General features: G+C 39.3%; 52 protein-coding genes (2 of these 52 running past the window's edge). 32 read left to right on the top strand and 20 right to left on the bottom strand.

Annotated features, from left to right (window positions below; genetic code table 11):
* Both ACMUMK_RS13235 and ACMUMK_RS13230 read right to left on the bottom strand, forming a co-directional pair.
* Positions 1 to 1,124, bottom strand: partial view of a molybdopterin cofactor-binding domain-containing protein gene (locus ACMUMK_RS13235; RefSeq protein WP_414701618.1) — the beginning only. It extends 1,132 nt beyond the left edge of the window; the window shows 1,124 of its 2,256 coding nt (coding positions 1-1,124); its start codon is at positions 1,122 to 1,124; its stop codon lies off the left edge, out of view.
* A complete protein-coding gene (locus tag ACMUMK_RS13230) occupies positions 1,121 to 1,618 on the bottom strand; it encodes a (2Fe-2S)-binding protein (RefSeq protein ID WP_414701617.1) in 498 nt (165 codons plus the stop codon). Before ACMUMK_RS13230 ends, ACMUMK_RS13235 begins: the two co-directional genes overlap by 4 nt.
* A 356-nt stretch (positions 1,619 to 1,974) precedes the next feature.
* On the opposite strand from ACMUMK_RS13230, the gene ACMUMK_RS13225 reads away from it, so the two are divergent.
* Positions 1,975 to 3,570 (top strand): putative bifunctional diguanylate cyclase/phosphodiesterase, encoded by a 1,596-nt coding sequence (locus ACMUMK_RS13225; RefSeq protein WP_414701616.1) that lies wholly within the window; start codon positions 1,975 to 1,977, stop codon positions 3,568 to 3,570.
* A 17-nt stretch (positions 3,571 to 3,587) separates the two neighbouring features.
* On the opposite strand, the gene ACMUMK_RS13220 is transcribed toward ACMUMK_RS13225, so the two are convergent.
* The 4 genes from ACMUMK_RS13220 to ACMUMK_RS13205 all read right to left on the bottom strand — a co-directional run bounded on the left by ACMUMK_RS13220 (position 3,588) and on the right by ACMUMK_RS13205 (position 10,116).
* Positions 3,588 to 5,102, bottom strand: coding sequence for a mannitol dehydrogenase family protein (locus ACMUMK_RS13220; protein ID WP_414701615.1), 1,515 nt, complete (start codon positions 5,100 to 5,102; stop codon positions 3,588 to 3,590).
* A 20-nt stretch (positions 5,103 to 5,122) separates the two neighbouring features.
* Positions 5,123 to 6,838, bottom strand: a complete 1,716-nt coding sequence (locus tag ACMUMK_RS13215) for a purine-cytosine permease family protein (protein ID WP_414701614.1) — start codon at positions 6,836 to 6,838, stop codon at positions 5,123 to 5,125.
* A 472-nt stretch (positions 6,839 to 7,310) separates the two neighbouring features.
* The gene (locus ACMUMK_RS13210; protein WP_414701613.1) at positions 7,311 to 8,183 is read right to left on the bottom strand and encodes an EamA family transporter; all 873 of its coding nucleotides are present in this window, start codon (positions 8,181 to 8,183) and stop codon (positions 7,311 to 7,313) included.
* Between the two features lie 76 nt (positions 8,184 to 8,259).
* Positions 8,260 to 10,116 carry a TonB-dependent receptor plug domain-containing protein gene (locus ACMUMK_RS13205; RefSeq protein WP_414701612.1) on the bottom strand — a complete coding sequence of 619 codons (1,857 nt, stop codon included), beginning with the start codon at positions 10,114 to 10,116 and terminating at the stop codon, positions 8,260 to 8,262.
* 377 nt (positions 10,117 to 10,493) lie between these two features.
* Here ACMUMK_RS13205 and ACMUMK_RS13200 point away from each other — a divergent pair, with 377 nt between their 5' ends.
* Positions 10,494 to 11,006, top strand: a complete 513-nt coding sequence (locus ACMUMK_RS13200) for a peptide-methionine (S)-S-oxide reductase (protein ID WP_414701770.1) — start codon at positions 10,494 to 10,496, stop codon at positions 11,004 to 11,006.
* 73 nt (positions 11,007 to 11,079) lie between these two features.
* Positions 11,080 to 12,075 carry a D-cysteine desulfhydrase gene (locus ACMUMK_RS13195; RefSeq protein WP_414701611.1) on the top strand — a complete coding sequence of 332 codons (996 nt, stop codon included), beginning with the start codon at positions 11,080 to 11,082 and terminating at the stop codon, positions 12,073 to 12,075.
* Positions 12,076 to 12,079: 4 nt separating this feature from the next.
* On the opposite strand, the gene ACMUMK_RS13190 is transcribed toward ACMUMK_RS13195, so the two are convergent.
* The 3 genes from ACMUMK_RS13190 to ACMUMK_RS13180 form a co-directional block, all read right to left on the bottom strand.
* Positions 12,080 to 12,259: a DUF6435 family protein gene (locus ACMUMK_RS13190; protein WP_414701610.1), complete on the bottom strand. Its 180-nt coding sequence runs from the start codon at positions 12,257 to 12,259 to the stop codon at positions 12,080 to 12,082.
* A gap of 173 nt (positions 12,260 to 12,432) precedes the next feature.
* Entirely contained in the window at positions 12,433 to 14,127 is a 1,695-nt protein-coding gene (locus ACMUMK_RS13185; protein WP_414701609.1) for an NAD-dependent malic enzyme, read from the bottom strand.
* 55 nt (positions 14,128 to 14,182) lie between these two features.
* Positions 14,183 to 16,798, bottom strand: coding sequence for a penicillin-binding protein 1A (locus tag ACMUMK_RS13180; protein WP_414701608.1), 2,616 nt, complete (start codon positions 16,796 to 16,798; stop codon positions 14,183 to 14,185).
* Between the two features lie 138 nt (positions 16,799 to 16,936).
* Here ACMUMK_RS13180 and pilM point away from each other — a divergent pair, with 138 nt between their 5' ends.
* The 9 genes from pilM (at position 16,937) to ACMUMK_RS13135 (ending at position 25,823) form a co-directional block, all read left to right on the top strand.
* Positions 16,937 to 18,001, top strand: a complete 1,065-nt coding sequence (pilM, locus tag ACMUMK_RS13175) for a type IV pilus biogenesis protein PilM (protein ID WP_414701607.1) — start codon at positions 16,937 to 16,939, stop codon at positions 17,999 to 18,001.
* A complete protein-coding gene (locus ACMUMK_RS13170) occupies positions 17,989 to 18,570 on the top strand; it encodes a PilN domain-containing protein (protein WP_414701606.1) in 582 nt (193 codons plus the stop codon). The genes pilM and ACMUMK_RS13170 overlap by 13 nt, the downstream gene beginning before the upstream one ends.
* Positions 18,570 to 19,190 (top strand): type 4a pilus biogenesis protein PilO, encoded by a 621-nt coding sequence (locus ACMUMK_RS13165; RefSeq protein ID WP_414701605.1) that lies wholly within the window; start codon positions 18,570 to 18,572, stop codon positions 19,188 to 19,190. The genes ACMUMK_RS13170 and ACMUMK_RS13165 overlap by 1 nt, the downstream gene beginning before the upstream one ends.
* Complete coding sequence (locus ACMUMK_RS13160; protein WP_414701604.1) at positions 19,187 to 19,720, top strand: pilus assembly protein PilP; 534 nt, start codon at positions 19,187 to 19,189, stop codon at positions 19,718 to 19,720. The genes ACMUMK_RS13165 and ACMUMK_RS13160 overlap by 4 nt, the downstream gene beginning before the upstream one ends.
* On the top strand, positions 19,713 to 21,482 hold the full coding sequence (locus tag ACMUMK_RS13155; RefSeq protein ID WP_414701603.1) for a type IV pilus secretin PilQ: 1,770 nt from the start codon (positions 19,713 to 19,715) through the stop codon (positions 21,480 to 21,482). The genes ACMUMK_RS13160 and ACMUMK_RS13155 overlap by 8 nt, the downstream gene beginning before the upstream one ends.
* A 222-nt stretch (positions 21,483 to 21,704) precedes the next feature.
* Entirely contained in the window at positions 21,705 to 22,220 is a 516-nt protein-coding gene (gene aroK / locus ACMUMK_RS13150) for a shikimate kinase AroK (protein WP_414701602.1), read from the top strand.
* 31 nt (positions 22,221 to 22,251) lie between these two features.
* A complete protein-coding gene (gene aroB / locus ACMUMK_RS13145; RefSeq protein ID WP_414701601.1) occupies positions 22,252 to 23,319 on the top strand; it encodes a 3-dehydroquinate synthase in 1,068 nt (355 codons plus the stop codon).
* A gap of 54 nt (positions 23,320 to 23,373) precedes the next feature.
* Positions 23,374 to 24,909 carry an SPOR domain-containing protein gene (locus ACMUMK_RS13140; RefSeq protein ID WP_414701600.1) on the top strand — a complete coding sequence of 512 codons (1,536 nt, stop codon included), beginning with the start codon at positions 23,374 to 23,376 and terminating at the stop codon, positions 24,907 to 24,909.
* Positions 24,910 to 24,989: 80 nt separating this feature from the next.
* A complete protein-coding gene (locus tag ACMUMK_RS13135; RefSeq protein ID WP_414701769.1) occupies positions 24,990 to 25,823 on the top strand; it encodes a Dam family site-specific DNA-(adenine-N6)-methyltransferase in 834 nt (277 codons plus the stop codon).
* 22 nt (positions 25,824 to 25,845) lie between these two features.
* Here ACMUMK_RS13135 and ACMUMK_RS13130 read toward each other — a convergent pair whose 3' ends face one another.
* Together ACMUMK_RS13130 and ACMUMK_RS13125 are read right to left on the bottom strand one after the other, a co-directional pair.
* Complete coding sequence (locus ACMUMK_RS13130; RefSeq protein ID WP_414701599.1) at positions 25,846 to 26,160, bottom strand: hypothetical protein; 315 nt, start codon at positions 26,158 to 26,160, stop codon at positions 25,846 to 25,848.
* A gap of 416 nt (positions 26,161 to 26,576) precedes the next feature.
* Positions 26,577 to 27,296, bottom strand: a complete 720-nt coding sequence (locus ACMUMK_RS13125; protein WP_414701598.1) for a TorF family putative porin — start codon at positions 27,294 to 27,296, stop codon at positions 26,577 to 26,579.
* A gap of 328 nt (positions 27,297 to 27,624) precedes the next feature.
* On the opposite strand from ACMUMK_RS13125, the gene rpe reads away from it, so the two are divergent.
* The 8 genes from rpe (at position 27,625) to ACMUMK_RS13085 (ending at position 36,207) form a co-directional block, all read left to right on the top strand.
* Positions 27,625 to 28,302 (top strand): ribulose-phosphate 3-epimerase, encoded by a 678-nt coding sequence (gene rpe, locus ACMUMK_RS13120; RefSeq protein ID WP_414701597.1) that lies wholly within the window; start codon positions 27,625 to 27,627, stop codon positions 28,300 to 28,302.
* A gap of 52 nt (positions 28,303 to 28,354) precedes the next feature.
* On the top strand, positions 28,355 to 29,359 hold the full coding sequence (gene trpS, locus ACMUMK_RS13115; protein WP_414701596.1) for a tryptophan--tRNA ligase: 1,005 nt from the start codon (positions 28,355 to 28,357) through the stop codon (positions 29,357 to 29,359).
* A gap of 6 nt (positions 29,360 to 29,365) precedes the next feature.
* Entirely contained in the window at positions 29,366 to 29,980 is a 615-nt protein-coding gene (locus tag ACMUMK_RS13110) for an anthranilate synthase component II (protein WP_414701595.1), read from the top strand.
* A 205-nt stretch (positions 29,981 to 30,185) separates the two neighbouring features.
* Positions 30,186 to 31,349, top strand: coding sequence for an HDOD domain-containing protein (locus tag ACMUMK_RS13105; protein ID WP_414701594.1), 1,164 nt, complete (start codon positions 30,186 to 30,188; stop codon positions 31,347 to 31,349).
* A 280-nt stretch (positions 31,350 to 31,629) separates the two neighbouring features.
* A complete protein-coding gene (locus tag ACMUMK_RS13100; RefSeq protein ID WP_414701593.1) occupies positions 31,630 to 32,835 on the top strand; it encodes an aspartate aminotransferase family protein in 1,206 nt (401 codons plus the stop codon).
* A gap of 23 nt (positions 32,836 to 32,858) precedes the next feature.
* Positions 32,859 to 33,893 (top strand): arginine N-succinyltransferase, encoded by a 1,035-nt coding sequence (astA, locus tag ACMUMK_RS13095; RefSeq protein WP_414701592.1) that lies wholly within the window; start codon positions 32,859 to 32,861, stop codon positions 33,891 to 33,893.
* Positions 33,890 to 35,362, top strand: a complete 1,473-nt coding sequence (gene astD / locus ACMUMK_RS13090; protein ID WP_414701768.1) for a succinylglutamate-semialdehyde dehydrogenase — start codon at positions 33,890 to 33,892, stop codon at positions 35,360 to 35,362. Before astA ends, astD begins: the two co-directional genes overlap by 4 nt.
* Before the next feature lie 23 nt (positions 35,363 to 35,385).
* Entirely contained in the window at positions 35,386 to 36,207 is an 822-nt protein-coding gene (locus ACMUMK_RS13085) for a DUF1338 domain-containing protein (protein ID WP_414701591.1), read from the top strand.
* Between the two features lie 26 nt (positions 36,208 to 36,233).
* Here ACMUMK_RS13085 and erpA read toward each other — a convergent pair whose 3' ends face one another.
* Positions 36,234 to 36,578 carry an iron-sulfur cluster insertion protein ErpA gene (gene erpA / locus ACMUMK_RS13080; RefSeq protein ID WP_414701590.1) on the bottom strand — a complete coding sequence of 115 codons (345 nt, stop codon included), beginning with the start codon at positions 36,576 to 36,578 and terminating at the stop codon, positions 36,234 to 36,236.
* Positions 36,579 to 36,652: 74 nt separating this feature from the next.
* Positions 36,653 to 37,351 (bottom strand): DUF6776 family protein, encoded by a 699-nt coding sequence (locus tag ACMUMK_RS13075; protein WP_414701589.1) that lies wholly within the window; start codon positions 37,349 to 37,351, stop codon positions 36,653 to 36,655.
* 124 nt (positions 37,352 to 37,475) lie between these two features.
* On the opposite strand from ACMUMK_RS13075, the gene ACMUMK_RS13070 reads away from it, so the two are divergent.
* The 5 genes from ACMUMK_RS13070 to ACMUMK_RS13050 all read left to right on the top strand — a co-directional run bounded on the left by ACMUMK_RS13070 (position 37,476) and on the right by ACMUMK_RS13050 (position 41,695).
* Complete coding sequence (locus ACMUMK_RS13070) at positions 37,476 to 39,152, top strand: chloride channel protein (RefSeq protein ID WP_414701588.1); 1,677 nt, start codon at positions 37,476 to 37,478, stop codon at positions 39,150 to 39,152.
* A gap of 22 nt (positions 39,153 to 39,174) precedes the next feature.
* On the top strand, positions 39,175 to 39,603 hold the full coding sequence (locus tag ACMUMK_RS13065; RefSeq protein WP_414701587.1) for a CopD family protein: 429 nt from the start codon (positions 39,175 to 39,177) through the stop codon (positions 39,601 to 39,603).
* 30 nt (positions 39,604 to 39,633) lie between these two features.
* The gene (locus tag ACMUMK_RS13060) at positions 39,634 to 39,816 is read left to right on the top strand and encodes a hypothetical protein (protein ID WP_414701586.1); all 183 of its coding nucleotides are present in this window, start codon (positions 39,634 to 39,636) and stop codon (positions 39,814 to 39,816) included.
* Positions 39,817 to 39,969: 153 nt separating this feature from the next.
* Positions 39,970 to 40,524, top strand: a complete 555-nt coding sequence (folE, locus tag ACMUMK_RS13055) for a GTP cyclohydrolase I FolE (protein WP_414701585.1) — start codon at positions 39,970 to 39,972, stop codon at positions 40,522 to 40,524.
* 166 nt (positions 40,525 to 40,690) lie between these two features.
* Positions 40,691 to 41,695: a purine phosphorylase gene (locus tag ACMUMK_RS13050; protein WP_414701584.1), complete on the top strand. Its 1,005-nt coding sequence runs from the start codon at positions 40,691 to 40,693 to the stop codon at positions 41,693 to 41,695.
* Between the two features lie 198 nt (positions 41,696 to 41,893).
* Here the strand turns inward: ACMUMK_RS13050 and ACMUMK_RS13045 are convergent, their stop codons facing one another.
* The 7 genes from ACMUMK_RS13045 to ACMUMK_RS13015 form a co-directional block, all read right to left on the bottom strand.
* A complete protein-coding gene (locus ACMUMK_RS13045; RefSeq protein WP_414701583.1) occupies positions 41,894 to 43,804 on the bottom strand; it encodes a hypothetical protein in 1,911 nt (636 codons plus the stop codon).
* Positions 43,805 to 43,953: 149 nt separating this feature from the next.
* Positions 43,954 to 44,193: a hypothetical protein gene (locus ACMUMK_RS13040; RefSeq protein ID WP_414701582.1), complete on the bottom strand. Its 240-nt coding sequence runs from the start codon at positions 44,191 to 44,193 to the stop codon at positions 43,954 to 43,956.
* On the bottom strand, positions 44,177 to 45,790 hold the full coding sequence (locus ACMUMK_RS13035) for a TnsD family Tn7-like transposition protein (RefSeq protein WP_414701581.1): 1,614 nt from the start codon (positions 45,788 to 45,790) through the stop codon (positions 44,177 to 44,179). Before ACMUMK_RS13035 ends, ACMUMK_RS13040 begins: the two co-directional genes overlap by 17 nt.
* Before the next feature lie 9 nt (positions 45,791 to 45,799).
* Positions 45,800 to 46,714, bottom strand: a complete 915-nt coding sequence (locus ACMUMK_RS13030) for a hypothetical protein (RefSeq protein WP_414701580.1) — start codon at positions 46,712 to 46,714, stop codon at positions 45,800 to 45,802.
* Complete coding sequence (locus ACMUMK_RS13025; RefSeq protein WP_414701579.1) at positions 46,704 to 47,981, bottom strand: ATP-binding protein; 1,278 nt, start codon at positions 47,979 to 47,981, stop codon at positions 46,704 to 46,706. The genes ACMUMK_RS13030 and ACMUMK_RS13025 overlap by 11 nt, the downstream gene beginning before the upstream one ends.
* Positions 47,982 to 47,994: 13 nt before the next feature.
* On the bottom strand, positions 47,995 to 50,202 hold the full coding sequence (locus ACMUMK_RS13020; protein ID WP_414701578.1) for a hypothetical protein: 2,208 nt from the start codon (positions 50,200 to 50,202) through the stop codon (positions 47,995 to 47,997).
* Positions 50,190 to 51,104 carry a TnsA endonuclease N-terminal domain-containing protein gene (locus ACMUMK_RS13015; RefSeq protein WP_414701577.1) on the bottom strand — a complete coding sequence of 305 codons (915 nt, stop codon included), beginning with the start codon at positions 51,102 to 51,104 and terminating at the stop codon, positions 50,190 to 50,192. The genes ACMUMK_RS13020 and ACMUMK_RS13015 overlap by 13 nt, the downstream gene beginning before the upstream one ends.
* A gap of 292 nt (positions 51,105 to 51,396) precedes the next feature.
* Here ACMUMK_RS13015 and ACMUMK_RS13010 point away from each other — a divergent pair, with 292 nt between their 5' ends.
* From ACMUMK_RS13010 to ACMUMK_RS12980, 7 genes are all read left to right on the top strand, one after another.
* Positions 51,397 to 51,558, top strand: a complete 162-nt coding sequence (locus ACMUMK_RS13010) for a hypothetical protein (protein ID WP_414701576.1) — start codon at positions 51,397 to 51,399, stop codon at positions 51,556 to 51,558.
* Positions 51,559 to 51,643: 85 nt separating this feature from the next.
* Entirely contained in the window at positions 51,644 to 51,814 is a 171-nt protein-coding gene (gene mads1, locus ACMUMK_RS13005; RefSeq protein ID WP_414701575.1) for a methylation-associated defense system helix-turn-helix domain-containing protein MAD1, read from the top strand.
* Between the two features lie 27 nt (positions 51,815 to 51,841).
* Entirely contained in the window at positions 51,842 to 52,672 is an 831-nt protein-coding gene (locus tag ACMUMK_RS13000) for a winged helix-turn-helix domain-containing protein (protein ID WP_414701574.1), read from the top strand.
* Complete coding sequence (locus ACMUMK_RS12995) at positions 52,663 to 52,785, top strand: hypothetical protein (RefSeq protein ID WP_414701573.1); 123 nt, start codon at positions 52,663 to 52,665, stop codon at positions 52,783 to 52,785. Before ACMUMK_RS13000 ends, ACMUMK_RS12995 begins: the two co-directional genes overlap by 10 nt.
* A gap of 104 nt (positions 52,786 to 52,889) precedes the next feature.
* Positions 52,890 to 55,622 carry a DNA methyltransferase gene (locus ACMUMK_RS12990; protein WP_414701572.1) on the top strand — a complete coding sequence of 911 codons (2,733 nt, stop codon included), beginning with the start codon at positions 52,890 to 52,892 and terminating at the stop codon, positions 55,620 to 55,622.
* On the top strand, positions 55,615 to 57,543 hold the full coding sequence (locus ACMUMK_RS12985; protein ID WP_414701571.1) for a DEAD/DEAH box helicase: 1,929 nt from the start codon (positions 55,615 to 55,617) through the stop codon (positions 57,541 to 57,543). The genes ACMUMK_RS12990 and ACMUMK_RS12985 overlap by 8 nt, the downstream gene beginning before the upstream one ends.
* Positions 57,543 to 57,671, top strand: the 5' portion of a protein-coding gene (locus ACMUMK_RS12980) for a GIY-YIG nuclease family protein (RefSeq protein WP_414701570.1). It continues 1,092 nt past the right edge of the window; 129 of the gene's 1,221 nt are visible here — the first part of the coding sequence; the start codon lies at positions 57,543 to 57,545; the stop codon falls past the right edge of the window. Before ACMUMK_RS12985 ends, ACMUMK_RS12980 begins: the two co-directional genes overlap by 1 nt.

Genomic DNA, 57,671 nt, shown 5'->3' with positions numbered 1-57,671 from the left:
TTTTGAGTAGCAGCCCACACATCCACTCTATCTTTATGGTACATAGCGGTTGCACAAGGCGGCTCCATAGGCGCTTGTGCTAAGTGGGGCGCATAGTAATCGGCCACCAACTTATTACTAGCCTTGGCTAAGATATTCTCTGCATCCCCTATTTTACGTACTGAAGATTGAGGTGAAGCGACTGTGGCTAATAGATCTTTTTTAAATGTTTCTGAATTGTAATCACCATTTTTGCCATCGTCCCAAGAAACGGTTAATGCCCTACGACCTTTTATGGCTGCCCAAGTGTTTTTGGCAATTATCGCCACACCGCCTTTAGGTTGAAATTGCGGTGCCCCAGTAGGCGCTGGAATTTCTATAACATCTACCACACCGGCAATCGCTTTGGCTGCGGTGGCATCAAAACTCTTAGCTTTTCCTCCAACCACAGGAGGCCTAACCACCACAGCAATTAAAGCTTTTGGCTCTAATACATCTGCTGCAAAAGTAGCTTTACCGGTAACAATATCTTTTAAATCAATATGTTCCATGGCGGTATTGATATATCGCCACTCACTGCGCTTTTTAAGAGGTACTTTATCAGCATCTGGAGGGGTTAAGTTTAAAGCATCACTTACCAAATCTGCATAACTTAGGCTTTTACCAGAGCTATGGGTTACCTTGTGCTGTTTGGCAGAACATGAATCTATCGATACATTCCAGCGTTTTGCTGCAGCCTCACGCATAAGATAACGAACACTTGCGCCCATCTCTCGTAACCGCTGCATATTGTATCGAATACTCCGAGAACCATCAGTATTTTGGTCTCCGTATTTCGGGTCACCCTTTCCTTGAATCACCACAACCTGATCCCATGCAGCCTCCATTTCGTCTGCTACTATTTGCGCGATTGCAGTACGAATTTGTTGGCCCATTTCAGAACGATGACAAGTAATTTCTACTATGCCATCTGGGCGCAGTGCCACAAATAAATTGGCACGTTTTGCAGATTCAGAAGGCTTTGCAAGCACCCCAGCTATAACTCTTGGTGCGCCACCGGCTAAATATGTACCAAACACTAAGGCACCCACTGTGGCGCTAGACTTTAAAAAGCCGCGACGGCTTAAATCAAAATATTGGCTCATGCTTCTTCCCCTTTGGTATCAGGGACATAATACTGTACCGATGCCATAGCTTTTGAGGCTGACTTAATTGCTTTATGGATGCGTGGATAGGTACCACACCGACAAATATTACCAGACATACTCTGTACAATTTCATCATCACTTGGTGTTGGGTTGCTGGCCAGTAAACTAGCTGCTTGCATCATTTGTCCACATTGGCAATAACCACACTGGGGCACTTTGTGTTCCACCCAGGCTTGTTGAACAGGATGTTCACCATCTTCACTTAAACCTTCAATGGTAGTAACACTACTGCCAGCTACTGCAGCAACGGGTAACACACAAGAACGCTGCGCCACACCATTGATATGCACGGTACATGCGCCGCACTGGGCCATGCCGCACCCAAATTTAGGCCCTGTTAATTGCAATTCATCACGTAAATACCAAAGTACGGGGGTGGTAGGATCACCCGAAAACTCTCGACTTTCACCGTTTACAGTAAACTTAATCATGGTCTTGTCTCCATTTTTGTAAATAAAACGATAGCCAATCGTGTTATTCACTATCTCTGTTTAAGTTAATAAAGTTGAAGTTACATCCGATGAGTAGAACTGGAAAATAATAGGGTCACCAATTCAAAAACCTCACCAGAAGTTGCGATTAACGAATTACAGCTAGAGTACTCTCCGCTTCAATAGCAACTAGAAACACCTTCAAGCTCTAAACAATCTACATATCCAGTGTAAATTTATAGGCAATCAATCTCTGGACTGTTAAATAGCTATGAGAATTTGAAAATATTCCGATAATATTAAAAACCTTACTTAATGTAAGTCTTCAATATAACATGGCCTTAAAGGAACTGTATGTGCTTTATCTTCTCTCACTGTTAATGGTCTCAATTGGCGGACTGAGTCTGATCCTCAGCTTGTCGCCAGTCAATCGTATTTACAAAAAAGACAGTCTCTTGGGCTGGCGAGTTCTGCGGGCTTTAGTTTTTTTCTTTATTTTAGGGTATAGCGGTATTTACTATCACCTTTACGTCAAAGGCTCAGTAGACACATCAGATATCATAGTTGCTGCTATCATGCTCGGAGGAGGTTTTTTTGTCCTTCTAGTATCTAAATTTAGCCTGAAAAGCTTGTTAAAATTGGAGGAGCTGGCGGCATTAGAACGCAACTATTCGCTGCACGATAGCCTAACTGGGTTAGCAAACCGAAAGTACTTGATGAAAACTTTAACCAAAAATATTCAAAGCAATACTCCATTTAGTTTACTACTCATAGATCTAAATAGATTCAAACAAATTAACGATGCATTGGGCCACAACTTTGGTGATCTTCTATTACAACAAGTTGGGGAAAAAATAACAGCAGCTTTGCCCATTAGCGCTAAATTATTTCGTTTAGGAGGAGATGAGTTTTCAATAATAGCCACCCAGTTAACAACCGAAAAAGTTGCAGGGCTTATCACTGCAATTCAACAACCATTTGAACGTAATTTCACCATTAACAATTATGAGTTAAGTGTGAATGCTGCCATTGGTATTACGCACTTTCCGGCAAACTCTAAGTCTATTGAAGTTTTACTGAATCAAGCTGATTTAGCCATGTATAAAAGTAAAGATTCATCCGCTAGCTACACTGAGTACACACCAAGCTTAGAAACCTCATCCATTGAGAATGTTAACATTGCTACCCGCCTCAGAAAGGCCCTTGAGCAGCAAGAGTTTGAGCTTTGTTACCAACCTATTATGGACTTAATGACCGGTGAGGTTTACGGCGCCGAAGCTCTGATTCGATGGCCACAAGCAGATGGCAGTTTTATTGCACCTGATAAGTTTATAAAAATTGCTGAACAAAGTGCATTGATCAATCAAGTGACTGAATGGGTCATGAAACAAATAAAACGAGACATGCCACTCATAAACCGAGCTGGTTTGTCATTGTGTGTACACTTAAATTTATCAGTGAAAGATATTCAAGACTCTTCATTTACCGACAAAGTTAATAAACTCTTAGACGGTGATACCCTAAACAACCACAACCTTATGTTAGAAATTACAGAAAGCGCCATGATGACTGACATAGATTATGTCAAAAAGACTATGGATAGAATATCTAAAACTGGACTCGTTTTTAGCGTAGATGACTTTGGTACAGGTTACTCTTCTCTTGCATTATTGCGAGACCTGCCTGTTAAACAAATCAAAATTGATCGCTCGTTTATTACTAATATAGTTAATAACCGAAGTGATTTAACCATTGTAAAATCAACTGTTTATCTTGCTAAAAATTTAGACTGTAGCCTTGTAGCTGAAGGTGTCGAAGATGAACAAACAGAAACACTGCTGAAAAATTTAGGCTGTAACTATGGTCAAGGTTATTATTATAGTAAGCCAGTAAACCTAGAAGCTTTTATTGAATACGCATTAAAGACAGCACAAACCCAAGCCATAGGTTAGGTTTGTGCAATTTTGTATTAGCTAGCTTGCCCTAGCTTACATTCACTCAATACCGCTTGCATATGCTGCTTAACATTTGGCGTGCTATATAGGGCTTCTACTTGTGCAGTATAGGCTGCGACAAACTTCTCGGAATTAGATAGCCCTGAGAATATCGATTTTAGCTCCAACAAAGCACCAGAACGCTCACTTGTTTGACTGGCTAATTGATGAACCTCATCAGCCATCGCATCGCTAATAGTCAATGGCTTACCTTGTAAGTCAGTCTGCTTATCACTGTAATAACACCAAGCTGCAATGACTAAAGTTGCACATTGAATTTCACCATTTTTGGCTAAGTTATTAGCAATAGTAGGCAGCATAAAGGTACTTAGCTTTGCTGCATTTTCAGAGCAAATCCTAGCTAAGCTATCTTTAATATTAGGATTAGCAAAGCGCTCAAGTAAGGTGTCTTTATACTCTTCTAAATTAATGCCAGGCACAGGGGATAATATAGGGGTCACCTCTATATCCATGAAGTGTCTTAAAAACTCAGCGAACAAAGGATCTTGAACACTCTCATCTATGGTGTCAAAACCATACAATGAGCCCAAAATACCCAAAACTGAATGACCCGCATTAAGTAGGCGGATTTTCATTTTTTCATAGGGTGTTACATCGCTAACAAACTGAGCACCAACTTGTTCCCACTGTGGGCGTGTTAGGGTAAATTTATCTTCAATTATCCATTGGTGAAAAGGCTCACAGGTGACTGGCCACTCATCTTTTATGCCCAATGTTTGCAAGTAAGAAATATCTTCTGGTGTAGTAGCCGGAGTAATACGATCTACCATAGCATTCGGAAATGATACCTCTGATTCAATCCAATCAGCTAAATCACTGTCAACAGCATGGGCATAATCAATTACCATCTTTTTCGCCACATCACCATTGTGCTGCACATTATCACAAGACTGAATAGTAAAAGGAGCTAGACCTTTTTCAAAGCGTAACTTAAGAGCAGCAATAAGATAACCAAACACCAACCTAGGCTTGTCTGGGTTTGCTAAATCATGAATAACATCTGGGTTTGTAAAATCAAATTCCCCAGTTACTGGATTAAAGTTATAACCACCTTCAGTGATGGTCAAAGAGACAATTTTAGTTTCTTCACTGGCCATTTTATTAATAACAGCCATAGGATCATCACACCCTAATAAAAAGTCAGTCAGACAACCTATCACTTTATTTTCAATGGTACCGTTAGGGTGGCGTACAATAAGGGTGTAAAGGTAATCTTGCTGTTTCAAAAGGGATTGCATTTTTCTATCAGCATCCCGTAACCCTACGCCACAAATTCCCCAGCTTAAATCCCCACTTTGGGCCATATAGGCGTCGGTATAAAAAGCCTCGTGGGAGCGGTGAAAACCGCCCACACCTACGTGGACTATACCCGCAGTGACCTTTGAACGATCATAAGTAGGCACGCTGATAGACTCAGGTAATGAATGAATATTCTGATTATTTAAACAAATAGTAGTTTGAGTTTGCATAATTAAGTCTTCCTTCTAACTTAAGCGACAACTTTGTTATTTTGTTGCATGACCCAATAGGCAGAAGCAAAATAAATGATGGTACAAATGAAACCGATATCAAAAAACATATCTCGGTTCGCTTCATAAGCTGAGACATCCCCACTTAAAAACATGGTATTGAATGCCAACACTAAAGTTGTAGCTAAGCTAAGCAAAGAAATTGCACGTATAACTTTGGTCATCAAAGACTGGGTTCTTACTAGCACAGGCTCATGTTGCGCTTGTTCCTGATGGTGTTGCTGTACTTGCTGATCGTAATTCTTAAGATTAGCTTGTTGCTCTGGATATTTTTCAGCCGCCCCATAACGTTTAGCCAGTAAAATATAAACAATAGAGGTAAAGAACCATGTAGGAATAAACAAGTAATAGAAGGACATTACATCCAAGGCATTTAGACCAAAACCAAAGGCTAGCCCTAATCCCCATGATGCTACAGCTGGAGTGCTGTGCGTTAAATTACGGAACATTGCCCAGTAACGAGTAAAACCAATTCGAGGGAAAATAAAGTGTTCAGTAAACACAATGGCGCCAACAGGAACAACCAACAGACCAGCATAGGTTAATAAAGGCAACATTTTGTTAAACACAAATGGGAAACAAGCGATACACACAGCCACAACACCAACAATAAAGGTGGTTTTAGTACGTGAATGGTCTTTAAAAATCGCTTGTGCGGCTAAACCAGCACGGTATAAGTTGGCATTTGCAGTTGTCCAACCCGCAACAATAACAATCACTAGGCCAGATAAACCTAATGCCTGAAACGCTACATCTCCTGGGTCTAACTCAATTATTGATTTTTTCACTATAACCGCGGTACCCGCCCCCATGATACCTGCAGAAATCCACGCTATATAATGCCCAAACATCATGCCTGAAGAGGTACATAAGCCATAAGTTTTGCTTTTTGCATAACGTAACAGAGCCATATCAATTAGCCCAACGTGAGTAATAGTATTAGCTGCCCAAGCAAAGCCAATTACCTCAAATAACCCAATGCCAGATTCTCCTTGGGCGTTAACACCGGTCCAAACAGACACGCTCCCTATGTGCATAAAGTCGGCCCAACTGCTCAATGTTGTTACACCAATAACATGCTCAGCTAATGCCGGCATTAACACCAAAGGACCGCTTACAAACATCACGAACAGCCATGGAGCACAAATTTTTGAGAAGTTAGAGACAGCATTAAAACCATACATGGCCACCAGCACTACTATCATACCAACAGCAAGTACCACCAACACAAACCATGCATTAGTTGGGTACCAGTTTAATTGGGCAGGAATACCAAAGGCAAACCGCACAGCAGTGGCAGATACAGTGACCATAGCAGCCGAAATAACCGTGAATATAATGACATTTACCCAGTTATATAAGGTAGTCATTGAGTTACCAGCAATCTTTTGTAGATAGGTATACAGGCTTAACCGAGTTTCAACTGCAATAGGAGTGGTGATTAGGGTCCAGCTAAGAATAGCTAATAGATTACCAATCAAGAGACCTAAGAGTATATCTGTCATTGTTGCGCCAAGGGCTACAAAGGTAGCGCCAATCACAAACTCAGTTGCTGCTACGTGCTCACCTGCGTACAGGCCTAAAAAGTGACTCCACCCTTTACGTTTATGTTTTGGGATGGGGAGCTGTTCTTCACTTATATTGTCAAAATTTACATTAGACGATTCAGACTTCATCTTAATTACCAACCTTTAAATTTATTGGGGTTATCTCATTTCCTACAAGTTTCAAAGTCCATTACAAATTAACTTGGTCACACCTCTGAGTGTTTACCAGCTTGAATGTAAATATAATGTTTCACGTTGCAGGAAGGGAAAACACCCAATATCAGGGCATTTGCCATCTAGGTGGGCATAATCCCAGAAACTAACCATTACTGTCAATATTTTGTTAACGAATTTTTATAAAAGCCAGTAGGTGATATGGTGAAAAACCATTCAACTAAATAAAAATCAATAACTTATAGAAAACATAGAAATTGTAAGAAATTAACATGTACACAAGAGTGAATGTTTTTGATAAAAATTTTACCAAAGATATTGGTTTTTAAGAAAAGTAGCCAAAGGTGTTTTGCTGTGATTAGGCATAATTCCTTTTGGCAACCTAGCACATATCAAACGAAATTGTAGCAATTCATATTGGCCTTAATTAGCGACTATTTACATTAGACTTAGCCACAAATAAAGCGACTCCAATTAACGTAGAGCCATACAAGAGCTTCAATAAATCTGCCAAGCTCACGTCTACCACCTCTCCAAAAATAAATAACGAAGCAAACATTGCCAATGGTACAACTGCATTATTAAACACAGCAAGCTCACCTACAGATGTTTGAGACGCACCTTTATTCCAGAAGAAAAACCCAAGGCCTGAGGCAATAGTGCCTAAATATGCTAAGGCAAGCCATTGCTGTAACCCTGCATTTACTGGAATAGGCGGCTCTTGAGAGATAAGTGCGGTTGCAATACAAGTAAACAGAGCCGCTCCAAAATATAAATAACCAAATACCGAACTGTCTTTAACTTTAGGTTTAGCCAGTTTCCAATCTCGATAAGCCAGTTGACCAAACGCGAATGCCAAATTAGATATTTGCATTAAGCCAAACCCTAACCAAAATTCTTGTGTATCTATATCGCCAGCCTTAATCACAACCGCACCGCAAATAGACAGCAAGCTAGCCAGTATATATTTAGGAGTGAAACTACGACTCTTAACGTCATTTATGATCACTATGTAAAGGGGCGTAAGTACACTAAACAAGGCCACTAGGTGAGAAGGTAGAAAACGAAATGCCGAGAGGTAACAGGTGTACATAAGGCCATACTGAATGGCACCAATGAATATAAGCCGTAATTTATCTTGGTGATTAGTATGAGCTAATTTAAGAAATGGCAAAAATACCAGCAGTGCAATAAGCAAGCGAGTGTCAGCCAGTTGCAGGGGCTCAAGCCCTTTCAGGGCGCTACCAATCAGGCCAAACGAAAAAGCCCAAATTAATGTAGTGATCAACAAGTAGCCCATACTATTACCTTTTATATTGTTTTAATTTAACGAGTTTGAGTTGTGTTGAAACTATTATCGACATAACCAATAAATGTTACCAACTATAGGTAAGGGTTGCTGTGTATTGCTCACCACGCCCAGGTGTTCCGGGTATTTCCTCGAATGATTCGCCCCAAAGGTTGTCTGCAGCTAGGCTAATATCTAGGCCTTTTAATTGCGATGGAGAAATCGTAACAGTGAAATGTGTAAATAAGGCATGATCATCGCCATTTCGCAGAATATTCTCTTGTTGCTGACGCCACTCGTTATCAATCCTGACTTCAAGCATATCCAAAGGACGCCAAATAGCCCCCAGCGTTAGCCTATGATTTGGATAATTCAATGCATAAAAACTGGCGTCTACGTCTGTAATGCCGTAATTCTCAGACTTACTCATAAAAGTGTAGCTGCTGATAAGCTCCGTACTCTCAAACCTCTTAGTTGCCAGTAACTCAATCCCAGTCGTTTCTATATCAACTGGATTAGCAGAGCGAGCCGATGTCGAATCTAAACTATAAGTCCAATCTGTTAAGCCATCGTCTTTTCGATGAAACAATGCCGAGTCAAACTGCCAACTGCCGCCTTTTAACCCAAACCCTAACTCTATATTTTGTGTAGTTTCACGTCCCAAATTATCATTACTTCTAAATAGGCCACTCGTTGTACTGCCTCCAATTGCTGTATATCCAGCTACTTGACTAGCCTCTGCGTAAGACACATAAACAGACTGCAAAACACCTTTTTCATTCATGGCACTCCATTTTATATCGCCGGATAATGACAGCTGTGAATCATCTCGATTGGTATCATCATAAGTAGCACCTGCTCGAAAAGTTAGCTCTTGCTGATCTTTCAAAGTCATTCGATACTCAGGCAAAACACTTGCTTTATAGTAGCGGCGAGAAGTGAAGTTGTTCTCAAGTGTGGTAGATTCAATCTCATCTGCGATGAATTGCGCTGAATAATTTATTGCAAAGGGGCCAGCTTGTGAATGGCGTCCAGACAAGGCAATAGACGAGACTTCGGTTTCATGAAATGCTTGAAAAACGTCTGGATTCTCTCGTGAGAAAACATAATGGTCCTTGTGGCTACGTATATATGCAGACACTTCAAAGCTACTTTCTAAGCCATAATACTGTTGGTGATTCACCATAAACAATTCAGTGTTTAGGTCTTCTGTCTCATTTACATTAAATGGCGTATACATATTTGGCCAACCAAAAAACTTATCTTGTGAGCCATAAAAGATGTCGGTTTGCGACTCAGGTCCCAATAATTGAACCCGCCCAGAAACCCGCTTAAAATCATGATCGCCATTTTCTATGGTGCCATCACTTTCAGAAAATGAATATTCACCTTCAAAGCCCAGGCTCCACTCCTCAGAGTCATTTAAAGGGACACTGATACCTGTGTGTATTCTATGTAAATTAAAATCATTATTTCCACGCCCCAAAGATACACTGCCGGCAGTATTAATTTCACTCCAACTAAAAGAGACTGTTCCAACTGAGCTATTCATACCATAAAGTGCGTTATCTACACCTGTGAGTATAGAGGCTTCATTTAGCATTTCTGGAGCGATGGGGATTTCAGATGCATAGTGGCCTGTTTGTGGATCAAGTAAGGTTGCACTGCCTATTCTGAATCCAGTGTTTTCAAAAATACCACCGCGAATTGTCACATCAGCTTGCGCCTCAGCCATATTACGAGACTGCAAATCTACCCTAGGATCATATTCAAGGTTTGACACTAAAGACACAAATGTACCCACTGGCTCTGAGTTGGCCGTTACCGCTCCCTGTATTGTGATTTTTTCCACATCTTGCAGCGGATTCGCAACGTCAGATGCCTCTGAATATGTCGCTAGGCTACTTAAAACAAAGAACAAAGTAGCCGGAAAAGCCTGTGTCATAGTAAGTTACTCGCTAAGGTAGTAGGTCATATTCAACAGCGCAGTGGCTATAACATTTAATCTAGCTAAAGGCTGAAATTCAAAGAAAAGTTTATAGATGTGACAACTACCGTTTATGGTTTAAAAATTACGTGCAAGCCAAGATTCATCTTATAAACAGATCTTGGAGGGCAGATAAACAAAGGTCAGGATTGTATATGATGGCAGTGTAGATTACACATAGTATCCAGGATTGACACTAGACGTTTTGGCTATTTGATTGACGCTGAAAATATAAATAGCATCACAAGTTATATACTGCCAAAGCGCCTATGATAAAATCAATAAATTCTGATACTTAACAATATAAGCTTAGTGGATCTAACTACCCATTGAATATGACAACTACACAACAAATTGAAGCTAGCCATACACAACAAGATATTTATTTCGCAGGCGGGTGCCTTTGGGGAGTACAGGAGTTTTTAAAGCATTTACCCGGTGTTGTTACCACACAAGCTGGCAGGGCTAATGGATCAACCAATACCACTAAAAGCCAGTACGACGGATTTGCAGAATGTGTAAAGGTCAGCTTTAAAACACATCAGGTAAGTGTTACCAAACTAATAGATTACTTCTTTGAAATTATTGACCCTTATAGCATCAACCAACAAGGTCAAGACATAGGTAAAAAATACCGAACCGGAATTTATAGTGAAGATCCTAAACACCTTGAGATTGCCAACCAATATATTGCAAAACGTGATGACTCAGAAAAGATAGTTGTCGAAGTTTTACCCCTAAGTAACTATGTAAAAAGTGACGATGAACATCAAGAAAGGTTAACCCGCTTTCCAAACGATTACTGCCATATTCCACAAAACATACTGCATAAATATAAAGACAACTAAAACCCTAAATCATCGACTAAATATATAAGCGACTCTAAACCACCTAATAACTAACAAGACCTAGGAGCGAATTTTGACTAAAAATTTTCATAACATACCAAGAGTTACGATTACCCATGCCCCTACCCCATTAGAGTACCTAGCTCGATTGTCTGCTGAATTAGGTTGTAAACTATATATAAAACGAGACGATTGTACCGGCCTTGCCGGTGGTGGCAACAAAACCCGCAAACTAGAATATTTAATCGCAGATGCACAACAACAAGGTGCTGATACCCTAGTGACAGTAGGCGGGTTACAGTCAAATCATGCGAGGCAAACCGCTGCTGCAGCAGCCAAATTTGGCTTTCAGTGTGATCTTGTTTTAGAAGATGTAGCAGGTACGCCAAAAACAGATTATTACAATAACGGCAATATGTTATTGGACAAAATTTTAGGCGCTAACATACACGAGCTTAATGATAACCAAAACCCTTCAGAATATTTAGAGACACTATTAGTAAAGCTAAAAAAATCAGGACGTACTCCTTACTTTATTCCTATGGGCGGATCAAACGTAATCGGAAGTTTAGGCTATGTTCGCTGCGCTAACGAAATTTTACAGCAAATAGCTACGGATAATATCCATGTAGATCAAATCGTTTTAGCATCAGGTAGCGCTGGAACTCAAGCGGGTTTATTAGCCGGATTGATTGCAGCCAAATCAGATATCCCAGTGTTAGGCATAGGGGTTAGTCGCTCAACCCAAGAGCAAGAACAACTAGTAACTGAGCTACTTAAAGAAACTCTCATTAAGTTAGATATAGATCCCAATGAAGGGAATAACCGTGTATTTGCTAATGGCAATTATTATGGTGAAGGCTACGGTATAACCACACCAGCCATGGTAGAGGCGGTTGAAAAAGCAGCACAATTAGAGGGAATACTACTAGATCCAGTTTATACCGGTAAAGCCATGGCCGGTTTAATAGATTTATGTGCCACTGGAGCAATAAAACCCAATAGTAAATTACTCTTTTTACATACTGGAGGCCATCAAGGTTTATTTGGTTACAGGGAGTCTTTTTAATCCCTTAACCTTGCTTTGACTGTTGCATTGCTGTTATTTGAGCCTGAATGTCTTCAGCTTCTGCCGTTATCATTGAATAGGATTTAATATCACCTTTTCGCTGTGCATGCATAGCTTGCTCAAGTTTAACAAGGTAGGTTTTTTCTAACTTTTTGATTGGATCTTTCTTAAATAGGCTGAACATAAACAGTTCTCAAAATTTATTTATATCTTGTACGAAGCCTAACTTGGTTTGGTTTGGTTTGGTTTGGTTTGGATATACTAAAGGGGCTAATATTAGCCCCTTCAAATCCTCATCTGTAAATGAAAAGCTAGCAAGCATAATTAAACAAGCTACACAGTAAGGCAGATGTATTTCTAGATACTAACTCGCTTGTAGGGCCTGTATTCTGGTACCCAAAAATTACGATCGATACTTTCTTGTAGGTCTTCATCAGACATTTCTAGGGCAAAACCTTGCTCCATAGCAACTTTTGCGACATCAAATGCAATCGTTTTACTTAACGAGGCTATCTCACCAAGGCATGGTAATAAGTCACCCTTACCTGTTTTTGCTAATGGTGATGCATTAGCCAGTGCGGCACTGGTAGCCATGAGCATTTCGTCACTAATTGACGTTGCTTTGCTTGCTAATACACCTAACCCAATACCTGGGAATATATAACTATTATTGCACTGTGCAATGGGATAACACTTACCTTTGTACTCCACTGGTTTAAAAGGACTACCGGTTGCAATAATGACCTCCCCGTCAGTCCACTCAATAACATCTTCAGGCGTGGCTTCAACTTGGCGCGAAGGATTACTAAGAGGGAAAATGATAGGTAATTCACAGTTTTTCTTCATACTGCGAATAACTTCTTCAGTAAACAACCCGAATTGCCCCGAAACCCCAATAAGAATCCCAGGCTTAGCGCAGTTCATAACGTCTAATAAAGAAGCATATTCACCACTGTATGACCAGTCACTGATATTTTCGTTTGACTGCATAAGACGTTCTTGAAAATCTCTTAATCCCTGCATACCCTGGGTAAGCAACCCAAATCGGTCCACCATGAATACTTGGCTACGAGCTTGTGCATCAGATATACCTTCGCTACACATTTGTTTGATAATTTGTTCAGCGATACCGCATCCTGCAGAGCCTGCCCCAACAAAAGTGACATTTTGTTCACTTAATTTAGCATTTTTACTTTTACATGCAGCCAAGATAGTCCCCACAGCTACGGCAGCTGTACCTTGGATATCGTCATTAAAACAACAAATTTTGTGGCGGTAGCGTTCTAATAATGGCATGGCGTTAGGCTGTGCAAAGTCTTCAAATTGCAGCATAACTTTTGGCCAACGACGCTGAATAGCTTGAATAAACATATCCACAAACTCGTCGTACTCTGCTTGGCCAATACGTTTATGCCTAGCTCCCATATACATAGGATCTGCCAGTAATTTTTCATTATTGGTTCCAACATCCAACATCACAGGTAAAGTATAAGCAGGACTTACCCCGCCGCAGGCTGTGTATAAAGAAAGCTTACCAATAGGGATACCCATACCACCAATTCCTTGGTCTCCCAAGCCTAGAATTCGCTCACCATCTGTCACTACTATCACTTTAACTTGGCGTTTGGTGGCATTTCGCAAAATGTCATCCATTTGATGACGCTCAGAATAGGAAATAAATAAACCTCTAGAGCTTCGGTATATATCTGAAAACTGCTCACATGCATCCCCCACAGTTGGGGTGTATATAATAGGCATCATTTCATCAATGTGTTTTTGTACTAGGCGGTAATACAAAGTTTCATTATTATCTTGGATCGCCCGCAAATAAATATGCTTATTAATTGGCTCATCAAAACTAGAATACTGCATGTAAGCTCTTTCGACCTGCTCGCTGATACTTTCATAACGAGGAGGAAGTAGTCCGGTCAAGTTAAAGGCGACACGCTCTTCACTACTAAATGCACTGCCTTTATTGAGCAAGGGCGTTTCTAACAAAGATGGCCCTGAGTGTGGAATATATAAAGCATTGTTCTTTACCGTTTGAGGCATTATTTTAATATCCTGTGTGATAACTGATTGTTATAAACATTTAGCCTTTGTCTCTTTAAAATATATCTTCGAGCTGGCTACTGCTTGATTCATCGTCATTCTCAAAAATAGAAATTTCAGTATCCGATACGAATACATCTGGTTCAGTACCTTGAATAAAATACTCAAACATTGAGGTTTTATCGGCTCTGTTGGTCAATTTACCGGTACTTTTATCGATTCGTAGGGTCACTAAATCTGTTGGCATAGGTAATAGGTGTTCTGGCGTATCCGCAAGGGCGACTTTCATGAATCTTATCCAAGCAGGTTGTGCTGCTAAGGCCCCAGCTTCACTACCTACCATAGCATTACCGATATAATTATATTTTTGAGGGTTTTTATTTACCAAATTCTGGTTGGCCGAAGTACGACCCAAGCGGCGGTTATTATCATCAAACCCCACCCAAGCAGTGGCGACTAAATCTGGTGTAAACCCACTAAACCAAGTATCCCGCACATCATTTGTGGTTCCAGTTTTACCTGCTAAGTCTTTACGGTCAAGTAGTAGCGCTGTACGCCAACCTGTGCCTCTGTTAGCCCATGCACCATTAATTTGCACCGCTGAACGCATCATTTCTGCCACTAAAAAAGCATTTTCTTCACTGATGACTCTAGGAGCAGATAGTATATTTGGAGCTGACTGAGTAGTAGGCTCCTGTAACTGGTTATCTAAACCAAACTCTGCTGCTAACAAGGCTTCAAGGTCTTCTTCTAAGGTGTTATTTTCATTAGGCTTATCATCTAACTCACAGGGATCACAAGCTTGCACTGGGTTAGCAGTCCAAAGAACTTGTCCCATCTCGTCTTCAATTCTTTGAATAAAATGAGGTTGAATAAGAAACCCGCCATTTGCAATGGTGGCCATTGCAGTTACCACTTCAAGAGGGGTATGCGAACCAGACCCCAAAGACACAGTTTCATCCCTTGGAATATCATCTTTATCAAAACCAAATCGTGAAAGGTACTCTGCTACATTATCTAACCCAACAGCTCGAAGTAAACGAACAGATACCACGTTTTTAGATTTGCTCAAAGCAACCCGCATACGAATAGGTCCGTCATATTCAGCCGGTGAGTTTTCAGGACGCCAAGCATTACCAGAGCCTGCTTGCCATTGAGTTATAGGGGCGTCATTAATAATACTTGCAAGGGTATACCCATGATCAATGGCCGCTGAGTAAATAAAAGGCTTAATATTAGAGCCCACTTGTCTTTTTGCTTGAGTCGCACGGTTAAACTGACTTTGATAAAAACTATATCCACCGACCACAGCTTGTACTGCACCATTTTTTGGATCTAGTGCAACCAATGCACTTGTTGCTTGAGGAAACTGAGTTAATTGCCAGTGGGCGTCCTCCTCCCGTTGGCGAACCAAAACTAAGGCCCCTTCTTGTAAAATATCAGAGGCGTTTTGAGGTGCAGGGCCTTGTTTCGAATCATTAATGAACGGCCTAGCCCAATCTAGTCCATCCCAATCAATAACACTATATTTACCCTCTTTATTAAAAATAACCACATCACGCTCATTTACCTTTACCACTACCGCAGGCTCTAATGACTCAAATGTTCTAATTTGCTGTAACTGCTCCAACATTTTTTCTTCTGGCCAAGGCTGAGCGTCTGTGCTTTTATCATCTGCATCTGAGGCTTCAGCGCCCCATAATTGTTGTAGCGGGCCATGATAACCATGGCGCTCATCATAATCGTGTAGATTTCTGCGCACAGCTTGTTGCGCCGCAGCCTGCAGTTCTGATGTGGCTGTTGCATAAATTTGATAACCACCGGTTTCCGCTTCGTCTTTACCGTAGAGTTCTATCATTTCACTATAAATGATATCCGCAAGATACGGCGCATCTAAGTCTATTTCAGCACCGTACTTTTTAGCAGTAACAGGCGCTGCAACAGCCTCTTCAAACTCCTCTTGGGTGATGTACTCTTCATCAAGCATTCGTAATAAAACAATTCGCCTTCTAGCAACTGAGCGATCTGGGCGGCTTATCGGATTGAGAATAGAAGGTGCTTGAGGTAAACCCGCAATAGTTGCAACTTGTGCCAAGGTGAGCTCATTTAAAGATTTGCCGTAATAAACTTGCGCCGCAGCACCAAAACCAAAGGCTCTGTGCCCTAATTCAACTTTGTTCAAATACAAAGCTAAAATCTCTTCTTTACTCAGCAATTGCTCCATATGCCAAGCAAGAATAATCTCCCGTATCTTTCGAATATACCGCTTTTCTCGAGTTAAGAAGAAATCCCGAGCTAATTGCATGGTCAAGGTACTTCCCCCTTGGCCTTTTTCTCCTGTTACAACTAAATTAACTAAAGCTCGCATCATGCCGATAGGATCTATACCGGGATGATCATAAAAACGGCTGTCCTCGGTTGCGATAACGGCATGTTTTAATACATCTGGTATTTCATCAAGGTTTAAAGGAATACGTCTCTTTACACCATATTGTGAAATAAGCTTACCGTCTTGGGTATAGATACGCATGGGCGTTTGTAGACGCACATCTTTAAGTACATCAACGCTGGGAAGGTCAGATTTGATATAAAAATAGGTACCTATAACGATGGCAACACCAACAAGAAACAGGCTTGAAACAACAATTAATACGGGTTTAAGTAACTTCACAGAGACACAATACCAAGGCAACTTCTTTTAAATGATCTACATTTTATACGTATGTACGCTTATTAGAACCATAAAATATAAAAAATTGCGTAATAATGATTGCGTGAAATTCTTATTCTTCAATCGGGTGTGAAACAATTGAAAAAATTATTCGGTCCTAAAACACAGCAAATGATTGGCCTTGATATAGGCACTCGCTTTGTAAAAGCGATTGTTTTAGAGAAATCAGGTGACCAATATAAACTCCAAGCTTTTGCATGTGAGCCTATATCTGGCAACGCTTTCGCGGAACGTGAAATTAAAGATTTCGAAGCCGTAAGTCAGGCACTTAAACGCGTGAAATTAGCTCTCAAAAGTAAAAATAAATTAGTTGCAATCGCAGTTGCCGGTTCTACCGTTCTAAATAAAGTTGTTCACATGGCTCCAGATCAAACCGATCTAGAATTAGAAAGCCAAATTGAATTAGAAGCAGACAGCCTTATTCCCTACCCTTTAGATGAAGTTTACATCGACTTTGAAGAAATCAGTGAAAGTGACACCAGTAATAACAAGGTTGAAGTATTGCTAAGTGCAGTGCACAAAGACATAGTTGACAGACGCATAACTATTTTAGGTGAAGAAGGCTACGAAGCAAAAATTGTAGATATTGAAAGTTATGCTTTAGGCACCGCGGTAGCAGAATTTAACGAAGCTCTCCCAGAAGAATTAACCTGCTGTCTTAACATTGGTGCTAGCCACTTACAGTTTTGCGTGGTAAAAAATGGGCAAGTAATTTATACCAAAGACCATAACTATGGCATGGATGCACTCATACAAGATTTATCAATGCTGTACTCTCAAGATCGTGTTCAAATTGAACAGCAATTAACAGACAACACTTTGCCCGAAACATGGAAACAAGATGCATATCCAATGTTTTTAGCTAACTTACAGCAAAACATTAACCGTGCAATCCAAGTATATATGAGTACTACCAACTCACCTCGCCCCAGCGAACTAATTATTTGTGGCGGTGGCTGCCACTTAAGCATGTTACCGGAGGACTTAACTGCTGACTTAGGTATAAACGTGACTATGTTTCAGCCATTTTCATCCATGAGCTGCAGCGACAAAATCAATCAAGCAAGTTTAGAGCATGCTGCCCCCCAGCTAATGATAGCTCTGGGATTAGCAAGTAGGAGTTTTCAACCATGGCACATATAAACCTACTGCCTTGGCGTGAAAGCCGCAGGGCAGAAGACAAAAAAAATTACTTAACCTTATTAGCCATACTAGCGCTAGGCGCTATTGGTTTAATGTTTTCAATTGGTTATCTCATTGACAACATGATTTCGAATCAAAACTACCGTAATAATTTTATTGAACAGCAAACCGTATTACTCGATGAGCAAATCAAAAAAATTAAAGACATTCAAAAAGATAAACAAGCCATAGAACAACGCATGGCCCTAATTGAACAATTAGAGTCGAGCAGAAATGCAGTGCCAATTGTTTTAGATGAGCTAGTGCGTCTGGTTCCACCAGGTTTATCATTTCGAAGTTTCTCTAGACGCGGCAACCGCATGGAAATTTTAGGCGTAAGTGAGTCCAACAATCGTTTAGCTGACTTTATGCGCCAATTAGAAGATTCAGAGATTTTTAGTAGTGGTGAAATATCTTCAATCAAAGCAGATACTTCAGCATTAGAAGCTGTGAGTGACTTTAAACTGACCTTCACTATTAATCCTAGTATTGCCCCAGAGTTTTCAGATACTGCAGAAGGGGATAAATAATGAAATTTGATTTTAATAAATTAAGAGAAATTAATGACTTAGATTTTGAACAAGTGGCGGTGTGGCCATTTGAAGTTAAAACAGTTGTCGCCTTATTCGTGATTATACTCTCCTTGGTAGGTGGCTATTATGGGCTGGTTAAGTCAAAACTCCCTCTTCTTGAAACTGCACAAAATAAAGAAGCAGATTTAAAGCTTACATACCAAGCAAAATATAGAATCGCGGTTAACTTATCTGCTTATGAAGAACAACTAGCAAAATTACAAAATGACTTTTCTTCAATGCTTAAGTCTTTACCTACAAGTAATGAAACTCCAGGTTTGTTAGATGACATTACACTAGTGGGGACATCAGCTGGGTTAACCTTTAGGCTCCTGAACTGGCAAAGAGAAATACCTAAAGAGTTTTATTCAGAGCTCCCTATAGAAATGGAAGTAACGGGTGGATACCACGACTTTGGTCAGTTCGCGTCAGAAATTGCAGGCTTACCTAGAATCGTTACCGTACACGACTTTGAAGTCACCCAAGAAGAGAACACGCTGAAATTACAAGTACAAGCTAAAACCTATAGAGCATCGGTGGAGAAAGAGTCCACAGACGCACCAGGGGGTGCTAAATGAGGGCTTTAAAACTTATCGCTGCCATTGCTGTATTGAGCGGCTGCGAAGCAAAAACTGATGATTTACAAGCATTTATTGCTGAAGTAAAAGCGAATACTGTGGTAAACATAGACCCATATCCAGAATTTGAAAGTAAGCCTACTTTTGTTTACTCTGCTAAGACCCTAAGAAGTCCTTTTCAGCGTCCACGCAATACAGGCGTGACAGTAAAGGTGGCGACACAACCGAATTGCGATCAACCTGACTTCAATAGAACTAAGCAACCATTGCAAGGATTTGGTATTGATGCGTTAGCTGTTACAGGTGTTTTTGAATCTAATGGAAAACAATGGGCGTTAATACAAACAAATACTGGTAGTTTATACAAAGCAACTATTGGCGATTACCTTGGCTTATTTTTTGGAAAAATAAACTCAATTAAAAATGGCACAGTTTCATTTACTGAAATGCTACCTGATGGCGCTGGATGTTGGCAGAAAAAGCAGGCCACACTCACCATGACTTCGAAGGCTGGAGAAAAAAATGTCTAATCACGGAATACATAATAAGAAATACTCACATAAAAACGCAACGTGGTTTTGTCTGCTGATCGCGTGCTTTACTCTGCTTTCAAGTACTAGTGCACATAGCCAAGACTCAGACATAGAGCTAGTGGATTTAACGCCAGAGCCTCAAAGTATATTTGTATCAGAATTACAAAATGTTGAATTCAAGCGTCTAGCAAATGGTGGAGCTCAAGCTCTTCTTGAGTTTAACAATGATGAATTTCAATTACAGCTCAGTAAAATGGACGATAGATTGAGACTGGTACTACTAGGAACAAACCTAAGTACCGATCAAATATTCAAGATGGATGTAACTGACTTTGCTACTCCAATTAAAATGATCGAAACATTTCAAGACGACGAGCAAAGCCGAGTAGAGTTTTATACCGATGACAGAGTTACCTTCAACCATCAAAAAGCATCCAATACTCTGATTATCGACATTGAAAAACGCAAAGCTGATGCCCCAGCTGAACAAGTTCAAACAGATTTTAAAGGCGAGCCAATTTCTTTAGACTTTCAAGATGTACCTGTACGTCAAGTCTTACAAATTATTGCTCAAGTGAACGGTTTTAACCTAGTTACAACCGACACAGTCAACGGTAATGTAACTATTAGTCTATCTGGAGTACCTTGGGATCAAGCACTAGATATGATCTTAAAAATTAAGGGCCTAGATAAACGCCTTGAAGGTAACATACTGTTAATTGCCCCTACTGAAGAATTAACAGCCAGAGAAACCCAACAACTGCAATCTAAACAACAAGTAGCTGAATTGGCACCTTTGGTATCAACCAATGTACAAATAAACTATGCTAAAGCTCACGACTTAGCTGAAATATTGAAGGGAACCGAAAACAGCATTTTAACACCTAGAGGCAGTGTTGCTGTCGACGAAAGAACTAACACTTTACTACTGAGAGACACACAACTTTCTGTTGATGAAGCCAAAGCGCTAGTAAAAGCGTTAGATATTCCAATCAAACAAGTTCTAATTGAATCGAGAATGGTAACAGTTCGAGATAATGCTGGCCAAGATCTTGGTGTGCAATGGGGCCTAAGTAGTACCTTTACTGACGGCGCTGTATCTGGAAGCTTAACAGGGGCAGACTCTATTGCTAGTGGAACGGTAGCAGACATAGACGATAGACTTAACGTATCATTACCGGTTACATCACCTGCCGGAAGTATTGGTATTCAAATAGCTCGATTACTCGACGGTACTATCATTGATTTAGAGCTTTCAGCTCTAGAATCAGAAAATAAAGGGGAAGTTATTGCCAGTCCACGTATCACAGTTGCTAATCAGCACGAAGCCTATATAGAACAAGGTACTGAAATCCCATATGTAGAAGCGACATCAAGTGGTGCTACTTCCGTAGAATTTAAAAAAGCCGTATTAAGCTTAAAAGTCACCCCTCATATCACACCTGATGACCGCATTATTTTAGACTTAGTGGTCACACAAGATACTCGAGGCGATACTGTAAGTACTTCTACGGGCGATGCTGTAGCAATAGACACTCAAGAAATTAGTACTCAGGTATTAGTAGCAAACGGTGAAACAATAGTACTGGGTGGTATTTTTCAACAAACCAGTACTAGTGACATAAGCAAAGTACCTATGCTCGGAGACCTACCTTTTGTAGGCGCTCTGTTTAGAAACACCTCAGAAGTTTTAGAAAAAAGAGAGCTTTTAATCTTTGTAACACCTAAAATTGTTACAGAACAGTTAGGCGCAAACTAAAACTTAACCTGTTACATTTAAAACAATTAACCGCTTAATCAATAGATTAAGTGGTTTTTTTAGTATAAATGTCGGTTTCGTTTTACAAAGCTTGCAAAATTCAGGGTAAAACTGAGATAATCGCGCTCTCGAAATTTAGACGAGGTCTGGTTAATCCATAAAAGGGTAGCCGCACAATACTTTTCTACCCCTTAAATAAACTAAGTTGTGATATAAGCAAAAATGGCCGAAAAACGAAATATATTCCTAATTGGTCCGATGGGTGCTGGTAAAAGCACTATCGGAAGACACCTAGCAGATGAACTTCATTTAGAATTCTTTGACTCTGATCAAGAGATCGAAAAACGAGCAGGCGCAGACATTGCCTGGATTTTCGATATTGAAGGAGAAGACGGATTCCGCTTACGCGAAGAAAACATTATTAACGATTTAACAGATAAGCAAGGAATTGTACTTGCTACTGGTGGTGGTTCGATCGTTACTAAAAATGTAAGAAATCGCTTATCAGCTCGCGGTATAGTGGTATATCTGCAAACAACTATAGATAAGCAAGTTGCTAGAACACAAAGAGACAAACGCCGTCCTTTACTTCAAAAAGAAGATCCTGAAACAGTTCTACGTAATCTAGCAGAAGAACGTAACCCTCTGTATGAAGATGCAGCGGATTATATCGTTGAAACAGACGATCAAAGTGCTAGAGCCGTCGCTAATCAAATCATCGAAAAAATCGGTCTGTAATTCACAAGACATTTAAAATAGGGCAGTCACTATGGCAAAACTAACAGTTGAGTTGGGTGAGCGTAGCTACCCTATTTTAATTCAAGCTAACTTACTTGAAAATCCAGAAGTTCTTACCTCGCACCTAAAAACCAATAAAGTTGTTGTTGTAACTAACGATATTGTTGAGCCCCTTTATTATGCCCAACTTGAAACAGCTTTAGCAGGTTATCAAGTAAGTAAAATTGTACTTCCCGATGGTGAACAACATAAAAACTTAAAAAGTTTTGAGCTTGTTATAACACAACTTTTAGAGATGTCAGCAGCACGAGATACTACTCTAATAGCGTTAGGCGGCGGCGTGGTAGGTGATCTGACGGGGTTTGTAGCGGCCAGCTTTCAAAGGGGTATGCCATTTATTCAAATACCCACAACTTTATTGTCACAGGTAGACTCCTCGGTAGGAGGTAAAACTGCAGTTAATCACCCTCTGGGAAAAAATATGATTGGCGCGTTTTACCAACCTAAAGCGGTATTAATTGATACAAACAGTCTTGCTACCTTGCCAGCCAGAGAGTTTGCAGCTGGTATGGCTGAGGTCATTAAATATGGTGTCATCTACGACTATGAATTCTTTGTCTGGTTAGAAGAAAACCAATCAGCAATAAAGCAACATGAACTAAGTGCCCTGCAATATATGATTGCACGTTGCTGTGAAATAAAAGCTGAAATAGTTGCTATTGACGAAAGAGAGTCAGGGCTCAGAGCCATACTAAATTTAGGGCATACTTTTGGGCACGCAATTGAGGCTGAGCAAGGGTACGGAAACTGGCTACATGGCGAAGCAGTATCAGCAGGCATTGTTCTTGCTACTGCTGTTGCATTAGAGAAGAATTGGTTGAAAGCGTCAGAATTTAGTCGCGTTGAAGCATTGCTGCAAGCCTTTGATTTACCGATTACAGCTCCAAGTTCTATGTCTTATGACGACTTTGTAAAACACATGCGTCATGACAAAAAGGTACAAGCTGGCGAGTTATTTTTTGTCATTCCAGAGAAAATTGGAAAGGCAATTGTAACTAACAAAGTAAATGAAGATACCTTGCGGTCAATTCTTTCTTAATGTAATACCCATTTCATTTGTGTTTTGGGTAATTAACCCTTAGGCAAAATAGAAATGGCAACCTCAGAATTAAGTGACCGTCTAGATTATTTAATTAGTTACTCCTCCCAACTAGTATTTGTTTGCACAGATAAAATCAAGCAACAATCCCTGGTTATAGACAACTTTTTGAGCCAGCAAAGTGAGCATACAGAAGTCGCCTTAGTGACTGCTAATCCTTTGACTCCACTGGCGTCCTATCGAGAGAGCATATTTCAACAATTACTCAATACGCCTGAAAGCATGGACTTCCATCGTCCATTAAATCAAGTATTGTCCCCTTTAAATAACCAAGATGACACGGTTCTAATCTGTATATTTCAGGCTGACAAACTTCCTAATAAGCTCGTAAAAGAAATATGGGAGCTAGTGCTACAAAGTCGCTTTGCCAGTAACAAACAACATCTAAACGTTTTATTGATGGGTGATTCCGAATGGGCTGAAAAGATGAAAATAGGGTTAGGATCTCGCTCTAAGGACAAGCCTATCATTTTAAATAGTCACAATACTCCCGTTCAATATAATGCCGATTTAGATAAAGAGTCTCTCAACTCACTAGAAAATACCGACTTAGAAACCCTACTTCAGCAAAACCGTCAAAGATTCGCACAGCGAATGAAAGACCGCCATCAAGAAACTTACGTTGAAACGCCGCTTTTAAAAAAATGGTGGATGATTGCCTTACTAAGTATCATTTTCTTACTCACCTTTGCAGGTATCTTAGGGTGGCAATATTCTGACAATTTAGTTAATTGGTTCGCGCACCAAAATTCGAACACAGAAATAACTCAGCCCATATTAGACAAAGACTCAGCTCCAAACTTAGCTGATGATGCCAAGCTGATACTTGAAGAGCAAAAGAGCGACGAAACTCCTGCAAGTACACAAACCAATAACGAACTCAATACTCTACTAGTGACTGATTGGCCCAGTGCTGTAAAAGAGATGACAGAAAATACCGCTCAACTTACCCAAGCAAAGGTTGTAGAAAATACGCAACTCGAAACAGAATCACTTGAAACAACAAAACAAGATACATTACTAAACTTAGTGAAGCCTGATGCAGACTTAGCATTAGCATCTTCTGAGGTCGATGAAGTTATTGTAGAGACTACTGTAACCAATTCGCCTAGTCAGGAAACAGATTACGCTATACCTGATGTAACAGTAGAGCCACAAAAAACCATAGAAGCACCTAATTCTGATGCCTCAGAAAAGGGGGTAGGTATATTGCCAGAGCCACTATCAGACAATACAAATGAAATTATGGCTCTACCCAATACTCATTTCGTTATTCAAATTTCAGCATTAACCAATCCTAAAACCTTAATTGATTATGTGATAGAAGAAAAATTAGAATCAGAGTTGTGGGTTTACCAAGTACATAGAAATCAAGTGAACTGGTACGTTCTTATCTACAAAGCCAGTTTCCCAACAATTGACGCAGCCAAACAACATATGCTGACTTTATCTCCAGCTATGCTTAAAAATACACCTTTTATTAAACAAGTATCTCAGATACAGCAAGAAATCTTGGCACAAGTTCACTAAGCTAATTGTTGTTTTAACAATAGGCCGTTACAATTCGGCCTGATAAATTAGCATCCCGATTTGGTAGAGCATTGGCTGTAATAAAAGAGAAAAAAAACAGAGCGTTCTTAAAATGGGCCGGTGGTAAATATAAGTTAATAGAAGACTTAAAAGCCAAACTACCACAAGGAGATAAACTCATTGAGCCTTTTGTGGGTGCTGGCTCCGTATTTCTAAATACTGACTATTCTCGCTACCTTCTAAATGATATTAATCCAGACTTAATCAACCTGTATAACATTGTGAAGCAACAAGCAGATAATTATGTTTCTGACAGTATAAGTTTATTCACCGCTGCAAATAATGCTGAACAAAGGTATTACGAGATAAGGCAAGAGTTTAATGAAAGCTCAGACTTGTATGAAAGAGCAGTATTTTTTCTATATTTGAATAGACATGGTTATAACGGTTTATGTCGCTATAACAACAGTGGTAAGTTTAATGTACCTTTTGGACGTTACAAAGCTCCTTACTATCCGGAACATGAGATACATGTTTTCTCCGAGAGATCCCAGCGGGCTACCTTTACTTGCACTTCTTTTGAAAAAGTATTCTCGAAAGCCAGGCAAGGTGCCATTATCTATTGCGACCCACCCTATGCACCAATTAACAAAACAGCCATGTTTAATAGCTACGCCAAAGGCGGGTTCACTCTAGATAGCCAAGTAAAGCTAGCTGATTTAGCAAGACGAACAAGTGAAAATAGAGGCATTCCTGTGTTAGTGAGTAATCATGACACGGAATTTACTAGGGATATCTATCAAGGGGCGCACATAACGAGCTTACAAGTGAGCCGTTTTATTAGTCAAAATGGCAATAAAAGATTAAAGGTGGCTGAATTATTGGCCTTGTATTCTCAACAAGAAAACCTTTAATCTAACAGCACTACCCTCTTAGCTAAGGCGTAGTACCTTCCGAAGTATCACCACTACGAGATAGCAGCTCTAATAAGTCAATAAAATGAAATTGATAAGAACTTGAGTGACCAGTAAACCAAGAAGACCAACTAACACCTTGGGACTTTTGAGTCGCACAACGGTTTACCGGATGACTAATCGGTAAACTTTGATCAAATACAAGGTTTTCAGCACAATCTGCAAAACTACGACCATCATAAGATGAAGTATTAGCATAACTGGTTAATGCCACAGCTATAGCCCCGATAAGCAAAGTGCTTGCAGGATAAAGTAAAAACTTTGGCTTCTTGTTCATTATATTCTCTGCGCTGAAACAATTTGTTGCATTATACAAGAGTACAAATTTTCAACACAGACCGTTTACCCTGCACACTTGGTTATTCATCGTGAGTTAGAATTTTTCCAGTAAATAGAGATAATGCAGGGAACGATTTCTAGATTTAGCTGAGAGCTTCGATATATACAGAAATACACACTAAAACCAGTATGAGAACAGCTTGAGTCTACTAGTTGAAACTAAAAGAGATTTAATTAAGTGAATATTGGAAGGTGAAAAAGTGCTCATTTTGATATGAGAGCTATGAATGAGAGGTGCCATCAAAAATGCTCCTGCATAATTGAGAATTTCAATTACTAGGGAGCATTTTAACTATAATTTGTTTAATACTTAAGCTATTAGCGCCGAAGCTTTAACACGCTTAAAACTAATGATTAAAGCTCAAAATCCATTGAATAACCAACTGTAAATTTTACAGCGTCGTTATCATAGGCATCAGCACCAGCATCATCAAGATCAGTACCTGTAATAGCAAAGCTAAAACCATCTTTAGCAATTGAAACTCCGTAATCTACGTATCCTTCAACACCATTAAATGCTTCAGCAAAATCACCTTGATGGTAGCCTGCATGAAAACCAAGTTCGGTACCATTTAGAATTTCAAAGCTATAGTCAACAGAAGTATAAGAAGCTTTACCAAAACCAAAATCTTGACCTTCAGCTTCATCAGCTTGAGTATGCGCTAACAAATAAACTGTAAGGCTGAATCCGCCCATACCAAGAGAGCCGTATATTTCAGCGAAATCAAAATCAGCTTCGCTGTCATAGTTGTAATATAAGTAGCCAAAATCGTAGGCTAGGCTATCAGACTCACCAGAATAACCAAAATATACATCGTGCTCGTAAGAATAAATGTCATCCGCCCCATAATTTACATTTGACGCCCACGTACCAACATAGAAACCACTTTCTGAAGCGTAATCAATACCACCTTGAACTGCTGATTCGTTAGCAGTTTGGGTTAAGCCACGCCAGATATAGTTACTGCTAACACCTGCATTAGCGGTAACTTCAGCGAAAGTAGGCAATGCAGTAAAAAGACAAGCTGATGAAATAGCAGCAGCTAAAAGTGATTTTTTTGTAAAAATTTTCATGTGTTACTCCGATTGTTCTTAATATTTTTATCGTTAGCTTTATTGCTAACTTTTGGTGTAGCTATTTTTATTATTATTTGCCCATCACAAAGCAAATCCGATGCCCATTAAAAAAAGCTTGAATTTTAAACAAAACAATAAAGCTATCCATTTGTTTTTATTAATATTTTATTAACATACCGCAAATAAAATTAACTAAGAGAATTATTTTTCACTATAATGAGCCGCACCAAAAAATCACCTACGCACCAAAGTGGTGCTTCACATCAAGCTTTCATCCCTATTCAGGTTTCGGTAAAGTATTCATTCACTTACATACGAGATAAATATGAATAAACAACCCTATCTAATTGCCCCTTCAATTCTCTCTGCTGACTTTACTCGGCTAGGTGAAGAAGTAGATAATGTCTTGGCTGCTGGTGCTGATGTCATTCATTTTGATGTGATGGACAACCATTACGTACCCAACTTAACTATTGGCCCATTAGTGTGTGAAGCCCTAAGAAAGAATGGCCTTAAAGCGGATATTGATGTGCATCTGATGGTAGAACCGGTTGACGACATGATTAAGCAGTTTGCGGATGCAGGTGCCAGCTTCATTAGTTTTCATCCTGAAGCGTCGAAACATGTTGACCGTAGCTTACAGCTAATTATCGATTCAGGCTGTAAGCCGGGACTAGTGTTTAACCCAGCTACACCACTATCTCATTTAGATCACGTGATGCATAAGCTTCATCATATTTTATTAATGTCTGTTAATCCTGGGTTTGGTGGCCAAAAATTCATTCCACAAAGCCTAAATAAGTTAAAGGCGATCCGTACATTAATCGACCAATCAGGTTTTGATATTCGATTAGAAATTGACGGCGGCGTAAAAGTCGATAATATTCGCGCCATCGCTGAGGCTGGTGCAGATATGTTTGTCGCGGGTTCAGCCATTTTTGGCCAACCAGATTACCAAAATGTAATAGATAAAATGCGAGCAGAGCTTTCTTTAGTTAACTAAGTAATCGCCTGTAGCCTCACAATCAGATATAAAATTTAAAAGACAAAAGCATATGACTAAACCAATTGTACTCAGTGGCTGCCAGCCTTCAGGTCAACTTACCATAGGAAACTACATAGGCGCGCTGCGTCAATGGGTAAACATGCAAGACGATCACGATTGTCTGTATATGCTTGTAGATTTACATGCGATTACTGTAAGACAAGATCCTCAAGCACTTCGTGAAGCATGTTTAGACGGGCTTGCTTTATATGTAGCTTGTGGAATTAGTCCAGAGAAAAGCACTATTTTCATGCAATCTCATGTCCCTGAGCATACACAACTAGGCTGGATAATGAACTGTTATGCGCAAATGGGTGAACTGAATCGCATGACTCAATTCAAAGATAAGTCTGCTAAAAACGTTTCTAACATCAACTCTGGTTTATATACATACCCAGCTTTGATGGCAGCAGACATTCTACTTTATCAAGCCAACCAAGTTCCGGTAGGTGAAGACCAAAAACAACATTTAGAATTAACCCGTGATATTGCAACGCGTTTTAACAACTTATACGGCAACACCTTTACCGTACCAGAACCTTTCATTCCAGAGTTTGGTGCTCGTGTCATGAGCTTGCAAGATCCAACTAAAAAAATGTCTAAGTCTGACGACAATGTAAATAACTTTGTTGGCTTATTGGAAGATCCTAAAAAACTCGCTAAAAAAATCAAACGGGCAGTAACTGACTCTGACGAGCAAGCTCGTATTTACTTTGATACAAAAGAAAAGCCAGGGGTATCAAACCTATTAACATTGTTATCTTGTGCAACTAATAAGTCTATTGATAGCCTAGTGCCTGAGTATGAAGGAAAAATGTACGGGCACCTTAAAACAGATGTTGCTGATGCAGTTGTCGCTTTACTAGAACCCATTCAAGAAAAGTTTCATGCTCTACGTGAAGACCAAGCTGAGTTGGATAAAATCATGAAAACTGGGGCTGAAAAGGCAAGCGAAAGGGCAGCTAAAACCCTTGAGAAAGTCTACGATGCAGTAGGGTTTATCAAGCGTCCTTAAACCTTTATGCTGTTATTAATTGATAATTACGATTCATTTACTCACAACTTGGCCCGCTACTTTGTAGAGTTGGGCCAAGAAGTTGAAATCATTCGCAATGATCACATTAACTGTAAAGACATCGAACGCTTAGCCCCACAATACTTAGTATTTTCTCCAGGCCCATGCACCCCTAATGAAGCAGGAATAACCCTAGAAGCAATTAAACACTTTGCTGGAAAAATACCTATTCTAGGAGTGTGTCTGGGTCATCAAGCCATTGGCCAAGTCTTTGGTGCTAAAGTAGTCAAGGCAAGTCAAATTATCCACGGAAAAACAGCTAAGGTGTACCATAGCTCATCAGTGTTATTCCAAGGAATTAAAAGCCCTTTTCAAGCAACACGTTACCATTCTTTATTGTTGCAACCTCAAACTATACCCAAAGCGTTCAATATTACCGCTTGGTGTGGTGATCCTCCCTATCCTCAACAAGGCAATATTGAAGGTATAGGTAACACTACCGAAATAATGGCAATCGAGCATCAATCTCTTCCGGTATACGGCGTGCAATTTCACCCCGAGTCTTTACTCACTGAGTATGGGCATGAACTGCTTAACAACTTTTTAAATTCAAAAAATTAATTGCTACCTATCCCATAAAAGCTAAATAAAATCAGTCAGTCACCGATAAAGTAAAATCATAGATGAAACCAATCAACTCAATTCGCTATTTATTTGATGATCAATTATCTAATAGATTAGATCATAAGATATGGTATTTCGTAGTAACTCACTGAGTTGAGATTTTGTATAATACGCTAACTTCCAACAATATTACTTGCATTTAATGAACCAAGCTTTGCCCATAGAAAATCTAATTACTGAGCGCTTCAATGATCTATTTTTAGATTTAAAGCAAGCTCAGCAAAATTTATTGTTCGAGGGAAAACCTCAGCTCAGCAGAGTAGAAATAGAGCAAAGTAAAACTAAACGTTCATTGTTACGAGTTGAAAAGCAAGCAATTCAAGAAAAAGACTTAAATACTAAATCTGAGCAAAGCTTCCTTAACTCTATTACTGCTCAAATTAATGAAGAAGTAGAAAGACAACTAATCGAGGTAATCAATGATACTGATTATCTGTACGAGAAGATTTTAGGCTTTGATGATGCAGTAGTTACCCTATTAGATATGGCTGGACTAAAGGCAGCGACTATCTCGAAAATAGAGCCTCTAGCGTGTGATGTACCTTGGCTTTACAACGATCTTTTAAAAATGATTAACCAACCAAAATACAGAAGAGTGGATAGCAAAGGTAAAGTTGTGGTGGTAGATACCATCAGAGCAGCTATCAGCTTTTTTGGAATTGAAAACTTAATCATAGTGGTAACCTGCTTAGCCTTTAGACGGGCTTTACCCCAGATAACTGATCCCTACCCAACAATTAAAATCAGAATTTGGGAAGAAGCACTAGCCACGGCGTTAGCTTCTAAAAAAATGGCGCACACCCTAGGGCTAGATCCAAACCATGCATTTTGCCTAGGTATGTTCCAACAACTTGGAAAAATCGTCATCACTAAGCTGTACTTTAGAATATTTGATAGTGTTCAAATACAAGCACTAAAAGAGACAGAAGGTGCTCGTCAACATGAAGAACATTCAGCGCTGCTAAAGTTAAGCCCTACTGGCGCTTTTCTTAATGAGCTCATTACTCGTTATGGACTGAAAACCAGTTCTCAGCTGATCGCTAGAATGAACTTCAAAAGAATATTTATCAGTCAGGCAATGCAGGCTAGAGCCGAAAATAAGCAAGCTTCCAAAAGCCCCTCTTTATCTGAGGTGTTGGCACAGAGTCATGGTTATGCTCAATACCGCATATTGAAGCACCATAAGCTAATTGATTTACAGCAATCAAAAGACTTTATAAGAACACTAAATATGCCTAAAGGATCCCTGGAAATACTCAAAACCGTAGACCTGCGTACATTAAACCTTACATTTAGTGCAGAATAATTTTTACGCATATAAATGCAAAGCCATAAATATGTTTCCTTGGTAGTTTTGTCTGTGTAGCCATCTGGCTTACTTTGTCATGATGAATTTTAACCACTAACTGCCAAATTCATAGTTATTCACAATTATTGAAAATCTAATACAAACCCTTTAAAAACGCTGTGTAGCGTTAAATTTCATTGCAGACATGAGGGCATCTATCTGACATAATATTTTCCTTTTTTGGACAAAGTCATCACAAATATCATCTCTGTGAGACCAATATACTTAAGGCAATTTTATGAATGTAACCCGCGAATTATTTGATGAAGTTATGGTCCCTAACTACAACCCTGCAGCCGTTATCCCCGTCAAAGGCTTGGGCTCACGATTATGGGATCAAACGGGTGCTGAGTTTATTGACTTTGCAGGCGGCATTGCCGTTAATGTTTTAGGTCATTGTCATCCAGAGCTGGTAAAAACACTGCAAGAGCAAAGTGAAAAAGTATGGCACCTAAGTAACGTATTAACTAATGAGCCTGCATTGCGGTTAGCGAAAAAGCTAACCGAAGCAACCTTTGCAGAGAAAGCCTATTTTGCGAACTCTGGGGCAGAAGCTAATGAAGCAGCTCTTAAATTAGCACGTCGTTATGCAGTAGATAAATTTGGTGCTGAAAAGAATCAAATTATCGCCTTTAACCAAGGCTTTCATGGGCGTACATTTTTTACAGTGACTGTTGGCGGCCAAGCTGCCTACTCTGATGGTTTTGGCCCTAAACCTAGCGCAGTTGACCATATTGATTATAATGATCTAGCTGCACTTGAAGCTTTAATTTCAGATAAAACCTGTGCAGTTATGATGGAGCCAATTCAAGGAGAAGGCGGTGTTGTCAGCCCCGAAGCTGAATTTGTTAAAGGTGTTAGAGCACTATGCGATAAACACAACGCCCTACTTATTTTTGATGAAGTTCAAACTGGGATGGGCCGTACAGGCGACTTATATGCATATATGGGTCTTAATGTTGTACCTGACATATTAACCACTGCAAAGTCTTTAGGTGGAGGTTTTCCCATTGCAGCTATGCTAACTACCGCAGATATCGCTCAGCATCTTAAAGTCGGCACACATGGCAGTACCTATGGTGGTAACCCACTGGGCTGTGCCGTAGCTGAAAAAGTACTCGACATAGTAAACACCCCTGAAGTTCTTGAAGGTGTTAAGCATAAAGAAAAGCTATTTCGTGACGGTTTAGACAAAATAAACAATACATACCAATGTTTCAGTGAAATCAGAGGCAAGGGCTTGTTGCTAGGAGCGGTATTAAACGACAAATACGCTGGACGCTCTCGTGACTTTCTAGTGGCTGCAGCTGCTGAAAATTTGATGTGTTTGGTCGCAGGAACCAATGTTGTAAGGTTCGCTCCATCATTGGTGATTTCAGATGAAGATATTCTTGATGGCTTATCTCGTTTTGAACGCGCTGTATCAAAAACAGTATCGAGCTAGCACACAAATACAAGGACGCAAGTATGAAAGTTATTCGCCCCATAAAAAAGAGCGACTATTCATCTTTACATGCTATAGCTCAAGAGTCTGGTGTAGGTTTTACTTCTTTACCTGTTAATGAAGCATTATTAAATAGCAAGATTGAGCAATCAATTTTGTCTTTTGATAAGCAGGTCACCAAGCCGGGCGACGAGAGTTACTTGTTTGTAATGCAAGATACTGAAACCGAAGAGGTAGTGGGAACCAGTGGCATTGCTGCTAGCGTAGGCTTAGATGATGCGTTTTATCATTACCATTTAAGCAAAGTCGTACACGCTTCTAGAGAGTTAGAGATATACAACACAGTTGATATTCTGACCTTGTGCAATGACTACACTGGCGTATCTGAAATTTGTACACTGTTTTTAAGGCAAAGCGCCCGTGAGAACTTAAATGGGCGTTTGTTATCAAAGTTTAGATTTTTGTTCATGATGGAGCATCAAGAGCGCTTTGCTGACACTATCATCGCAGAAATGCGTGGTATTAACGACGAAACAGGCCAGTCTCCTTTTTGGCAATGGCTAGAAGAGCACTTTTTTTCAATGGACTTTCCAACTGTAGATTACCTCACAGGAATTGGGCAAAAGCAATTCATTGCTGAATTAATGCCTAAGTACCCTATATACGTGAGCTTACTGAGCAAACAAGCCCAGGCTGTGATTGGCAAAGTACACGAAAAAACAAAACCTGCACTGCAGTTACTAGAACAAGAAGGGTTTTGTAGTAGAGGGTATGTAGATATCTTCGACGCAGGCCCTACAGTAGAAGCTAACCTCAAACATATTCGCACTGCTCAAACGAGCCGAAAAATGCCAGTTAAAATTCAAGCACAATTAGCTGACTCATCACGACAGTATTTTGCAATCAATACTAAAGTGGCGGATTTTAGAGGTGTATGTACCGAGCTCTCAGTGGACAAACAATCAAATCACGTATTCATAAGTCAACAATCGGCTGAAGCTTTGGGCATAACTGATGGCGATGAAATTCGCTTTGCCCCCACTCATTTTAGGACATAATCATGAGCACTCATTTTATAAATGGCGTCTGGCACACAGGTAACGGACACCAAATACAATCTATCGATCCTGCAAAAAAGCAGAGCATCTGGGAGGCCCAGTCAGCTGATACTAATCAAGTTAACGAAGCAATAAAAGCTGCGCGAGAAGCATTTGTCTCTTGGAGTAACACCTCCTTTGAAACTCGCCTAGCGTATGTCAAAAAATTTGCAGCTTTACTAACGGACCATAAAGCTGACCTCGCATTAGCTATTGCTCAAGAGACAGGTAAGCCATTATGGGAAACAGCTACAGAAGTTGCAGCTATGATAGGTAAAATAGCCTTATCAGAAAAAGCCTATCACGACAGAACGGGAACAGTTGAAAATCCAATGCCCCTTGGCAAAGCTTTTATTCGCCATAAGCCCCACGGAGTAGTAGCAGTTTTTGGCCCTTATAATTTCCCTGGGCATTTGCCTAATGGCCACATTGTGCCTGCTTTACTTGCTGGTAATACTATTGTTTTCAAACCATCTGATTTAACCCCATTAGTGGCAGAAAAAACCATTCAATTATGGGAAGCAGCCGGCTTACCTGCAGGTGTTCTAAATATGATTCAAGGTGAAGTAGAAACCGGTAAAGCATTGGCTTCTCATTCTGGCTTAGATGGTTTGTTTTTCACTGGGAGTTCTCGTACAGGTAAGATCTTACACGAACAGTTTGCTGGCCACCCTGGTAAAATTTTGGCATTAGAAATGGGCGGTAATAACCCTTTAGTGGTTAAGGATGTGGCTGATGTGAACGCTGCTGTTCACGATATTATTCAGTCAGCATTTGTAACATCAGGTCAACGCTGTACCTGTGCTAGACGTTTGTTCATAGCCCAAGGAGAAGCAGGTGACAAGCTTCTACAAAAACTAATCAGTGCCACCCAAGATATAAAAGTTGACCATTATGATGCTCAAGAGCAACCATTTATGGGCGCAATGATTTCTAAGCAAGCAGCCAGTTTAATGGTCAAAGCACAACAACAACTCATAGATTTAGGGGCAACGCCATTAGTCACTCTTACTCACCAAGATACAGAGTCTGGTTTTGTCACCCCTGGGATTATTGATGTAACCGATATTATATCAACACTAGCTGATGAAGAGCATTTTGGCCCGTTACTTAAAGTTATTCGATATGACACTTTCGACAATGCCATTACAGAAGCCAATAACACCAGCTTTGGCCTATCTGCTGGCTTATTAGCTGATAGTGAAGATGACTACCAATATTTTTACCAGCGCATACGTGCCGGCATTGTTAATTGGAACAGACCTATAACAGGTGCCAGTGGAGCTGCGCCATTCGGTGGCATTGGAGACAGTGGGAACCACAGAGCTAGCGCATATTATGCTGCAGATTATTGTGCTTACCCTGTTGCTTCTGTGGAGCTAGAGAAAGTGACATTACCCAGCACCCTAAGCCCTGGTTTAAACATTTAATTTTTGTTAATAAAGGATTTAATATGCAGGATAAAATTACTCAGCTTTTCAGCAAGCTTTGGGAGAGTTATGTAGCAATTACCCCGTCAGCTTACAAAATTCATAAGCTGCTTGAAGAGTACGAAACACAAGCCACACAACAAGCATCTGCCTTGGTTAATGATCATATTGCTCTGCGTACATTTAATGCTGACAAGGTCAGTTTAGATAAACTAGCCAAGCACTTTTTAGACTTAGGATACACTGAGCAAGGACAGTATGAGTTTAAACAAAAGAAACTCACAGCAAAGCATTTTGAGCACCCAGATACAACTCAACCTAAAGTATTCATCAGTGAGCTATTAATTGAAGAGATGCCTCAGGACGTACAAGGCATCATTCACAATATGCTAGATAAGGTTGCCGACGACGCGTGGCAAAAAGATGACTTTTTATACTCGGGCCGCCATTGGCAAGTTTCTCTCGAAGACTATGAGACATTAGTCGCTCATTCAGAATATGCGGCATGGATGTCTGTTTGGGGATATTGTGCAAACCACTTCACAGTAAGTTTGAACCATATGCAAAGCATTCAAGAGCTATCTGATGCGAATAGCAAATTAAAACAAGCTGGATTTGTCTTAAATACCGCTGGGGGAGAAATAAAAGGCGGGCCAGAAGTCTTGTTAGCTCAGTCATCAACTATGGCAGATAAGATTAAAGTGGCGTTTTCCGATGGTGAAAAGCTTGTGCCAAGTTGTTTCTATGAATTTGCTCAGCGCTATCCTATGGGCAATGGAAAGCTATATCAGGGCTTTGTTGCAGCCTCAGCTGATAAAATTTTTGAAAGTACTAATTCAAAATAATTTTTATCAGCTTAAGGATAATTAAATTAAACCGTAAATGATGCACCACAACCACAAGTTGTGGTCGCATTAGGGTTATTAACTAAAAACCTAGAACCCTCTAGCCCTTCAGTATAATCCACTTCCCCACCTACTAAATATTGCAGGCTCATAGGATCCACCACCAAAGTTACTTCATTTTTATCAATAGTAGTGTCACCTTCGTTTACCTTCTCATCAAAGGTAAAACCGTACTGAAACCCAGAACAACCACCACCAGTTACATAAACACGTAACTTAAGGTTAGGATTTTCCTCTTCATCCACTAACACTTTTACTTTTCTTGCAGCAGCATCTGAAAATTCAATGGGTAACGCAGTTTGCACAGTCATAACAAAATCTCAACTAATCAAATAGGAACTACACTCGATAGGCGGATTATCCAGTACCCGACTAAATTGGTCAACTATTCCCTTGTAGATAACCAATCGAATGTCGTGGTTAACTCACCTTTTTTACGATTAAACTGAAAAATAGCTGCATAGACTACGACTTTCTCCGGTTGAAACCCCTCTGGTAGGGTAATTTCTCCGTTAATAAGCTGAAAGTATTTAAAGCTAAACCTTAAAGCTTGTTCTTCAGGCAAAAACTGTTTAAGTGGATACTCTTTCTGAACGCCATTCTCACTACCGATCAAGGTAACATTTAGATTACCTTTTAATACATTCTTGGTTTTTTCATGCTGCACTAAAGCCAACTCAAACCTGTAAGTATCTTTACTTAAAGTAGGCTCAGCATAGAACCCCTCAATATAGAAACCTTCTTCTTTGAGTTCTGGCGCCATCACTTGTTGATAAAACTCTAATTTGGATTTTAATTCCCTTTCTCGGTCAAGCAAGGTTTCTATTTCGGTCTTATGGTGCTGTTGCGCCAACCGAGCAACTTCAAGCTCAACCCCTAACACGTTTAAATCCTTAGTTAATTTTTCATTTTCAGTGGTTAGGTTTTGGATACTTTGCTCTTGGGTTGAGATAAGCTTTGCCTGCCTTTCTTGATTATCCCCCCCTAATGTAAACCCTAAGTAGACAGCTGCTCCTAAGAATACAAGCATAAAAGTGTATACACGAAATGCCCCAAACTTTTTTTTATACTCAGATACAGTCAAGGTATGCTCACTAGGATAACGGCTTTAGATGGAAATATACTAACACCCCGAAAATTAGTTTTAAATACAATAGCTTGTGATAAGCTGTAGAGAACTAAACAATTAATGCACTTTCTTTTTGTTTATGAACCTAAACACCTTTAGAAAAGAGCTCGCAACACCCCATACATCAATACAATTATGCCTCATTGGCATTATCGGTGGTGTGTGCGCGGCTTCTTTAATTATTTTGTTTAGGTTAACCGTGGATTGGTTACAAACTAAGTTTCTCGTAGAAACAAGCTATTATGGTGACCTAGCCCCTAGTATTCGATTTGCCCTACCAATTATTGGTGCCTTAAGCATTATTCTTATTGCCTACTTAACAGGCTTTAAACATTACCGTATGGGTATCCCATTTGTTATTCATAGGATTAAACAATTCTTTGGTCGTATTCCCTTTCGCACCACAGTAAATCAATTCTTAGGTGGCGCTGTTGCCCTGGCCAGTGGTTTTTCGGTTGGTCGAGAAGGCCCCTCGGTTCATCTTGGAGCCTTCGGAAGTAGCTTCTTTGGACAGTGGTTTAGGTTACCTAATAACAGTATCAGAATTTTATCAGGCTGCGGCATTGCAGCAGGTATCTCAGCCTCTTTTAATACACCTTTTGCAGCTGTGATCTTTGTAATGGAAGTGGTTCTCAGAGAATACAGGATCCATATTTTTATTCCGGTTATGCTCGCAGCAGCCTGCGGTAGTGTGATGACAAGAGCCGTATTTGGCGAGCTTCAAGAGCTATCATTTATCCAGTTTCATGACTTTAGCCAGTGGATATACTTGTATCTCATTGTCTTTGGAATGGTTTTAGGTGCAATAGCCACCCTATTCAATAACAGCTTAATGTTGATAATGAAGCGATCTAACCGTCTAAACATGGTGTATCGCTTGTTGATAGCCGGAGTAGTTACTGGAGTAGTAGGCGTGATTCTTCCCGACTCACTTGGCGCACACTTTGACTCTGCCCATGCTTTTATCGCAGACAACGATAGTATGAAAATCTTAATAGCAGTGTTATGCGCGAAATTCTTTCTCACTATAGTTGCAATCGGTTTAGGAATACCAGGCGGCGTTATGGGGCCAGTATTTGTAATTGGCATGATTAGCGGTGCAATACTGGTTGCCCCATTAGGAATGTTTGTGGATAACCCAAATGATCTACAAGGCAGTTTTTCACTTTTGGGTATGGCAGGACTTATGGCTGCTGTAGTACACGCTCCCTTAGCGGCATTATCTGCAGTGATGGAGCTATCCTACAGTCCTCAGTTGATACTGCCAGCAATCCTTGTGATAGTGCCAGCGTACGTTACTTCAACTCAGCTTTTAGGGAATAGTTCGATTTTCATTCGCCAGTTAACCTTTCAAAAACTGCCTTTTACTACATCTTCTGTGATTGGGGAGTTACAAAAAACAGGCGTATTGTCTGTCATGGAAGAGAACTATAAAGTCATATCTGATAATAATGAAAATTTGGTGGGTTTATTAGATAATCCTGAGAATACTCTAGTAGTTAGTAAATCAGCTGAAGAAGAACAAATTAAGTTCTCTATTGTTGGTTATGATCAAAAACCAGACTGTGACACCAGGCGCATCACCTATAGCGAAATGAAAGGCGTCAGATCTCAAGCTACATTAGCTGAGGTTTATGAAATATTGGCAGCTAAAAGACAAGGTGCAGTCTTTGTCTATGCAGCCTCTTATGAGGAAATCATAGGAATAATTACTTGGGATATACTAAGAAACAACCTACATAAAGCCAACTATTAACCTAAACAATTACAAATAAATTATGACACTTTTATACATTAAAGCACTGCACATCTTTTTTATGGTGGCCTGGATGTCTGGTATTTTTTACTTGCCTAGACTATTCATCTACCACACACTAACACCTCATCAGGTTGTAAAAGATCAGTTCAAGGTAATGGAACGGCGTTTGTGGTTTTTTATTACTCCATTTGCCTTATTGACGCTAGTGTTTGGTGTTTGGCTTATTACTTTGTATGGCAAAGAGTGGTTTGCAGTAGCTCGCTGGTTACATATAAAACTAAGCTTAGTGACACTACTATACGCTTATCATATTTACTTGTTTTTCCTAATGAGGGCTTTTGCGAAAGACGCAAACAAGCATTCTGCTAGGTTCTATCGTTTTTTAAATGAGACACCTGTTTTAATCGTTCTGGCAATTATTGGCTTAGCCGTAATAAAGTATATATAACGACTTATAATTTTTAATTGAGTAAAAGATATGGACTTCAATAAAACTAAACTTAAAGAATTAATGGGGCGAGCTGACGATGCGTTTGAAGCATACAAAAACGATACCGCTTCAAAAGAATACGCTAAAGACTATGAAACGGCTAAAAAGGAATTAGATCTTTACTTAGTTGAGGTTCGCTCTTCACTTTCACAATCAAACAAAACACGTTAGTAAACACAATAGATTCACTTAAATATAATAATGCCGTAACTGTAGTGTTTATTCCATTCAACAGAAAATGTTACTATTGGTAGATTAAGTCGGGCATTTGTTTGTTGTCACTTTAGCAAGATGCCTCTAACTATTCCTCCAAGAGCCAACTTCATGACAAATAAATTAGTCGATCACTATTCAAATATTCTCAGCATTCTAGGTGAGGACGTAACCCGTGATGGCTTAGTCGATACCCCAAACCGCGCAGCAAAAGCCATGCAATTTCTTACTGACGGTTACGAAAAAAAGCTAGAAGACGTAGTTAATGGTGCAATTTTTGAAGCAGATAGCGACGAAATGGTCATAGTGCAAGACATTGAGTTTTATTCACTTTGTGAGCATCACATGTTGCCTTTCATCGGTCGTTGCCATATCGCATACTTACCACAGGGAAAAGTTTTAGGTTTGTCTAAATTTGCAAGAATTGTAGATATGTTTGCGAGAAGGCTACAAATTCAAGAAGGTTTAACCAAACAAATTGCTGATGCCGTGCAAGAAATCACAGGAGCCACTGGTGTTGGCGTTATTATGGAAGGTAAGCATATGTGTATGATGATGCGAGGCGTACAAAAGCAAAACTCTTCCATGATCACCTCTGTTATGCTTGGCTCAATGCGCTCGTCTGACGCTACCAGGAATGAATTTTTAAGATTAATAGGGAAATAAATAGAAAATTAGGGGCACCTTAAAAATAATATTGTGAAGTTCGAGTGAGTAGCCAATACCCTTTGTTCTTACATGTAATTTAAAAATGAGTTCTCAACTAAACACTAACAATAATAAATGTATGCCTAATATAGGGCTACTTAAGTTTCAAATAAGAGGATCTAAAATGATAAGAAAACGTCTCGTGCAAGTACTACTGTTGAATTTAGTAGTGATTTTTAGCAGCCAATCCATGGCTAACACCCATGAATATGGACCAAAGCAATTCTCAGTTAAAAATAAGTGGACCGCCATTGTTGCAGCCTATGAGCCTGAAATTAAAGCCATAGACCACGCATTTAGTAAATTGGATGACGCACAAATCACAGAAACCATCATTATTAAGGGGGTTAAATACCAACTAGGTACCTACAAAGGTGAACCTATTGTTATTTTTACAACAGGTATTAGTGTCCCTAATGCTGCCATGACTATGCAAATGGCATTAGATTACTTTCCTATTGATAGAGTAGTTATGATGGGGATAGCAGGTGCTATTAACCCAGAATTTCAACCTGGAGACATAGCTATTCCAGAGCGTTGGTATTTCCATGACGAATCTGTTTATGTTAATCCTGACAAAAAAGAAACAGGAAAATTTGTTCTGCCTGATTACTATGAGGCTGCATTAGCGCGCTACAAAGCCAGAGAGCTTACCGATCCCAATGCACCAGCTTACGAAAATTTTGGCTTTATACATCCAGAAGAGATGGCCGTGGTTAAAGATGGTTGGGATGAGCCAAGACAAATGCCCTACTTCACAGCCACACCAGAATTAATTGCATTAACTAAAAAAGCAGTAGCTGCAGTTAGCCCAATAAAAATGCCTTCAGGCTACCCTATTCAAATAAAAGTTGGTGGTAATGGAGTAACGGGATCAGTATTTTTAGATAATGCCGATTATCGCCAATGGCTCCAAAGAGTATATAAAGCTCAGGTTTCAGAAATGGAATCAGCAGCGGTAGGACAAGTATGTTTTATCAATAATGTAGATTGGGTAATTATTCGCTCAATCAGTGATTTAGCCGGTGGTCAGCAAGGTAAAAATGTTGAAAACGTTTTTGATGGTATAGCCTCAGGCACAGGAACAAAACTGATGATTGGCTTACTAGACCAAATAGTAAGTCTATAAGCTTGGCGGTGTAAACTCACAATACAAATATAAGAAAGCCCACTATTTAGTGGGCTTTTGGTATTAAGCAATTAGCTAACTGATTTTAGTCAATTAATGTTCACAGTAAATAAGTTGTTTAATGGCCCCCTTATTTGACAGTACCTTTAGAGCGCCTGTATTGGAAATAAGATGTTTAAAATATGCTCTATTTTCAATTTAGTTTAAAGCAGCCAGTATATCTTTAATAATATCATCAATTTTACTTGGCGCTAAAGAAGCTGCCAGAGTTACATCAGATGTAGTGTCCAATTTATTACCAATTAGCCCGAGTCTACTACCATATCGGTTGAAAACAGTTGCCACCTCCATTGCATCAGTTGACTTCAAGTACAAATAACATGACTTGTCAGTTACGCTAGTGCATGAGAGTTGTGTTCTAAGCGCATTACTAGTGGCAAGCTTATTTAAAAAACTTCTAACTTGTGATGAAAGCAATTGTCTTCGCTGTTCAACATATTCGGTTGGTGAGTTTGCTGATTTCAACTTGGCGATATTATCACTAAGATTATTAATTGTTATTAATTCAGCACCGTACTGTTCAAGTATCGTTTTGTTAAAAAACATCTTATATCCACTTTCGAATGCCGCTGTAGTGTCATCAGGTGTAGCCAATTTTGAAACTCCAGTAGGTATCATTGAAGCGATAGCCTTAGATGGATTTGGATTTATACTTTTAAGAAGAGAGCGCACCTCCATTTGCAAACTAGTTAGCTGTTCTTTCGTTAATAAATTTTTACATTCAGCCGTTGCGGTATTTTTAAAACACTCTTCATCATCAAGTTTTTGAACCTCAGAATCATACAAATCAACTAACTCAAAAACTTGAATGGCAAATAAATCAAACTGGTCATTCGGTACTTTACTCAGTGTATTTCTTAAGTTGTTTAACTTTTCCAATAATTTATTGTCGATAGCTTTACTACTGACTTTTGACTTTAGAGCAGAGATTGCCTCTATTGCTTCCAATGCACTTGCATCTGACGCTTCATTAATATCCTTCATCAACATCTCGAACGTCTGAATATTATCCAACGTCTTAGCCACGAACCCGGATTTAATTTGAAAAGTTAAATAGGTGTTTGTTCTATAATCTTTGTACATTTCGCCAGTGTTAAGATCTAATGTACAAGGGCCAAAGTCAAACTCCTCTGGATTACCATCTTCGTCATATTCAATAATCGGTTTATTCTCTTTCTCTGTGCATTTCTCCACTAACCTTCCAGACAGATTATCAAACATTAAATTATCAAAAATTTCTTTTTCTAAAGGGCCTTTTTCTGTTCTTTTCCGTACAAAAGCATAATTCCCTTCCGCTATAATAGGACTCTGATAATTTTCGGAATTAGACTCAGGCACTAAAGTCATCGAATATCTAAACAAAATATCGTCAGATGAATTCGATAGAATAGCCGAACCTATAGAGTCTAAAACTGATAAAGCTGAGCTAGCAGGTGGGTACATTTGTTGGCCAGTTGCCGCAAGAGTCTTAAGCATAGCTTTTTGTTGCTCAGAAGGATCATCTAACTCAACAATAGCAATCTGTATTATAAGTGGCCCACCTTCATATTCTATTGGCCCATATACGGGCAAGAACGAAAAGTTAAGATACTGATTAGCTTTCACTCCATTAGAATAAAAAATAACCCTACCACTCTTATCACTTTTAGGGCCAAAGGCCATTGAACATCCACCTTTTCCTTGCTCACAAACATTAGCGATAATAACCATTTCCGCATTAGCTCCCCTCGAACCAAAAGTTTCACCGATATTTCGACTTTCGATAGCAAACCCATTGAAAGCTTGCATAAGGTGCACAGATATTGTGTCTCCAGAATTGATTTGGGGGACTCTTGTGTATTTACGATATAAGGTTTCGTAACATTCGCGGGTTACACCAGCTCGGTTAAATTCAGAATGGTCGTACAGCTCTTTGTTACATTGTGCTAAGTCTTTAGCACTTAAACCTTGGTTTGATATTGTTCTAACATAATCCACTTCACCTTCTTCAATAACTTGGCAGCCATATAAAAATAAAAGTGAAATAAATATATAAAATACTCTAGCCATATCCCTTGCCTCGTTTTCTTATTATCAGTTACCTTGATTTTAGATCTTAACGATAGCACAAAATTCAAACAGCTGTTATGAACTTATAACTAAAAGTAATTCTAGAGGTAAACATTATCAAGAACTAGGTTTAATCATCTACTTCCTTTTCATTTGTCATTAACTAGCGTTATTTCAAACTCACCGGACATCAATTGTAGTTGTTCTAAGCCAGTTAACTTACGCTCAGCTACCCTGCCAATGTATGCCCATTGCTCAATCTGCTCGGTAACAGTTTTAGGGTATCTTTCTAAAGCTGCTTCAGCTTTTGCAATTAGAACGTTGCCGATATGTATATCAACAGTACCTTCATCAGTTGACGCCTCTGCTTTTTCATTGTTTTTTGACATTTTCTAGTCCCTTAAGGTTGTGATTAATTTTAAATTTAAGCTTGTCGTACATACGCTTACATTTGGTCAATTTGTCGAATTTGCATGTAAACCAACGATGGTCACCAAATGCTTTGTCTAAAGCATATTTACTAGGTAATTTATTGGTTGTTTCTAGTTGTTGTTTGAGGAAGTCTTTGAATTTTGGAAAAAGGAATTTGTCTCGCTTCTCCCAAATTTTTGCACTGTGATTAGCATGGTTGCCTTGAATGGGAAACGCAGTATCAAGCCATGTTTTGTCGTATTGATATGCCCAGCTCAAAGCATTTCCTTGACACTTTTTTAATTCTGCTCGGTTAAGTTGACCACTGCGTTTTCGTTCGCCAATTAAAATCGCTCTTACAGCATCCCGCTTTTTATACATTCTTAAATATTGACGCCACAGACTTAGCCCCTCAACAGACTGAACCACCCCAGTAATTGATGATTCTGAGACACCCAGTTTGGTTGCAATGTCTTTACAACTCTCATTTTTAATTGCTAATTTTGTTGCTTGTCTTTTTATATCAGCGGTTATGACTTGTTTTCGCTCTGTTGTCTTTACGCCAATTCGGTTGGCTAATTGTTTTACGTAGCCATGACTCACTTTTAAGCGCCTGCTTATCTCTGCAACGTTAAATTGATAACTTTGTAATAGTGCTATTGCTTGTGACTCAATAGTCATAGACATCTTCAGCGGTTTAGGATTTGGCACACTGGGTGATGGCGATATTTCTGGCATCCCCTTTACTGCAAACTCCAGAAAAATAGGCTTAAGTGGGTGGATACTAAGTTCTGACTCAAAAACAATGCGACGGATACTTCTGGTATTCAACACATTGGGAACACAAAGTGCTTCAGCTACTTCAATACAACGTTCTAACACTACAGGCATTCGAATATGCATTTGCGATGTAAACAGCCCACGGGTCTTAAATAGACTTCTAAAGTGTTGCTGGCCAGATTTTACAAACATATTGCTATGTAGCAGTTGCACAATATGCTTGGCAAACTCTATCTGTAGTGTATTAGCGTTTGAAGGAATAACAGACTGTATTGACTCAAAATATAGTGGGAGCCGATATTTTCGAGGGTTAAAAGGCACACTGATTAATTCGCAGCCATGTTTGTAGCATGCTTTCACGCCCCATAGTTGGTGTGACAAATGCCAAAAAGCGATACCAATTTTAGTCACATCTTCTTTAGCACACTCTGGGCAGTAATTGCTCTGCGTTAATGAGCCAAGTGACAGCTGTGGCGAACATGAAAGGTTTGCTATATTCGTATCACTTGCGCCACACATTGACGCCTTCAGTGCATCATGGCGAGCGTTATAAAGAACATGCAAAGGGTAAGCAGTATGATTATGTAAAAGATGCTCTACGTCGTATTCAGAATGACGAGAGATATTGTAAATATGACTAGGCAACAGTTGATTTAAACACACCCCTTTATACCCAAACCAATCCAACGAAGTAGCGGCATATGAAACATCCCCCAACAGCCAATGACACCGTGCGATATAAGAAAACAAGGTTTCATCAGGTTGGATGCGAGGTGTGTTTAATGTTGTTGTCATCGAACTAACTCATCCTTTGTACTCGAACATATAGAACGTTTTGAACAAAAGTAAGAGTAGCGGATGCACTGGCGTGCTTACATCCATCATCGCCCTAATACCAATATTGACTGACTTTAGTTGATGCCAAAGCTCATCGCGTTGATATGGAAATAGCTTAAATAGATAACGTTTCAACGCATCCAACCATTGTAAATTGAGTCGCTTACCTGCCTCAGAATTTGCGCCTTGAAAGAAGGAACTTTCTAAAAAGACACTTCGGTAGATACCAAGCATACCGTTCCCATCACGACATTCCGTCCTCATAATCATGTCTGATTCAAACTCTAGCCAGCGATGAAACATTGAAATATCGAGTTGTTCGCCACCTGTTTGTTCAAAAGCTGCACCTGACTTGCCATCGGGAACAGCAGCAGAATTTGAAAATTTTTGATGCAAAACATCTCCATGTTTTTGACAGGTAAAAACGGTTGGTAGTTGATTACGACTATTCAAGATTGGAAAACCAAATTGCTCAATTTCTTCATCTCTGCATCGTTCACAATATTTAAGAGGAGCATATTTAGTTAACGCCTTTTCTCCTTTAAAAAGTACCCTTCCCGTACCTCGTCTTTCAAACTGCTTCGACACAAATTCATCTAGAACGTTCTTGGTAGCAAATGGCCGCCAAAAACTTCCGCATAGGTGTTCATCAATCGTTTCTAACGATGGTTTTCCTAGTACTCCTGAATCGGCAAATTTCAATGCCCACAGCGGTAAATACCCCTCTGAAGTTCGAGGCACTCCTAAGCTAAATGATTGGTAAAAATCTTGCGGTTTTATAAACGAACCATACGATAACAGTCGTGAAACATAAGCTGGTAGGTATTCACCAGCTTTGATATTAATCGAGTTCGTCAACAACGATAAAGTATTACTGTCCATGAGTCCCCCCCGTTATAATAAAGGCGTCTTCGAAATCATCCTCATCTTCACATGAGTCCTCAACAGTAGTTTTAATTGCAGTGTTTTTTTGAGATTTAGTGGACGTCGCTTTACCGCTTAGCTTTTTACCCTTACTTTGAGATAGCTGAACAAAAGGTGTTTTCAATTCTTCAAAAGCGCCTTTTTCTTGGCTATAAGCTTCATGTACATGTTCAGCAGTGATATTTCCTGTCACTTCACGTCGCAATAAATTTCCAACTATTGTTTTTAAGCGGCTTGCATTGCCTTCAGTGTAGTGATGAATAATATGATAAAAGTCATTATTTATATGTTGACTGTCCATACCCAGAAATGACACAAACATCGTTTTCACCATGTCTCGCCAAAACGTTGAAATGACTGAATCCGAATTTATTTCAATACTGCCATTATGTGCTAAACGCCGCCCTGTTTGCTCAGCAAACCCTTTTAGTTTTTCAGCTTCTGGCGTTCCTATAAATACAATAGGAATACCTAATTGATTAAAAAGTTGTTCAAGGAATTCGTTAGTAATTTTTTGATTAGCATTAGCAGCTGTTCCTGATAATGCCCACTGAACATCATCGATGACAAGTACCCCTAAACAAGCCATCCGGCAAACCTTGATCATGTATAGAAGCCGCTCACCTTCCAAATCTCGACTAGGGATTTTAGCCGCAAAGGAAGTGTCTAACACCTTGTCTATTTCTTGAATAACATCAAGATAAAATGCTTTTCTACTCGCGCCTTTACTCATATCAACTTTAACCCACGAAACTTGCCTTATTTTTCTTCCCTCGGTCAAAGGGCTTGGCTGGTGTTCGATTACAGTTGGGATAGTATCTAAGACGCTATCCATTAGCGTTGTTTTACCTCCTCCTGACCTCCCACGAATAAAAAGTGAGTTCCCTGCTCCTTTCAATTTTTTGGGCGCAGGAACCTTCTTTAAGTCAGCTAAATGAATATGCTTGTCATAGTCATACGATGCGGGGTGGCGTTTGACGTACCCCATCATCATGAGTATACGAATTCGACTATATAATTCGTATGCGTGTGGAGGTGACATAAAAAAGCCTTTATCTAATCCCACTTCCATTTCGGCGCAATCCCACTCCGCAAAACCCAAGTTGTTGTCACACCGAACTGTGATTTTGTGACTTAAGTCATCTTCCGATAGAGCATGCTCCTCTATAGCTGTAACTAAGGGATTTCCTTTAACAAAAGTATCCATGAATGTGTTTGTTGACATTGTCTGCTTTGATTTACTCATCAGAACCTCCTGCTGAAGAAGAGTGACCACCTAGTTCATCGCACTCAAAGCCAAACAAGGTGCGGGTATCATTAGTATCAAGGAGAGTCTCTATCTTGGCCTCGATTTTAGAGTTTTCGTCTATGCCTTTAGCCATGGATTTTTTGCCTTTCGCTTTTGAACCGATAGCCCGATTTTCGGTATTTACCTCTTCAACTTTTTCAGTTATGTGAACGTGTTCAAATCCACGACTTTGCTTATTTAAACTTTGCTGTGCAGCTTCCACTCTTTCAAGTTGATAAATCTCAATTTCAGTCAACTCATCAAAGCGTTTATGTTCTGAGGCAAGCTTAAATTCAATGATTGTAAAATCTTGATCAGGATCTGCGTACCAAGCAAATCTAAAATCATCGGGGTTATAACGCATTTTAATAGTGAAGCATGCTTTTTTGCTTTTTAGTTTCGCTTGCCGTTTGGCAAATACTATATTGTTAGTCCTAAAGCGAACCTTCACTTTTTTGGCATCCAACTCGATATAATCTTTAAACACTTTCGCTTGCCCTTGATTTAACAATGCATATTTCACTTCCTCAACAGGCTTGGTTATGCCCCCCCCCATATTAGTATCAATGTGCTGTGCCCAAATCGCGTTAGGAGTCGCCTTAATGCCTTTAAAGACATCAGCACTATGTAACCGAGTACAATTAATTTTGCTGCGATTAGAAACAAGAATTGCCTCGATAATTAATCTGTTCAGAACCTCAATATTGATTTCAGATGTTGTGGATGGGTGTACAGAGTCCTTTGCGCGTTCAGGTTTCACACTGCCATCCAATCGTTGGATTACGATGCCATCTGTAGAATCAAAAGTAACTTCCACCGTACCTCTAGCTCGACTTAAATAGGCGGGAGCATACGACATACCCTCAATACCTAAATCAGCTGCGAGCGCTTCAGAAAAAATGGATTCTGCATAATCGGCCCCCCTGTCAGAAAACAGGTTTAGACAAACATGCTCACAAGCCCATTCACTTTTATCAATATCAATCCCATAACGAGCACAAAATTTAACTTTGTCAGTAAAGGCATTGAACAAAGCTGACTTAGCAGCCATTGCATTGCGCTTAAAAGTAACGCTGAATCCAACAATTTTTCCTGAATAGACGTCTATCACATAATACAAATACGGACGGCCTAGACGTATTGTTTTTAATACTCCCGTGCCTTGATCACGAATTCGAGTAACCACGTATACATTCAAGGTGGTTGAATCTATTTCATATAAATAAGTTGGCCCGATAGTGAGGTCTTGAGCAACACCAAAGCGCGGAGCATCATTATTATGTGCCTTCTTAACTCCTTTACTGCATTCATTGAAATACTCAATGTCTACTGTTTTATCAAAATGATAAGCGAATTGATCGTATGAGATATGCTTCGATAAGTTGACATACTTTTGTGCGACATATTGCAAATCATCTGGCGCAGGGTCTTTACAGTAATTATTAATAAATATGGAATATAAGGATGTAATTTTGTAGTCAGGTTGATTTCTTAAATCGTTTGCTATGAATTTATCTAGCCTGCCTTGATCTTGCTGATTAAAAATTCGTCTTATGAAATACGGCGAAATAGGAGCATTACCTAAGCTTTTATTTGCTGCGACCATGAAATTTTCGGGTAGCGGCCTGCCTACACCAGAATTAAAATGACCGGGTAAAAGGGCTGTAATATGCGATCCATATGCGAGGTATAAATTCAGCCAATTATAAATTGATTGACGCGTACAACCAGCCCGGATGGCGCAGGCTTCAATGTCTTCTGTAAGAGGAATGCCACGAATATAAAGCTCAAGTTTAGACTCAATATTCTGTTCAATTGATCCTACAACGGGAAGTATTGCATTATAGCAAGCTTGCGCCCTTGACCATGCGTTTTCACTGGCCTTTTCAACGACCTTTCTCTTATTAAAATTATTGAGTTCGAAATTAAAATTTTCCCAAGCGAAACCCTGTATTGCACTTCCAAATTTAACCAGAAAGGGTTTATTTGGTTTCCGTTTTTGCAGTGACAATGCCAGTTCATTAAGACCATGAAACACTTTGACGACTGTATAAACCTTATTTCCATGTGTTATTACACAGTTCACTGGAATGTCGGCGATATGAAAAATATCAGAGGTATGTACACTTACCTTATTTTTATCTTTTATAGCTGCCATGCGAAGTCCTCCCCCTCGAAAACATATCCTCCACCTGCTAAAGGCTTGAAAAGATCAACGCGTAACTTTTTAGTCCACACAAAATGCCAAAAAGCTGCATATAAACGACCTTCCGGCAAACTAGTCTCCATTGATAGGTTTGCTATCACATCAACTAACCTAAGCTTAAGTTGCTTGCCATAATTCAGCGCTTTTATAAAGTGAGCTAATATAGAAACCTTTAGAACTGGTGGGATTTCAAGATTACGGTGTACTCGTGCGCATGTGAGATTTTCAACAAGGTGCTTATCAAACATCCAAAAGGCACTCGATATGATCTGATATTCAATACCTTTCAATTTCTCCCAATAGTACTTTTCAATTCGAAGCTTATCCTTTGTTCTTTCGACAACTCTGTCATTACCGTCATAAGGGACTATGTCCTTTTCATACTTCAAAGAGCACGCGACAGTCTTTACTTCCCCAGTAGTACTGTCGACCAAATTAAAAACAAAATCAGAGGTCATAATTGCTGCTTGGAACCCCTTATTATGATCAGCAACGGGGGCACTTGGCTCGTATCGGGGGTGCATTAAATTGAGGCTGGCAGCAACTTCCAAAGTTTTTTGTACGTTTAGCAGAGGAAACTGAGTTTTAACGTTTGAAACGTTAGACATAAAGCTAAGTACTAAGCCAAATTTTCGCTCAAGCTCGCTAAAATATTCATGACGTTGAGATGACGGGTCTAGCTGTTCGCTTGTCGCTTTACCCATTGATGAAAATTGACGTGCGGATCTTAAAGGTAAATATCCGCCAGCGAATTTCACTCGTGCTTTATATTCACTTATGTGCTTTTTAGTCAGCTCCGTGATTACGGGCTGGGTTAGTTTTGGTTTTGGTTTTGATTCTGGTTTAAGTTTCATTGCTATTCTCTGTATTCATCAAACCCATTAATTATGGTGTTTGACACTAGCAATAAAATATAGCAGAGTTTCAGAGAAAAACTATTAATTTTACCAATAAATTCAACAACTTATAATAACAAAAAATCTTCAAAAGTCAATTTGAACACAAAACGGAACAACATAAAACTTACACTTATGAGGATCTAAATCTAAATACCTACCCAAACCGACAAATATCACGAAAACTTCGTTTGTCAACAGGGGATAAATTGGTAACACCAACAATTACAATAAGTTAAGAGGAATCTAAATGAGGATCAGTGAAGATGATTTAATATATTTTTCAACTTTTCTAGCTAAATTTAAGAATAGAAAAGATGCTTTCAGAGAGTTTAAAAAACTTGAAACTGTAGGGGCTTTCACAAATATAAAAGAGGTTTCCAGAGTAAAAAATAATTCAAAAAAAAATTAATAAAAATGTCTCTAAACAAGGTTATTCATTTGTAGATTCCCGAATTTTCCCATATTCTCTCATTATGCCATTTTTGAGAATGACGATGACAGAACAAATCATGACCTTGAAAGAGGTAGCTGCGTATTTAAAGCTGACTGAAAAAACAGCATACCGACTAGCGGCAGAAAAGAAATTGCCGGGATTTAAAGTCGGTGGTTCGTGGCGATTCAAGTCATCAGACCTAGAAGCGTGGATAGAAAACCAAAAACAATAATTACACCATTATTGATAAGGACATTATGTGATCCCAAATTATCAGCAATTTATGCGGCCCTTCTTAGAAATTGCAAAAGCCGCCAACGGTAGTGAAATCAAGCTTAGAGATGCCATTAATCAGCTTGCTGATAAGTTCAACTTATCTGACGAAGAGCGCAATGAAACACTGCCCAGTGGTAGGCAAAGTATCTTAGATAACCGTGTAGGCTGGGCGCGAACTTACCTGACTAAAGCTGGACTTTTAAAAGCGACCAAACGAGCACACTTTGTCATCACTGAACGAGGTATCCAAGCCCTGCAAGATACCAACGCCGTTATCAACAACGAATACCTCAAGCAATTTGATGAGTTCATTGCATTCAAAGAGCAGAAAAACGAAGCTAGTGACACTCAGTCAGCAAACACGCTAGAAACCACCCATACATCTACAACAAGTGAAATAACGCCAGACGAAGCGTTACTGGACGCTTATAAGACCATTAATGATGCACTAGCATTGGAACTCATATCACGTACCCGCGAAGTGACTCCAGCCTTTTTTGAAGACTTGCTTATCGAACTGTTACTGGCGATGGGCTATGGCGGCACGGGCGAAGGTGCCGCGCACGCGCTAGGTAAAAGTGGCGACAATGGTATAGACGGTGTTATCGACCAAGATCCATTAGGCGTAGACCAAATTTATATTCAGGCCAAACGCTATGCAGAAGGCAATAACGTTGGTTCTGGTGATATTCGAGATTTCTTTGGGGCGCTAAATTTAAAAAAAGCGCAAAAAGGTATTTTCATTACCACATCTGATTTTACCGCAAGCGCAAGCCAAACAGCCAAACAGCCAAAGATCTTGGTATGCGAATAGTACTTATTAACGGTAAAGAACTAGCCAAACTCATGCTGCGTTACAACATCGGTAGCAGAGACGAACAGGTATTGCATCTGAAGAAAATCGACGAAGAATTTTTTGAAGCGTAAATTAAAATACTAATGCGACACATAAATGTGTGTAAACCAATCAAGAACTAAACACACACGGTAAAACTAAAAATTTAATAGCTTTAATGCTGAAGGAATAGAAGTTGAACATTAGCCAAATAGAAGAAGTTGTTAAAAAATTAGCAACTGATATTAATACCAACGAAGTTAACAAGGATGAGTTTATATACCAACTAATGGCGGCTTACGGCCATCGTAAAACCACCATTGGTCGCATTAAATCAGGTGAGCGTAACTTAGCGAATGTTGAAGGTGAAGTAAGAGCCAAGCGCCATATTTACTTTAAGCAAAGCCAAAACGATTGCGTGTTGTCTGATATTGATAACATGAAAAAAGAGCCTTCAGTTGCTCGTGATAAAATTCGTTTTGTGATTGCTACCGACTTTAATCAGTTTGTTGCCTTAGATACCCGTACCCACGATACTTTAGATATTGAGTTTAACGAGCTTGGTAAACATTTCGATTTTTTCCTACCTTGGGCTGGTATGGAAAAAGCCGTATACCAAGGTGAAAACCCTGCTGATGTTAAAGCGGCTGAAAAAATGGCCAAGTTATTTGACTTGATTAAAGCCGATAACTTTAACGAAGAAACCAAAAACGATACAGCCGCACTTCATAACCTAAACGTGTTTTTAACTCGTTTACTTTTCTGCTTCTTTGCTGAAGATACTGGCATATTCAAGCAGAACCAATTTAGTGCTGAGCTTGAATCACATACTAAATTAGATGGCTCAGATGTTGATAGTTACTTAAATCGACTGTTTGAAGTATTAAATACCAGTAAAGATACCCGTGGTGACTTACCTGATTACCTCGCTAGCTTTGAATATGTGAATGGTGGCTTATTTGCCAACAACATAGTCTCACCAATGTTTTCAACTAAATCGCGCAAAATGCTGATTGAGTGTGGCAGTGAACTAGATTGGTCAGATATTAACCCTGATATTTTTGGCTCTATGATCCAAGCTGTAGTTCACCCCGACCAGCGTGGCGGTATGGGCATGCACTACACCTCGGTCACTAACATCATGAAGGTAATCGAGCCACTATTCTTAGACGAACTTTATTCTGAGTTTGAAAATATTGAAAACAACATTGATGCTAAGTTAAAACCAAGCCGTTTACGTAAGCTCCATGATCGCATTGCTGAAATTAAACTGTTCGACCCGGCTTGCGGTTCCGGCAACTTTTTGATCATTGCCTTTAAAGAATTACGTAATTTTGAAATGGAAATCATCAAACGCTTACAAGAACTAGATCAAAATAAAAATCAAGATGACCTGTTTGGTGACGTTGGTTTAGATTCATCTTTTTCACGTATTAAACTTTCTCAATTCTACGGTATTGAACTAGACGATTTTGCCCATGAAGTGGCAATTCTTTCGTTATGGCTTGCTGAGCACCAAATGAACGGAGAGTTTAAAGCTGAGTTTGGTGAGTGTGAACCATCTTTGCCGCTTAAAAAAGGTGGAAAAATCTTCTGGGGTAACTCGTTAAGACTTGATTGGAGGGAGTGTATAGACCATTCTGATGAAGATGAGGTCTACATTATAGGAAATCCACCATATCTTGGTTCTAAAAATCAAAGCGAAGAGCAGAAAGAAGATATTAAGTATTGCTTACAAGGAATATCAAATACTAAAAGTCTTGATTATATCGCATGTTGGTTTATTAAAGCGGCCCTTTTTATAAATGCAAAAAGTTCATATGCATTTGTATCTACAAATTCAATATGTCAGGGGACTCAAGTTCCGTTACTTTGGCCAATAATTCTAAAGTCGGGATGTGAAATATCTTTTGCTTATAAGAATTTTGTTTGGTCTAACAATGCAAAAAATAAGGCTGGAGTTACCTGTTCGATAATTGGTGTTAGGAAAAAAAATAATAAACCAAAAGCTATTTTCACAAACAATTTTAGAAAAATCGTATCAAATATTAACCCTTATCTGATTGAATCAACAGATATTGTGGTGACAAAAAGTACAAATGTCATATCTAAATTACCGCGAATGCAAATTGGAAATGAACCCTATGAAAGTGGCTTTTTTATATTTTCTACCTTAGAAAAGGAAGAGTTTGTAGCAGAAGAACCAAGGTCAGAAAAATTCTTTAAAAAATTAGTCGGCTCAAATGAATTTATTAAGGGTACTTATAGGTGGTGCCTGTGGATCGAAGACCAATATCTTGATGAAGCATGTGCAATTCCTTTAATTAAAAATCGAATAGATAAGGTTAGGGAGGCTCGCCTAGTTGGTGGAATGAATGCCCGAAGTTGTGCACACAGACCACATCAATTTAGATGGGTAAATAGAGCCATAAAAAATCAAGTTGTTGTTCCTGTTGTTTCTTCGGAGCGAAGAGAATATATACCAGTGGGACTGATGGATAAAGATACAATAATTTCCAACAAAGCTCAGGTTATCTTCGATCCTGAACCATTTGTATTAGGTGTTCTTAATTCTAAAATTCATATGGCTTGGGTCAGAACTATTACAGGTCGTATTCGATCTGACTATCAATACACGGCAGGACTTTGTTACAACAGTTTTCCATTTCCTGATATTGATGAAAATACTAAATGTGAAATGGTAGATAAATCGTTAGCCATATTAAGTGTTAGAGAAAATTATCCGGAGAGAAATTTGGGCAGCCTTTATGATCCGGACAAGATGCCTACAGATCTAAAGGCTGCTCATAGAGAGTTAGATGACTTTGTAGATAAAATCTACCAGAAAAAAGGTTTTTCAGATGATGATGAAAGACTCGAATTCTTATTTTTAATGTATGAGAGAATGACAGGAGGTCAAAATGCGTAATTTAATGGAATTCAAATATGCTCAAAGTGGCGCTAGCTCAAACACCAATGAAATGGGCATGCGAGCAATGCAGTCTCGTGCTTATGAAGGAAGAAACAGCCAATACCTGCTATTAAAAGCGCCTCCAGCTTCAGGTAAGTCTCGTGCGTTAATGTTTTTAGCATTAGACAAACTACATAACCAAGGCATTAAGAAGGCTATTGTTGCTGTACCTGAGCGCTCAATTGGTGGCTCGTTTGATACTACCGAATTAAGCAAATACGGCTTCTTTTGTGATTGGGATGTCGATAACGAAAATAACCTTTGTACTCCCGGTGGTGAAACCAGTAAAACTAAAGCATTTAAACGTTTTATGGCTGGTGACGATAAAATACTTATTTGTACCCACGCTACCTTGCGCTTTGCGTTTCAAGAAGTTGAAGACAGTGCTTTTAACGATTGCCTGATAGCCATTGATGAATTTCATCATGTTTCTGCCGATGGTGAAAATGTATTAGGTGATGTATTACGTTCAATCATGACCAACAGTAGTGCCCATATTGTTGCGATGACCGGTTCTTATTTTCGTGGCGATAGCGTTCCTGTTTTAACACCTGAACTTGAAGCTCAATTCGATAAAGTATCATTTAACTATTATGAACAGCTTAATGGTTATAACTATTTAAAATCGCTCGGCATTGGCTACCACTTCTACCAAGGTAAATATACTGAAGTTATTCATGAGGTACTTAACTCAGAAGAAAACTACGGTAAAAAGACCATCATTCATATTCCTAATGTTAATTCAGGTGAATCAACCAAAGAAAAATATGATGAGGTAGATGCCATTTTAGAAGTACTAGGTGAAGCAGGTAAACGAGATCCTGTTACTGGGGTTATTCCTGTTACGCGACCTGATGGCAGTGTCATAAAAGTTGCTGACTTAGTGGAAGAAAATGGTCGCGATATTATTCAAAACTATCTACGTAATATAAAACACCTTGATGATATGGACGTTATCATTGCATTGGGAATGGCGAAAGAAGGCTTCGATTGGGAATACTGTGAACATGCTTTAACTGTTGGATATAGAAGCTCGTTAACTGAAATTATTCAGATTATTGGTCGCTGCACTCGTGATAGCGCTAATAAAACCCATGCGCAGTTTACTAACCTCATAGCCCAGCCTGATGCTGAAAATGATCAAGTAACAATTGCCGTAAATAACATGCTTAAAGCGATTACTTGTTCACTACTTATGGAACAAGTGTTAGCGCCAAACTTTAAGTTTAAAGCCAAAAAAGATGATGACTTTGAGCCAACTCCTCCGGGCACAATGAAAATTGGCGGCTTTAAAGAGCCAAGTACTAAGCGTACTAAAGACATTATTGAATCTGATTTAGCTGATTTAAAAGCGGCTATATTACAAGATGACAAAATAATTGCGGCATCAGCAGGTAAAGTTGATCCTGAAGTGGTTAATAAAATACTTATCCCTAAGATAATCCAACGCAAATATCCTGATTTAACTGAAGCTGAAGTTGAAGAAGTTCGTCAGCAAGTTGTCGTTGATTCAGCAGTAAGTACGGCAGAAGTGAGTGAACAAGGCGGGAAAAAGTTTGTTCGCTTAGCTGATAAATTTATCAACATTGATGAATTGAGTATCGACTTAATTGATGAGATTAACCCATTCCAAAAAGCCTTTGAAATATTGTCGAAATCTGTAACAACTGACGTACTTAAGCTCATTCAAGAGTCGATTGAAACCACCCGTATTCAAATGGACTTTGAAGAAGCTAAATTGCTATGGCCTAAAGTTAAACAGTTTGTTCATGACAAAGGACGAAAGCCTGATTTAAACGCGTCAGACTTTACAGAAAAACGTTTAGCGGAATGCTTAATTTACATCAAACAAGAAAAGCGCAAAAGGATGAAAGCGTAGTGAAGAATCAAGAGTGGCAAAAATTAAAGTCAATGGAAATGGACGACTGGTTAAGCTTCATTAATGACGATGATGAATTAGGACTTACTGCGGTTAAGGTTAAGTCGAAAGCACCAACGGCAGACGAA

It is taken from the genome of Paraglaciecola sp. 2405UD69-4 (genome assembly GCF_047525415.1).
GTDB lineage: Bacteria > Pseudomonadota > Gammaproteobacteria > Enterobacterales > Alteromonadaceae > Paraglaciecola.
Note: the sequence above shows the minus strand (reverse complement) of the source record. Positions and strands in the feature narration are given on the sequence as shown.

Excerpts from the sequence above, each read along its gene's own strand:
- ACMUMK_RS13050 (WP_414701584.1), top strand. The coding sequence starts at position 40,691 with ATGATAAGAAAACGTCTCGTGCAAGTACTACTGTTGAATTTAGTAGTG.
- ACMUMK_RS13060 (WP_414701586.1), top strand. The coding sequence starts at position 39,634 with ATGGACTTCAATAAAACTAAACTTAAAGAATTAATGGGGCGAGCTGAC.
- ACMUMK_RS13100 (WP_414701593.1), top strand. The coding sequence starts at position 31,630 with ATGAATGTAACCCGCGAATTATTTGATGAAGTTATGGTCCCTAACTAC.
- ACMUMK_RS13185 (WP_414701609.1), bottom strand. The coding sequence starts at position 14,127 with ATGCCTCAAACGGTAAAGAACAATGCTTTATATATTCCACACTCAGGG.
- aroK (WP_414701602.1), top strand. The coding sequence starts at position 21,705 with ATGGCCGAAAAACGAAATATATTCCTAATTGGTCCGATGGGTGCTGGT.
- ACMUMK_RS13205 (WP_414701612.1), bottom strand. The coding sequence starts at position 10,116 with ATGACACAGGCTTTTCCGGCTACTTTGTTCTTTGTTTTAAGTAGCCTA.
- ACMUMK_RS12985 (WP_414701571.1), top strand. The coding sequence starts at position 55,615 with ATGCGTAATTTAATGGAATTCAAATATGCTCAAAGTGGCGCTAGCTCA.
- ACMUMK_RS13015 (WP_414701577.1), bottom strand. The coding sequence starts at position 51,104 with ATGAAACTTAAACCAGAATCAAAACCAAAACCAAAACTAACCCAGCCC.
- ACMUMK_RS13155 (WP_414701603.1), top strand. The coding sequence starts at position 19,713 with ATGTCTAATCACGGAATACATAATAAGAAATACTCACATAAAAACGCA.
- ACMUMK_RS13010 (WP_414701576.1), top strand. The coding sequence starts at position 51,397 with ATGAGGATCAGTGAAGATGATTTAATATATTTTTCAACTTTTCTAGCT.
- ACMUMK_RS13200 (WP_414701770.1), top strand. The coding sequence starts at position 10,494 with ATGACAACTACACAACAAATTGAAGCTAGCCATACACAACAAGATATT.
- rpe (WP_414701597.1), top strand. The coding sequence starts at position 27,625 with ATGAATAAACAACCCTATCTAATTGCCCCTTCAATTCTCTCTGCTGAC.
- ACMUMK_RS13035 (WP_414701581.1), bottom strand. The coding sequence starts at position 45,790 with ATGACAACAACATTAAACACACCTCGCATCCAACCTGATGAAACCTTG.
- ACMUMK_RS13030 (WP_414701580.1), bottom strand. The coding sequence starts at position 46,714 with ATGGACAGTAATACTTTATCGTTGTTGACGAACTCGATTAATATCAAA.
- ACMUMK_RS12995 (WP_414701573.1), top strand. The coding sequence starts at position 52,663 with ATGCGAATAGTACTTATTAACGGTAAAGAACTAGCCAAACTCATGCTG.
- mads1 (WP_414701575.1), top strand. The coding sequence starts at position 51,644 with ATGACAGAACAAATCATGACCTTGAAAGAGGTAGCTGCGTATTTAAAG.
- ACMUMK_RS13025 (WP_414701579.1), bottom strand. The coding sequence starts at position 47,981 with ATGTCAACAAACACATTCATGGATACTTTTGTTAAAGGAAATCCCTTA.
- ACMUMK_RS13140 (WP_414701600.1), top strand. The coding sequence starts at position 23,374 with ATGGCAACCTCAGAATTAAGTGACCGTCTAGATTATTTAATTAGTTAC.
- aroB (WP_414701601.1), top strand. The coding sequence starts at position 22,252 with ATGGCAAAACTAACAGTTGAGTTGGGTGAGCGTAGCTACCCTATTTTA.
- erpA (WP_414701590.1), bottom strand. The coding sequence starts at position 36,578 with ATGACTGTGCAAACTGCGTTACCCATTGAATTTTCAGATGCTGCTGCA.
- ACMUMK_RS13215 (WP_414701614.1), bottom strand. The coding sequence starts at position 6,838 with ATGAAGTCTGAATCGTCTAATGTAAATTTTGACAATATAAGTGAAGAA.
- folE (WP_414701585.1), top strand. The coding sequence starts at position 39,970 with ATGACAAATAAATTAGTCGATCACTATTCAAATATTCTCAGCATTCTA.
- ACMUMK_RS13130 (WP_414701599.1), bottom strand. The coding sequence starts at position 26,160 with ATGAACAAGAAGCCAAAGTTTTTACTTTATCCTGCAAGCACTTTGCTT.
- ACMUMK_RS13190 (WP_414701610.1), bottom strand. The coding sequence starts at position 12,259 with ATGTTCAGCCTATTTAAGAAAGATCCAATCAAAAAGTTAGAAAAAACC.
- ACMUMK_RS13165 (WP_414701605.1), top strand. The coding sequence starts at position 18,570 with ATGAAATTTGATTTTAATAAATTAAGAGAAATTAATGACTTAGATTTT.
- ACMUMK_RS13020 (WP_414701578.1), bottom strand. The coding sequence starts at position 50,202 with ATGGCAGCTATAAAAGATAAAAATAAGGTAAGTGTACATACCTCTGAT.
- ACMUMK_RS13210 (WP_414701613.1), bottom strand. The coding sequence starts at position 8,183 with ATGGGCTACTTGTTGATCACTACATTAATTTGGGCTTTTTCGTTTGGC.
- ACMUMK_RS13220 (WP_414701615.1), bottom strand. The coding sequence starts at position 5,102 with ATGCAAACTCAAACTACTATTTGTTTAAATAATCAGAATATTCATTCA.
- ACMUMK_RS13085 (WP_414701591.1), top strand. The coding sequence starts at position 35,386 with ATGCAGGATAAAATTACTCAGCTTTTCAGCAAGCTTTGGGAGAGTTAT.
- ACMUMK_RS13230 (WP_414701617.1), bottom strand. The coding sequence starts at position 1,618 with ATGATTAAGTTTACTGTAAACGGTGAAAGTCGAGAGTTTTCGGGTGAT.
- ACMUMK_RS13110 (WP_414701595.1), top strand. The coding sequence starts at position 29,366 with ATGCTGTTATTAATTGATAATTACGATTCATTTACTCACAACTTGGCC.
- ACMUMK_RS13040 (WP_414701582.1), bottom strand. The coding sequence starts at position 44,193 with ATGTCAAAAAACAATGAAAAAGCAGAGGCGTCAACTGATGAAGGTACT.
- ACMUMK_RS13105 (WP_414701594.1), top strand. The coding sequence starts at position 30,186 with ATGAACCAAGCTTTGCCCATAGAAAATCTAATTACTGAGCGCTTCAAT.
- ACMUMK_RS13045 (WP_414701583.1), bottom strand. The coding sequence starts at position 43,804 with ATGGCTAGAGTATTTTATATATTTATTTCACTTTTATTTTTATATGGC.
- ACMUMK_RS13160 (WP_414701604.1), top strand. The coding sequence starts at position 19,187 with ATGAGGGCTTTAAAACTTATCGCTGCCATTGCTGTATTGAGCGGCTGC.
- ACMUMK_RS13125 (WP_414701598.1), bottom strand. The coding sequence starts at position 27,296 with ATGAAAATTTTTACAAAAAAATCACTTTTAGCTGCTGCTATTTCATCA.
- ACMUMK_RS13065 (WP_414701587.1), top strand. The coding sequence starts at position 39,175 with ATGACACTTTTATACATTAAAGCACTGCACATCTTTTTTATGGTGGCC.
- astA (WP_414701592.1), top strand. The coding sequence starts at position 32,859 with ATGAAAGTTATTCGCCCCATAAAAAAGAGCGACTATTCATCTTTACAT.
- ACMUMK_RS13170 (WP_414701606.1), top strand. The coding sequence starts at position 17,989 with ATGGCACATATAAACCTACTGCCTTGGCGTGAAAGCCGCAGGGCAGAA.
- ACMUMK_RS13070 (WP_414701588.1), top strand. The coding sequence starts at position 37,476 with ATGAACCTAAACACCTTTAGAAAAGAGCTCGCAACACCCCATACATCA.
- trpS (WP_414701596.1), top strand. The coding sequence starts at position 28,355 with ATGACTAAACCAATTGTACTCAGTGGCTGCCAGCCTTCAGGTCAACTT.